General features: G+C 32.2%; 35 protein-coding genes, 3 pseudogenes and 1 riboswitch. Of the genes and pseudogenes, 4 read left to right on the forward strand and 34 right to left on the reverse strand.

The features are described 5' to 3' along the window. Positions 1-213: 213 nt before the first annotated feature. The 21 genes and pseudogenes from gpmI to CHL78_RS13510 all read right to left on the reverse strand — a co-directional run. Positions 214-1,743: a 2,3-bisphosphoglycerate-independent phosphoglycerate mutase gene (gpmI, locus tag CHL78_RS13410; RefSeq protein WP_094369722.1), complete on the reverse strand. Its 1,530-nt coding sequence runs from the start codon at positions 1,741-1,743 to the stop codon at positions 214-216. A gap of 11 nt (positions 1,744-1,754) precedes the next feature. After that, positions 1,755-2,498: a triose-phosphate isomerase gene (tpiA, locus tag CHL78_RS13415; protein WP_094369721.1), complete on the reverse strand. Its 744-nt coding sequence runs from the start codon at positions 2,496-2,498 to the stop codon at positions 1,755-1,757. Positions 2,499-2,692: 194 nt separating this feature from the next. Continuing rightward, a complete protein-coding gene (locus CHL78_RS13420; protein ID WP_094369720.1) occupies positions 2,693-3,892 on the reverse strand; it encodes a phosphoglycerate kinase in 1,200 nt (399 codons plus the stop codon). A gap of 180 nt (positions 3,893-4,072) precedes the next feature. Beyond that, a complete protein-coding gene (gene gap / locus CHL78_RS13425) occupies positions 4,073-5,080 on the reverse strand; it encodes a type I glyceraldehyde-3-phosphate dehydrogenase (RefSeq protein ID WP_094369719.1) in 1,008 nt (335 codons plus the stop codon). A gap of 61 nt (positions 5,081-5,141) precedes the next feature. Beyond that, positions 5,142-6,167 carry a sugar-binding transcriptional regulator gene (locus CHL78_RS13430; protein WP_094369718.1) on the reverse strand — a complete coding sequence of 342 codons (1,026 nt, stop codon included), beginning with the start codon at positions 6,165-6,167 and terminating at the stop codon, positions 5,142-5,144. 137 nt (positions 6,168-6,304) lie between these two features. After that, positions 6,305-7,654 (reverse strand): RNA polymerase factor sigma-54, encoded by a 1,350-nt coding sequence (gene rpoN, locus CHL78_RS13435; RefSeq protein WP_094369717.1) that lies wholly within the window; start codon positions 7,652-7,654, stop codon positions 6,305-6,307. A 217-nt stretch (positions 7,655-7,871) separates the two neighbouring features. Further along, positions 7,872-8,249, reverse strand: coding sequence for a RidA family protein (locus tag CHL78_RS13440; protein ID WP_094369716.1), 378 nt, complete (start codon positions 8,247-8,249; stop codon positions 7,872-7,874). Positions 8,250-8,265: 16 nt separating this feature from the next. Beyond that, complete coding sequence (gene xdh / locus CHL78_RS13445; protein WP_094369715.1) at positions 8,266-10,824, reverse strand: selenium-dependent xanthine dehydrogenase; 2,559 nt, start codon at positions 10,822-10,824, stop codon at positions 8,266-8,268. 12 nt (positions 10,825-10,836) lie between these two features. Then, the gene (hydA, locus tag CHL78_RS13450; RefSeq protein ID WP_094369714.1) at positions 10,837-12,210 is read right to left on the reverse strand and encodes a dihydropyrimidinase; all 1,374 of its coding nucleotides are present in this window, start codon (positions 12,208-12,210) and stop codon (positions 10,837-10,839) included. A gap of 12 nt (positions 12,211-12,222) precedes the next feature. Further along, positions 12,223-13,329, reverse strand: a complete 1,107-nt coding sequence (locus CHL78_RS13455; RefSeq protein WP_094369713.1) for a 4Fe-4S dicluster-binding protein — start codon at positions 13,327-13,329, stop codon at positions 12,223-12,225. Positions 13,330-13,366: 37 nt separating this feature from the next. Beyond that, positions 13,367-14,710 carry a nucleobase:cation symporter-2 family protein gene (locus CHL78_RS13460; protein WP_094369712.1) on the reverse strand — a complete coding sequence of 448 codons (1,344 nt, stop codon included), beginning with the start codon at positions 14,708-14,710 and terminating at the stop codon, positions 13,367-13,369. Positions 14,711-14,732: 22 nt separating this feature from the next. Beyond that, positions 14,733-16,061 (reverse strand): putative aminohydrolase SsnA, encoded by a 1,329-nt coding sequence (ssnA, locus tag CHL78_RS13465; protein WP_094369711.1) that lies wholly within the window; start codon positions 16,059-16,061, stop codon positions 14,733-14,735. A 3-nt stretch (positions 16,062-16,064) separates the two neighbouring features. Beyond that, positions 16,065-17,651 carry an N-acyl-D-amino-acid deacylase family protein gene (locus CHL78_RS13470; RefSeq protein ID WP_094369710.1) on the reverse strand — a complete coding sequence of 529 codons (1,587 nt, stop codon included), beginning with the start codon at positions 17,649-17,651 and terminating at the stop codon, positions 16,065-16,067. A gap of 15 nt (positions 17,652-17,666) precedes the next feature. Then, positions 17,667-18,854, reverse strand: a complete 1,188-nt coding sequence (locus tag CHL78_RS13475; protein WP_094369825.1) for a YgeY family selenium metabolism-linked hydrolase — start codon at positions 18,852-18,854, stop codon at positions 17,667-17,669. Positions 18,855-18,883: 29 nt separating this feature from the next. Continuing rightward, positions 18,884-20,095 (reverse strand): diaminopropionate ammonia-lyase, encoded by a 1,212-nt coding sequence (dpaL, locus tag CHL78_RS13480; RefSeq protein WP_094369709.1) that lies wholly within the window; start codon positions 20,093-20,095, stop codon positions 18,884-18,886. A gap of 286 nt (positions 20,096-20,381) precedes the next feature. Then, a complete protein-coding gene (locus CHL78_RS13485; RefSeq protein ID WP_094369708.1) occupies positions 20,382-22,193 on the reverse strand; it encodes a sigma 54-interacting transcriptional regulator in 1,812 nt (603 codons plus the stop codon). 143 nt (positions 22,194-22,336) lie between these two features. Then, positions 22,337-23,212 carry an Hsp33 family molecular chaperone HslO gene (gene hslO, locus CHL78_RS13490; RefSeq protein ID WP_094369707.1) on the reverse strand — a complete coding sequence of 292 codons (876 nt, stop codon included), beginning with the start codon at positions 23,210-23,212 and terminating at the stop codon, positions 22,337-22,339. Between the two features lie 24 nt (positions 23,213-23,236). Then, positions 23,237-23,983: a class I SAM-dependent methyltransferase gene (locus CHL78_RS13495; RefSeq protein ID WP_094369706.1), complete on the reverse strand. Its 747-nt coding sequence runs from the start codon at positions 23,981-23,983 to the stop codon at positions 23,237-23,239. Next, positions 23,970-24,239, reverse strand: a complete 270-nt coding sequence (locus tag CHL78_RS13500; protein ID WP_094369705.1) for a small, acid-soluble spore protein, alpha/beta type — start codon at positions 24,237-24,239, stop codon at positions 23,970-23,972. The genes CHL78_RS13495 and CHL78_RS13500 overlap by 14 nt, the downstream gene beginning before the upstream one ends. Positions 24,240-24,309: 70 nt before the next feature. Then, complete coding sequence (locus tag CHL78_RS13505) at positions 24,310-25,428, reverse strand: N-acetyldiaminopimelate deacetylase (RefSeq protein ID WP_094369704.1); 1,119 nt, start codon at positions 25,426-25,428, stop codon at positions 24,310-24,312. Between the two features lie 86 nt (positions 25,429-25,514). Then, positions 25,515-25,727, reverse strand: a pseudogene (locus CHL78_RS13510) (L-serine ammonia-lyase, iron-sulfur-dependent, subunit beta); the annotation flags it as partial. A 165-nt stretch (positions 25,728-25,892) separates the two neighbouring features. Beyond that, positions 25,893-26,063: riboswitch (Lysine riboswitch) on the forward strand. Positions 26,064-26,162: 99 nt separating this feature from the next. On the opposite strand from CHL78_RS13510, the gene CHL78_RS13515 reads away from it, so the two are divergent. From CHL78_RS13515 to dapD, 4 genes are all read left to right on the forward strand, one after another. Then, the gene (locus CHL78_RS13515) at positions 26,163-27,161 is read left to right on the forward strand and encodes an aspartate-semialdehyde dehydrogenase (RefSeq protein WP_094369703.1); all 999 of its coding nucleotides are present in this window, start codon (positions 26,163-26,165) and stop codon (positions 27,159-27,161) included. 94 nt (positions 27,162-27,255) lie between these two features. Next, the gene (gene dapA / locus CHL78_RS13520; RefSeq protein ID WP_094369702.1) at positions 27,256-28,134 is read left to right on the forward strand and encodes a 4-hydroxy-tetrahydrodipicolinate synthase; all 879 of its coding nucleotides are present in this window, start codon (positions 27,256-27,258) and stop codon (positions 28,132-28,134) included. Between the two features lie 9 nt (positions 28,135-28,143). Beyond that, complete coding sequence (gene dapB / locus CHL78_RS13525; protein WP_094369701.1) at positions 28,144-28,890, forward strand: 4-hydroxy-tetrahydrodipicolinate reductase; 747 nt, start codon at positions 28,144-28,146, stop codon at positions 28,888-28,890. Between the two features lie 16 nt (positions 28,891-28,906). Next, positions 28,907-29,623: a 2,3,4,5-tetrahydropyridine-2,6-dicarboxylate N-acetyltransferase gene (gene dapD, locus CHL78_RS13530; protein WP_094369700.1), complete on the forward strand. Its 717-nt coding sequence runs from the start codon at positions 28,907-28,909 to the stop codon at positions 29,621-29,623. Between the two features lie 66 nt (positions 29,624-29,689). Here the strand turns inward: dapD and CHL78_RS13535 are convergent, their stop codons facing one another. The 13 genes and pseudogenes from CHL78_RS13535 to CHL78_RS21190 form a co-directional block, all read right to left on the reverse strand. Next, positions 29,690-30,298: a DUF4397 domain-containing protein gene (locus CHL78_RS13535; RefSeq protein WP_158540701.1), complete on the reverse strand. Its 609-nt coding sequence runs from the start codon at positions 30,296-30,298 to the stop codon at positions 29,690-29,692. A 70-nt stretch (positions 30,299-30,368) separates the two neighbouring features. Beyond that, complete coding sequence (locus CHL78_RS13540; RefSeq protein ID WP_094369698.1) at positions 30,369-30,773, reverse strand: VOC family protein; 405 nt, start codon at positions 30,771-30,773, stop codon at positions 30,369-30,371. A 98-nt stretch (positions 30,774-30,871) separates the two neighbouring features. Then, entirely contained in the window at positions 30,872-31,411 is a 540-nt protein-coding gene (hpt, locus tag CHL78_RS13545; protein ID WP_094369697.1) for a hypoxanthine phosphoribosyltransferase, read from the reverse strand. Positions 31,412-31,491: 80 nt separating this feature from the next. After that, positions 31,492-32,799: an L-cysteine desulfidase family protein gene (locus tag CHL78_RS13550; protein WP_094369696.1), complete on the reverse strand. Its 1,308-nt coding sequence runs from the start codon at positions 32,797-32,799 to the stop codon at positions 31,492-31,494. Between the two features lie 226 nt (positions 32,800-33,025). Then, positions 33,026-34,804: a sigma-54-dependent Fis family transcriptional regulator gene (locus CHL78_RS13555; RefSeq protein WP_094369695.1), complete on the reverse strand. Its 1,779-nt coding sequence runs from the start codon at positions 34,802-34,804 to the stop codon at positions 33,026-33,028. Further along, positions 34,801-34,938: a hypothetical protein gene (locus CHL78_RS21005; protein WP_199534055.1), complete on the reverse strand. Its 138-nt coding sequence runs from the start codon at positions 34,936-34,938 to the stop codon at positions 34,801-34,803. The genes CHL78_RS13555 and CHL78_RS21005 overlap by 4 nt, the downstream gene beginning before the upstream one ends. A gap of 82 nt (positions 34,939-35,020) precedes the next feature. After that, positions 35,021-35,590, reverse strand: a complete 570-nt coding sequence (locus CHL78_RS13560) for a class I SAM-dependent methyltransferase (RefSeq protein WP_094369694.1) — start codon at positions 35,588-35,590, stop codon at positions 35,021-35,023. A 117-nt stretch (positions 35,591-35,707) separates the two neighbouring features. Continuing rightward, positions 35,708-36,343 (reverse strand): single-stranded DNA-binding protein, encoded by a 636-nt coding sequence (locus CHL78_RS13565; protein WP_094369693.1) that lies wholly within the window; start codon positions 36,341-36,343, stop codon positions 35,708-35,710. 187 nt (positions 36,344-36,530) lie between these two features. Further along, the gene (locus tag CHL78_RS13570) at positions 36,531-37,412 is read right to left on the reverse strand and encodes a sulfite exporter TauE/SafE family protein (protein ID WP_094369692.1); all 882 of its coding nucleotides are present in this window, start codon (positions 37,410-37,412) and stop codon (positions 36,531-36,533) included. Between the two features lie 393 nt (positions 37,413-37,805). Further along, positions 37,806-38,702: a sulfite exporter TauE/SafE family protein gene (locus CHL78_RS13575; protein ID WP_094369691.1), complete on the reverse strand. Its 897-nt coding sequence runs from the start codon at positions 38,700-38,702 to the stop codon at positions 37,806-37,808. Between the two features lie 45 nt (positions 38,703-38,747). Next, positions 38,748-39,755 (reverse strand): proline racemase, encoded by a 1,008-nt coding sequence (locus tag CHL78_RS13580; RefSeq protein ID WP_094369690.1) that lies wholly within the window; start codon positions 39,753-39,755, stop codon positions 38,748-38,750. Positions 39,756-39,775: 20 nt separating this feature from the next. Continuing rightward, positions 39,776-41,017 (reverse strand): annotated as a pseudogene (gene prdD / locus CHL78_RS21185) (proline reductase cluster protein PrdD). 72 nt (positions 41,018-41,089) lie between these two features. After that, positions 41,090-41,245: pseudogene (locus CHL78_RS21190) on the reverse strand (D-proline reductase (dithiol) protein PrdB); the annotation flags it as partial.

Consider the following 41,245-nt stretch of genomic DNA (forward strand, 5'->3'; position numbering starts at 1 on the left):
CGTATACTAATTCGATAACTGACATTTGTATATCTCCTCTCAGATTATATAATGATTCATTATATTTTATAATTTATTTTATATCCCAACTCTATTATATTACATTCAAATTTAATTTGATGGGTAAATTTGTTAATTTTTAATATTTTTTATAATATATTTTTTATTTTTGTAAAAATAATAGAGTTAGGTATTAATTTGTATATTAATGTATTACTTCTTTATTAATGAGTGACCAGTCATTTCTGATGGTTGCTCTAAATGCATCATATCAAGGATAGTTGGAGCTATATCAGATAGTCTTCCATCTTCTAATAATGTAGCATTTTTATATTCTTCTCCAGCAACCATAAATGGTACTGGGTTAACAGAGTGAGCTGTTACAGTTTTTCCTGTTTGTGGGTCTAACATATATTCAGCATTACCGTGGTCAGCAGTTATTATTGCACTTCCACCTACTGCTATTAACTTATCTACTAATTTTCCTACACAAGTGTCAACAGTTTCAACTGCCTTAACTGCAGCTTCTATACTTCCTGTATGACCAACCATATCAGGGTTAGCAAAGTTAACAACTATGAAGTCAAACTTATCTTCATCTATTCTTGCCACAACCTTTTCTAATAATTCATCAGCAGACATTTCTGGCTGTAAATCATAAGTTGCAACCTTTGGAGATGGTATTAATAATCTTTCTTCTCCTTGGTTTGGATCTTCCACACCACCGTTGAAGAAGAATGTAACGTGAGCGTATTTTTCAGTTTCAGCAGCTCTTAATTGGTTCTTTCCATTTTTAGCTAAGTATTCACCTAATGTGTTACTTAAAGATTGAGGACCAAATGCTACTTTAACTTCTTTGATAGTTATGTCATACTCAGTTAAACATACAAAGAATGTATCCTTAACTTCTCTTTCAAATCCATCAAATTCTTTACAAACTACTGCTCTAGTTATTTCTCTTGCTCTGTCTGGTCTAAAGTTTGAGAATATTACTGAATCCCCTTCGTTTATAGTTCCAACAGGTGCTCCATCTTTTACTATAACTGTAGGCATAACGAATTCATCATTCTTTCCAGAATCATAAGAGTTTTGGATAGCTTCTATTGCAGAAGTAGCAGTTTCACCTTGACCATTGGCCATTGCATTGTATGCAAGTTCAACTCTTTCCCATCTCTTATCTCTGTCCATTGCATAGTATCTACCACTTACTGTAGCAAATTCACCTACACCAACTTCATCCATAGTTGCTTGAGCTTCTTTAGCATAGTCAAGTGCACTTTGAGGGTCAGTATCTCTACCATCTGTAAATGCATGAACATATACCTTTTCTACACCTTGTTCTTTAGCCATTTTTATTAAGGCTTTAAGATGATCTATATGAGAATGTACTCCACCATCAGATAATAATCCCATGATATGAAGTGCATGATCTTTTGCGTTATCCATAGCTTGGCATAATACTTCATTAGTGAAGAAGTCGCCATCTTCTATTGATTTTGTTACTCTAGTTAAATCTTGATATACTATTCTTCCTGCACCAATATTAGTATGCCCAACTTCTGAGTTACCCATTTGTCCTGGAGGTAGTCCTACATCAAGTCCACTAGCCTTCATTAAAGTACTTGGATATTCTTTAGATATTCTATCTAAGTTTGGAGTATTTGCAGCAGCTACGGCATTACCATTAGTTTGTGCAGTGTACCCATATCCATCCATTATTATTAATGCAACTGGTTTTTTCATGTCTTCTCTCCTTAGAAATTAACAAGCTCTACATAATCGTTAGCAGCTAAACTTGCTCCACCAACTAAAGCTCCATCTATGTCACTTTGACTCATTATTTCAGATACGTTTGCAGGCTTAACGCTTCCACCGTATTGAATTCTAACATCATTAGCTAATTCTCCATATAAACCAGCTATAACTTCTCTTATGTAAGCTATAACATCGTTAGCATCTTCAGCTGTTGCAGTTTTTCCAGTTCCTATAGCCCAGATTGGCTCGTAAGCAACAACAACCTTAGCTAAATCTTCTTTAGAAACATTTTCTAAACCTTTTTCAACTTGAACTTTACAAACTTCTTTAGTTTGAGAAGCTTCTCTTTGCTCTAAAGTTTCACCACAACATAATATTGGATCTATTCCTACTTCTAAAGCTTTTAAAACTTTTTTGTTTACAGTTTCATCAGTTTCATTGAAGTATTCTCTTCTTTCAGAATGTCCTATTACTACATAGTCTATTCCTATTTCTTTTAACATAGCTGGTGCTACTTCTCCTGTGAAAGCTCCGCTTTCTTCGAAGTGCATGTTTTGTGCACCTATCTTTATGTTAGTTCCTTTAGTAGCTTCCTTTAAATCTTTTAAAGCTAAGAAAGGAGCACATATCACTGCATCCACCTCTGTAGTTGTTACTCTATCTTTAACATCATTTACAAACTCTAAAGCTTCAGCTATAGTTTTGTTCATTTTCCAGTTTCCTGCTATTATAGGTTTTCTCATTTTCAATTCCTCCCACGGATAAAATTAAGCTCTAGGAAAGTCTCCCCTATGTAGACTTTCCTATCCTTAATTTTGATTATTTTAAGGTAAGTCTTATCTTTGATAAAACTAACTGTGGTCAATATTTATATTCAATATCGAGTCTAATTTAGACTCTATAGGTATTTACAATTTTATAAGTAACCCTTTAGAGATTACTTGTTGTCTAAAGCAACTATTCCTGGTAACTCTTTACCTTCTAAGAATTCTAAAGAAGCTCCTCCACCAGTAGATACGTGAGTCATGTTGTCTCCGAATCCTAATTGGTTAACAGCTGCAGCAGAGTCTCCTCCACCTATTACTGTAGTAGCATCAGTTAATGCTGCCATAGCTTTAGCAACAGCTAATGTTCCAGCTGCGAAGTTTTCGAATTCGAATACTCCCATTGGTCCATTCCATACTATTGTTTTAGAAGCATTTACTGTATTTACGTATTCTTCTATTGTCTTAGGTCCTATATCTAGTCCCATGTGTCCTTGAGGTATGTTTGCATCTTCAGTTATAACTGGAGCTACATCAGCAAATTTATCACTAACAGCATTGTCTATTGGTAATAATAATTTAACACCTTTAGCTTCTGCTTTATCCATCATTTCTTTAGCGTATTCTACTTTCTCTTCTTCTACTAAAGAAGTTCCTATTTCATAACCTTGAGCTTTTAAGAATGTATAAGCCATTCCTCCACCTATTATTAGGTTATCAACTTTTTCTAATAATTCATTTATAACAGCTATCTTATCCGAAACTTTTGCTCCCCCTAATATAGCTGTGAAAGGTCTTACTGGAGTTGCTACTGCTTCTCCTAAGAACTTTAATTCTTTTTGAATTAAGTATCCACAAGCTCTTTCTTGTAAGAATTCTCCAGCACCTACTGTAGAACAGTGAGCTCTATGAGCAGTACCGAATGCATCATTTACAAATACTTCAGCTAAAGAAGCTAGTTCTTTAGAGAAGTTCTCTTCATTTTTAGTTTCTTCTTTTCTATATCTAGTATTTTCTAATAATACTACATCTCCATTTTCCATCTTTTCAACAGCAGCTTTTGCATTTTCTCCAACAACGTTTTCGTCAGCAGCAAATACTACTTCTTTTCCAAGCATTTCAGATAATCTCTTAGCTACCGGTGCTAAAGATAATTCTGGCTTAGCTTCCCCTTTTGGCTTTCCTAAGTGAGAGCAAAGTATAACTTTAGCTCCGTTTTCTATTAAGTACTTTATTGTTGGTAATGCACCATTTAATCTATTTTCATCAGTTATAACTCCGTCCTTTAAAGGTACATTGAAGTCACATCTTACTAATACTTTTTTTCCGTTCACATTTATATCTTCTATAGTTTTTTTGTTAAGCATTGACATGTTATTTTCTCCTTTTGAAGCGTAATTTTATTCCTCAATATTTAGTATAGCATAATCGTCATTTTTTACCATATAAAGTACGCACTTTTTTTATTTTACCATATGTAGTGTAGCATATTGTATTGTTTAAAAAAGTCCGGAGCCCGTAGCATAAAACTACAAACCCGGACTTGTATAAAATTACTTAGCTAAGTTAGCGAAGTATCCTAAAGTTCTTATTAATTGAGAAGTGTAAGACATTTCATTGTCATACCAAGAAACAACTTTAACTAATTGCTCTCCATTTACTTCCATAACTCTTGTTTGAGTAGCATCGAATAATGATCCGAAATCTATTCCTACTATATCAGAAGATACTAATTCTTCTTCAGTGTATCCGAAAGATTCGTTAGAAGCAGCTTTCATAGCAGCATTTATTTCTTCTACTGTAACTTTTTGTCCTAATGTACAAACTAATTCAGTTAAAGATCCAGTTATAACTGGTACTCTTTGTGCTCCACCGTCTAATTTACCTTTTAATTCAGGTATAACTAAACCTATAGCTTTAGCAGCACCTGTAGTGTTAGGTACTATGTTAGCAGCAGCAGCTCTACCTCTTCTTAAGTCACCTTTAGCATGAGGTCCATCTAATGTATTTTGATCATTAGTGTAAGCATGTATAGTAGTCATGAATCCTTTTTGTAATTCAAATTTATCGTTTAATGTTTTAGCCATTGGTGCTAAACAGTTAGTAGTACAAGAAGCTCCTGATATAACTGTTTCAGTTCCATCTAATACATCGTTGTTTACGTTGAATACTACAGTTTTTACATCTCCTGTTGCAGGTGCAGATATAACAACTTTCTTAGCTCCAGCTTCTAAGTGAAGACCAGCTTTTTCTTGAGAAGTGAAGAATCCAGTACACTCAAGTACTATATCAACATTTAATTCTCCCCATGGTAAGTCTGCTGGATTTCTTTCAGCAGTAACTTTTATTTCTTGTCCGTTAACTACGAAAGCCCCTTCTTTAACATCTATTTCACCAGTGAATCTACCTTGAGCAGTATCATACTTAAATAAGTGAGCTAATGTCTTAGCATCTGTTAAGTCGTTTATTGCAACTACTTCAAACTTATCTGTTTGCTCCATTAATTTTCTTAGAGCTAATCTCCCTATTCTCCCAAAACCGTTTATCGCTACTTTAACCATTGTGTTACCTCCTATAAAAGTAAAAATGTTTTTTGTATATGTTGACTAGCAAGGCTAGTTATTAACTTAATAATTCTAGTATCCTATGTGCGCTTTCTTCATCGCTTATAAGTACTATGTTTTTGTTTATTTTTGATATAGCTATCAGTGCCTCTGCTTTTCTTGTTCCTGCTAATACTGCAATAGTATCTTTAACTTGTTTGAATGTTTCTAAATCTATACCTACTGTATTTAATTTATAAACTATCTCTCCCTCTTGGTTAAAGTAATACCCGAAGGCTTCACCTACTGCTCCTTTAGATAATATTTCTTCCACTTTTTCTTTTGGAAGGTTTCTTCTAGTTGCCATCTCATCGGCTCTACCTACTCCAAATACTAATATGTCAGTTTTTTCTATACTATCTAATGTAGTCTTTATCTCAGGTTCTTTAGTCAATGTTTTCATTGCCTTTTCACCTAGTTCATCAGGTACGTTTAGCAATCTATAGTCACAGTTTAGCTTTTTACTAGCTATTGATACTATATTGTTTGATTGAGTTTCAACATTGATTCCCATACTTCCTCTTGCTGGAACTATAGTTACATTGTTGAATTTTTTATCTGTTTTAATATTCTCTGCAAAAGCAAGCATCGTACTTCCACCAGTCATAGAGACTGTATCTTTATCTTTTAAGATATCTAAGAAATATTCGCTTCCACTTTTTGCAACATCTTTCAATAAGCTGTTATTTTTATCATAACTTCCAGGTACTAAGATTACTTTTCTTATACCAAGCTTATCTCTAAGTTTATCTTGTAGTGTAGAGAGCCCCATTATATCATTCATAACATCCTTAAGCTCTTCTAATAGTTCACTACCTTCTTGTCTTATTGTCATTCCAGATACAGCAACATCTATAAGTCCTTGTTCTTTTAAAAACTCTGTTTCTGATCTTGCTATTCTTTCACTTATATCTAAGACGTTAGCTAGTGTTCTTCTCCCTATTGGCTCACTTAAAGATATTTGTCTTAAGATTGAATATCTTCTTTCCATAAGCTCTATCGCTTGCGGAATTAGTTTTTGTTGAATTTTTAATAGGTCCTTCATTGTGTACTCCTTAATCATTTCTCTTCGGGACTTTTTTTGTCCCTGGTACTTATTTCAGTCCCACAAGATAATTTTATTTTATAGTATATCTCCATGGATTTCAATAGTTTTTAGAATATTTTTCTTTTTTTATTTTTTTAATATTTCTTTCTTTTGCTAGAAGATAGTATTCCCAACTCCTCGCGGTATTTTGCAACTGTTCTCCTTGCTACATTTATTCCTTCTTCTTTTAGTTTTTTAGATATGTATTCATCACTTAGTGGCTTTGATTTATTTTCGTTTTTTATTGTTTCCTGGATTATCTTTTTTATGCTGGTACTCGAAGTAGTACCAGAATCTTCAGTTTCAAGCGCGCTACTGAAGAAATATTTAAATTCATATAATCCAAAAGGTGTTAACATATATTTTCCATTTACACCTCTACTAATAGTAGATTCATGACATTCTAATTCTGAAGCAATATCTTTCATTCTTAATGGCTTTATGTATTTTTCTCCTTTTCGTAAAAACTCATCTTGTGCCTTTATTATTTCCTCTGCGATTCTTAATATAGTAGATTTCCTACTTTCTATATTTTTCATTAAACCTGTAGCTGAATTTAATCTTTCCTTTATGAATTCTTTTGCTTCACTATCAGATTGTGAATTTTTTAGTATTTCTTTGTAGTAATTGTTTATTCTTAGCTTATAGTTATCCTTATCGTTTGAACATATAACGAATTCATCATCAATTTTTTCAACAACAACATCAGGTTGTACATAAACTGTTTTTTCAATAGAACATGCTCTTCCAGGTTTTGGATCTAGCGTTTTTATTATACTTATTAAATTCACACATTTTTGAAGCTGTAAATTATATTTTTTACTAATTTCCTTATATTTATTTGTTGCTATTAAATCTAAATCATGTCTTACTATTTCCTCTAATATATCGTTGTAAATCCCTAAATCATTCATTTGAATAATTAGACATTCTTCTAGGCTTCTAGCACCAACTCCACTTGGCTCTAATTGCTGAATATTAGCCAAGCAATCTTCAAAAACTTCTTTATCTATATTTAAAGCTTCTATTATTTCACTTTCCTCTACTCTTAAATACCCGTCCTCATCTAAACTTTCTATAATATATTCACAAACTTCTCTCTCTAATTTTCTAAGTCTATACAAACTTATCTGAGATAAAAGAGTTTCATATATATTTGATGAGTATTTGACTAAGTTCTCAAAATTAATATCATTATCAGAGTTGAAATTTATCTCATTTTTATCTATATAATGAGTATTTCGTTCAATATCCTTTATATAAGATTCCCAATCTATCTCTGCGCTCTTTTCAGCATCTAATAGTGGATTACTCTCTACTTCCCTCTTGATCTCTTCTTCCAGCTCTAATTTACTCATATTCAATATACTTAATGATTGCTTCAGCTGCGTAGTCATTATTAATTTTTGAGATTGAGTTAGTTGTAAGCTATTATTAAAGTTCATATTCTCACCTCATGACTTTTATTTTAATACAAAAAAATAACCCTATACTAAGATATATTCTAACATTTAAATCATATCTTAGTAAAAGGGTTTTCATATATTGGCAAAATATATTTAATTAATAGGCTGTACCTTAAAATTTAGGCAACTTCATGGCTAAGACACCTAAAATTTATTTATGAATGCATGGCTTATTACTATATATTACTTTTACTTCTTATAATACTGCTATAGCTTCTATTTCTACTACAGCGTCTTTTGGTAGCTGCGCTACTTGAACACAAGATCTTGCTGGTGGATTAGATTCAAAATATGTTTTATATACTTCATTTACAGTATTAAAATCTTTCAGATCCTTTACAAATACTGTTGTTTTGAATATTTTATCCATAGATGTTCCAGCTTCTTCTAGTATTGCTTTTACATTATCCAATGAAGCTTTAGTAGCTTCGCATACATCAGATACTAGCTCTCCAGTTTTCATATCTATTGGCAACTGACCTGATGTGTATACTAGATTTCCAACTATAGTTCCTTGAGAATAAGGCCCTATAGCTCCTGGTGCATTTTTTGTACTAACTATTTTCTTACACATACTTTTTTCCTCCTTTCTATTTTTTTCTATATGGTGTATTACTTAATGGAAGTTGAGTTCTAAACTCCCTATCAAATAAGTAATATGCATTTTGAATAGCTGGAGCTGTTGGTATTGAACAAATTTCCCCTACCCCTTTTGCTCCATAAGCTAATGAATCTTTATTCTTTTCAACAACTATAGCTTTAACCTCTGGTATTTCCGTAGATTTAAATAGACCAAGAGTACCAAATTTAGCCTTCGGAATGCTATTTTCTAGCGGGTAATCTTCAGTTAATGCATATCCAACCGACATTACTACTCCACCCTCAATCTGTCCTTCTAAACTAATAGGATTAATTGCCTTACCTACATCATGAGCAGCTATCATCTTTTTTAATTTTCCATCTTCATTTAAGACAGCTACCTGAGTTGCATATCCATAAGCAACGTGACTTACTGGATTTTCTTTGTCACATCCCATCTTATCTGTCTGGCTAGCATATTCACCGTAGAACTCTTCACCATCTAAATCTTTTAATGTTTTATTTGAAGATAATGCTTCTCTCAATTTCTCTGCCGCCCTTTTTGTTGCTTCTCCTGTGAATACAGTTTGTCTTGAAGCTGTTGTATTTCCTGAATCTGGAGTTACATGAGTGTCAGCTGCTTCATGTATTACATACTCAGGTCGTATGTTTGCTGCCTCACATACCATTTGAGTCATAACAGTTCCAAGCCCTTGACCTATACAAGATGCACTAGTTCTTATATGAACCTTTCCATCTATTATCTTAAGCTTACATCTACCTACATCGGGAATCCCTACTCCTATCCCACTATTTTTCATAGCACAGGCTATTCCTGCATAAGGATATTTTTCGTATTCCTCTTTTACAGCTTCTAGAGTTTCTACTATTGCTGTACCTTCGTCTGCTATTTGACCATTTGGAAGCACCTGACCAGGTCTTATAGCATTTCTGTATCTAATCTCCCAAGGTGAGATTCCTACCATTTCTGCTAGTAGATTTAAATTACATTCTGTTGCAAAACAACTTTGAGTAACTCCAAAGCCTCTAAATGCTCCACCTGGTGGATTGTTCGTATAAACAGCAGTACCTGTTATATCTATATCTTGATAGTTGTATGGTCCGGCTGCATGAGTGCACAGTCTTTGTAATACAGGACCTCCAAGAGATGCATATGCTCCTGTATCAGATATAATAGTAGCTTTCATAGCTGTTAAATATCCATTTTCATCACAAGCTGTAGTAAATTCCATTTCAGTAGCATGTCTTTTGGGATGTATTATAATACTTTCTTTTCTTGTAAGTAATACCTTTACAAATCTCTTTGTGTGATATGCTAAAAGAGCTGCATGATGTTGTACACTCATGTCTTCTTTACCGCCAAAGCCACCTCCTACCATTTTATTTATGACTCTTACTTTCTCGTGTGATAATCCAAGCATGTCTGCACATTCATGCTGTGTAGCAAATACCCCCTGATCTGTAGAGTAAATTATTACTCCATCTTTTCCATAAGGTCCTGCCACAGCACATTCTGGCTCTAAAAATGCATGCTCAGTAAAAGGTGTAGAGTATTTTCTAGTAACAACATGTTTAGAATTTCTTATTTTCTCTTCTGCTGATCCTCTCGATAAATAATCTGTTACTAGTATATTTCCAGTTTCATGTATCTTAGGCGCATCTTCTTTTAGGGCATCTTCAGGGCATGTCATTGGTGTCAATTCTTCATAGTCTATCTTTACTAACTTCTTAGCTTCTTCTAAAGCTTCTTTAGTTTCTGCTGCAACTAATACTATTGCATCACCTAAGTATCTAGTTATCTCACCTTCAGGAATTAACGTGTCCCAATCCTTTTTCAGATGTCCAACTTTTATACTACCCGGAATATCTTTGGCTGTTAAAACTGTAATTACACCTGGATATTTCTTAGCTTCTTCTATATCGATCTTCTTGATTAGTGCCCTAGGATACTTTGTTCTTACTGCAGAGCCATAAGTCATTCCCTCAATTCTTATATCATCCACATATTCAGCTGTTCCCAGTGTCTTTGCTACTGCATCTACTCTATGAAAATTATCACCTACTAGGCCTTTACAATTCACTTTCGGTACATCTATATTTTCTCTAAGTATCTTTGCAGCTAATTCTATTGCTTTGATAATCTTTACATACCCGGTGCATCTGCAGATATTACCTCTTAACGCTTTTTTTATTTCTTCTTCTGTTGGATTATCATTAATATCTAATAATGCCTTTGCACTTATCACCATACCTGGTATGCAAAATCCGCATTGTACAGCTCCCTGGCTAGCAAAAGAGTATGCATATACATCTCTTTCCCTCTCACTCATTCCTTCTATAGTTATAATATTTTTACCAACTAGTTTTTGAGTTGTAAATACACAGGCCTTCATAGCCTTGCCATCTACTATGATCATACAAGTTCCGCAGGCACCTTCTGAGCATCCATTTTTTACAGATGTTATATTCATATCTTCTCTTAAAAACTCTAAAAGTTTTTTATTTTCTTTACTAATAACACTTCTATTATTTAATGTAAATTCAAACATTAATTAGCCCCCTTAATTAGATGACCTTTTTAGGTATACTCCTATTGGTGAATTGCAAGTTACCTTTCCCTCTTTACTAACTTCTACTCCCCTTAAATAAACACGTTCAATCTCACACTTAACTTCATAACCTTCGTATGGTGTATAATCTACATTTTGAACTTGATCTATTGCTTTAATTTTTTTAACTCTGTTAGGATTTAAAACTACTAAATCAGCATCACTACCAACATCTATTGTCCCTTTTTGTGGATAAAGTCCAAATATTTTCGCTGGTTTTGTACACATAACCTCAACCATTCTGTTGATAGTTATTTTGTTTGTGCATACTCCGTAGGTATATAGAAGGCTAATTCTATGCTCAACACCAGGAGATCCATTAGGAATTTTGCTAAAATCATTTATTCCTAGCTCTTTTTGATTTTTATAATTAAACGAACAATGGTCTGTTCCTATCGTATCTATAATTCCCTCTGCTATAAAATTCCACAGTATATCATTATTAGATTTATCTCTAAGAGGAGGTGACATCACATATTTTGCTCCTTCAAATCCATCTAAGTTGTATAACTCTTTGTTTAATAATAGATATTGTGGACAAGTCTCAACTATTACGTCAACTCCTCTTTTCTTAGCTTTAATTACTTCTTCTAAAGCTTCTTCGCAACTTAGATGTACTACATATACTCTTGATCTTGCAACTTCTGCTATCTTCATTAACCTTGAAGTAGCTTCTACTTCTAAGATTTCTGGTCTTGTAAGTTCGTGATATCTTGGGGATATTTTATTTTCTTTAAGAATTTTATTCACAAGTTCACAGATTATATCCCCATTTTCACAATGAAATCCTATAAGAGCACCTATCTCCCTTGATTTTTGTAATGCCTTATAGATAACTCCATCATCAACTTGAAGCAGTCCTTTATAAGCCATATATAATTTAAAAGATGGTATACCTTCGTCTATCATATCATCCATTTCATCACAGATTGAATCATTCCAGTCTGTGATTGCAATATGAAATCCGTAGTCACAGTAGCATTTATCTTCTGCTTTTTTATTCCACTCTGCTAAGGCTTCTTTTAGTGTTTTACCTTTACTTTGAGTCGCAAAGTCTAATATAGTTGTAGTACCTCCAGCTATAGCAGCCCTAGTGCCTGACTCGAAATCATCTGCAGTTTTTGTAGCGCCTGTATCTAAGTCAAAATGAGTATGCGTATCAATTCCACCAGGTATTATATAACTTCCATTTACATCTATAATATTACAACTTTCATCTTGTAGATTTTCTCCTATCTCTACAATCTTTCCGCCTGATACTTTTATATCTGACTCGTAAGTTTTTTTATCAGTTACAATTTTTCCACCTTTTAATATTAGACTCATATAATCGCCACCTTATTTACAAGTTGATAGTGCTCCGTAATTTATTGATAAAGCATCTTTAGGACATCTTGTTACACATAGTCCACATCCAAAGCATTTGTTACTATCTATCTCTAAAGTTTCATCTATTTCTATCGCTTCATAAACACAACTTGTTTTGCATTTTTTACATTTGATACACTTATCTTGATCTACTTCTGGAACTATTGTATGAGTTCTAAATTCTCTATCTATTACTGTTCTATGAGCTAAGCCTTTTATCTCATTTACATCTGTATATCCTTTAGAATCTAAGAATTCGTTTAATTCTTTAGCAATTTTTCCATATACTCCAGGTCCTTTTAATATTGCTTCTGTACATACTTGAACAGCACTAGCTCCTGCCATCATCATCTCTGCAACATCTCTACCACAAGTCACCCCACCTACACCAATTATTGGTATATTTACAACTTGTGATGCTTCATATATACATCTTATTGCCAATGGTCTTATTGGAGCTCCTGATAACCATCCATACCCTGTTTGACTTCCCATTACTGGGTATCCAGTATTAACATCTATAGCCATACATGGACCAAATGAATTTATCATTACAAGCCCATCAGCTCCAGCTTCTTCAACCGCCTTAGCTATTGTTTGTATATCTGTATGAGGGCTCATCTTCATAAATACTGGTACATCTAAAGCTTCTTTTGCTGCTTTTAAAGCATTTACTATTGGAGTTACATCCGTTCCAACATAATGAGTTGATAATTCAACTGCATCTGCATAAGGCTTAACAAGTGGTGCAACTTCAGCTATTTGATCTGCTGTATATCCCATACTTACTATCACAGGGAGTCCAGCACTTTTAGCCTTGATATATTCTTCTTTTATCCATTGCTCTTTAGGAAGCTCTGACCATAATTCAGTATTTAGAAATCCGCTATTTGTGCTTGCCATGCAAGGTCTTGGCACATCTGCTGGTAATACCGATATAGTTTTTGTACATATTCCTCCAGCTCCACCTTTTGCAGCCTCTATACATAGATCTCCATCTTTTGCTCCTGGACCTGCAGCTGTCATTACTGGATTTGAAAATTCCATTCCATATATGTTAACTTTTAAATTTGCCATTTTGTATCCCCCTAAATTATTTATTTAATGTTTTATCTTAATTTACATCTTTATAATTAAAAAGTAGATTCAGTACTATTGCACATATACTACCACTTGTTATTCCACTACTTAAAATTGTCTGGATAACTCCTTGTGGAAAATTCGCATAAAAATCTGGAACTGCAATCGGAATCATTGCAACGGCTATACTCACACAGAATATAAGCCCATTTTTTGTTCCATTAAATTCTACTTGTTTTATACTATTAATCCCTGCTGATATTATCATCCCAAACATTACAAGACCTGCTCCACCTAGAACTGGGTATGGTATTGATGCTATTATAGCTGCAAATTTTGGTATAATACCTAGAACTAATAATATGACTCCTGCCATTATAGTTATTTTGGTTCCCTTTATACCTATCATACTTGCTATACCTAAGTTCTGAGCACAAGGTGCTTGAGGGAATGTATTAAATATTCCTGCTACCATGCAAGATAATCCATCTGTTCTTAGTGCTTTTGTAACCTTCTTCTCAGTAACATCGTCTCCAAATATATCGTGAATTGCAACAGTGTTTCCAGTTGAAGCAATCATCATAATAAACATTACAACTATCATGGATACGATTGCCGACATATCAAACTGAGGAGGTCCAAAGAAGAATGGTTTTGGAATAGAGAATAGTCCTGCTGAATTAACCATTGTAAAATCAAACTTACCAATTACTATTGAAATTATAGTTCCAAGTATTATTCCAATAAGTATTGCCATACTACCTAGTGTTTTACCACCCCATTTATTTAAGGCTACTATTATTAACAAAACACTAAATGAAAGCATTATATTTCCTACACTTCTATAATCAGGAGCAGTCACAACACCTCCTGCACACCACCTAACTGCAATAGGGATTAAATATATTCCCATTAAAGTAATTATTGTTCCTGTAACTATTTTAGGGAAGAATCTTAGTAACTTACTAAAAATAGGTGCTATTAAAAAACAGAATAAACCTGCAATTATCGTTGATGTAAATATTATGCTAAGTGCCCTACCTTCTCCAATAGAACTAGATGCAATTATAACAAGCATAGTAGAAGTAGGGTTTGCACTTGCTCCTAGCATAAGAGGCATTCTTACACCTATAAATTCTTTAAGTCCAATACTTTGAATCAATGTGGCTATTCCAGATACAAAAAGTGTCGCACTTATAAGTATCATCATCTCAATACTTGTAACCTTAGCTTCATTTCCTATCATTATGGGTACTGCTAATATACCTGCACACATACCAAATACATGCTGTAACCCATAAATAAATGCTTTAGAATTAGTTAAAACATTCTCTGAGTCACTTGCCTTACTAACATTAAAAACCGGGCCCTCACTCATTTTATCTTTCTCCAATCAACAGTTAAATTCTATTCCATAATTTTTTAGATACTTCTCTTGATTTTGAAAGTATTTCACTTTCATCTATATTTACTAATTCTCTATCTTTCATAAGTACTTTTCCATTAATTATTGTTGTATCTACACTTCTTCCACTCATTCCAAATATTATATGCCCTCCTAAAGTATTTTCTGTTAATGGCGTATGCGGAGTATAATCTACTACTATTACGTCTGCATAGGCACCTTTTTTTATTATTCCTAGATCATTTTTAAAGTAGGCTTTAGCTATTTTTGTATTATTATCAAACAACATCTTTTGACCTTCTCCAAAACCAACTCTAGGGTCACATAGATGATGTTTATGTATTATGTTTGCTACCTTAAGAGATTCAAACATATCACTTGTGTACCCATCGGTTCCCAGTCCTACTGTTATTCCCTTCTTAAGTAGCTCTATAGCCGGAGAGCATCCTACTGCATTTCCCATGTTTGATTCAGGGTTATGAACTACAAAAGTATTTGTATCTTTTAGTAAATTTATTTCTGCTGAATTTACATGTATGCAGTGAACTGCTATAGTCTTCTCCTTTAACACTCCAAAGTCCATAAGTCTTTCTACTACTCTTTTTCCATGATTTTGAAGATTATAATGAAGATCTGCTATTCCTTCAGCTGCGTGAACATGGTATCCAGTATCTAGACCTTCCATTTCTGTCGCACATTTATTTAATGTGTCATCAGATAGTGTAAATGCTGCATGAAGCCCAAACATTCCCTTAACCATATCACTTTTGTCGTCTTGAGCATATTTTATGAAATCTACATTTTCCTTTATTCCTTGATCAATTGTAAGTCCACCATCTCTATCAGATACTTCATAGCAAAGACAAGTTCTAATACCAAGTTCCTTTGCTACATCATTTATTACAAATAAGCTTCCTTCTATAGCATTTGGGCTTGCATGATGGTCAAATACTGTAGTTACACCATTTTTTATACACTCTATATAAGTTGAGTATGCGCTATATTTAGTGTCTTCTAAGGCAAGCTGTTTATCTAGCTTCCACCATAGATTTTCTAATATTTCTGAGAAGTTTTCTGATGGTTTTCCTGTTACTGACATACCTCTGGCAAATGAACTATATATATGCATATGAGAGTTTATAAGCCCTGGCATTATTACTTTTTTATTAGCATCTATATATTCATGATTAGGATATTTCGATTTCATATCTGTTGTCGAACCAATATCCTCAATCTTATTTTCGTTGATAACTATACATCCATCTTCCATATATGGGTTTAGATTGTCTTGAGTAATCATCCTTCCATTTCCAACTAAAATCATAGATTAGTGCCCCCTTAAAACTTTACCTGCTTTAATATGATTGTACTTCCCCTCTTCAATTACACAGTCTCCATTAATAATTACATAATCTATTCCAGTTGGATATTGCATAGAGTCTATATAATCATCACATCCACTCACTATGTCTTTATCAAATATAACTATATCTGCATAGTAGCCCTCTTTAATCTGTCCTCTATTTTCTATACTGAAGCTTTCTGCTGCCTTTTTAGTCATTTTGTTTACTGCTTCTTCAAGCTCTAATACACCTAACTCTCTTACATATCTTCCTAGTATTTTAGGGAATGATCCATATGCTCTTGGATGTGGCTTTCCTGATAAAAGTCCATCTGTGCAAACATTCTGTTCTTCTCTTTTCATGAATTGTATTATATGTTCTTCCAATCCATAAAAATCTACCATTCCCACTGCATTCTCTTCCTCTAATAATAAATCAAAGGTTGCATCTAATGGGTCTATCTTCTTTTCTTGTCCTAGCTCCAATAAGTTTTTGCCTATAGCACTTTTGTTTTTTTCTGTCTTCACACTGGTTACAAATATCTGATCTATACCAGCAAATTGTATAAAGTTATCCCACCCGTCAATTCCATTTGCTATATCATCTTTCATTCTTTGTCTTTGCTCTTTATCTTTTAATCTTTCAAGTAGCTTATCTGTTCCACCTGAGTGAGCCCATGGAGGTAACACCACTCCAAGCATTGTACTTCCTGCTGCATAGGGATATTGGTCAAAGGATACTTTTACCCCACCTTTCTTAGTATTTTCTAGAAGCTCTATAACCTGTGGGATGTATTTCCAATTATCTTTACCACATACTTTAAAATGAGAGAAATGAACTTTTACACCAGATTCTTTTCCTATTTCTATAATTTCCTCCATAGATTTTAAGATTGTATCTGCTTCGCTTCTTTGATGTACTACAAATACTCCATCATATTTAGCAACTACCTTACACATTTCAATAATTTCTTCAGTCATAGAGTAAGCGCACGGTATATATATAAGTCCAGTTGATAACCCTATAGCACCTGCTTTTAATTCTCTTTCTGTGATTTCACACATTTTTTGAATCTCTTCTTTCGTAGCAGGTCTATCCTCTAGTCCCATAGCTTCCATTCTTATATTTCCATGAGGTACTAGGTAAGCTTCATTTAAACCTACTCCTTTTTGTTCCATCATGTCTAAATATTTTGCTGTAGTTTCATATTCCCAATTTATTTCGTCACTCTCACCATCTAAACCAGCTAGATTTTTTCTCCACGAAGATATATATTCCTTTGGTAAAGGGGCCATGGATATTCCATCTTGCCCCAGTACTTCAGTTGTTATGCCTTGTCTTATCTTGACTTCATTATATGGATTAACTAAAATCATTAGGTCTGAATGGCTATGAGTATCTATAAAACCTGGGCATACTACTCTGTTTCTTGCATCTATTACTTTATCTGCACACTCGTCTATTTCAGATGATATTTTTATAATTTTGTCATCTTCTATCAATAAATCTCCCTTGTATGCTTTAGTTTTATTTCCATCAACTATAAGCCCATGTTTGACTAATGTTCTCACAAAACCATCTCCCAATTATTTTTTATAAACTGATTTTAGTATTCCATAGTATCCTTTTGCTCCTGTACATAATTGTTCAATTTCCATATACTCATCTATAGTATGAGCAAGATTTTCTTTAGATGGACCAAAACCTATAGTTTTTATTCCAGCTTCACCTGCATAGTGGCTACCATTTGTACAGAATGAATATTGAGTTATTTCTGGATCTATTCCAGCTTCTTTTAATCCCTTATATGCAGCTTGCACAAATTCATCTTGTTCATCATATAACCATCCTGGGAAGAATCTTTCTCCTTCTATTATGTTTCCTGTGTAACAAGTCTCTCTCCCTATAGCATAAGATGCTTTTGCATTTAGCTCAGAGTCTTCTCTCATCATTTCTTCTAATAACTCTTGTATCGGTGCTAATACACTCTCTTTCGTTTCACCTACTAATAATCTTCTATCAAAAGTAGCTTTACAGTAATCTGGTACTACTGATGCTCCTGGATATGGAGATGATTTTATATCTGTTAAAACTAGTATCCCATCTCCTAATTCTTTATGAGTTGGAGGTACTAATTGTTGTATTCTGTCTATTATCTTACTCATTTTATAAACTGCATTGATTCCTTTATGTGGATTAGCAGAGTGAGCTGGTTTTCCAAAAGTCTCTACAACTATTTCACCTCTGCCTCTTTGACCTATCTTCAGATTTAATTCTGAAGATTCACCTATTACAACATAATCTGGATTTACAGCTTCACTTATTTTTCTAGCTGCTATCCCTTCAAATATCTCTTCATGTACAACACCTGCTACATAAAGTTCTCCTTCAAAATCTCTATTGGTATCTTCTGCAAAATAAGATATCGCTGACATCATAGCACTTACTTGACCCTTCATGTCAGAAGTTCCTCTTCCGTAGATTTTTCCATCTTTTATTAGACCTTCAAAAGGTGGTACACTCCACTTAGTTTCATCAGGTACTGGTACTGTATCTATATGACCATCAAATAATATCTTTTTACCTGGTTTATTTCCTTTTATACAACCTATAACATTTCCATACTCATCTCTAAACCAGTTATCAAATCCCAATTTTTCAAAGTTTTTTTCTATAGCTTTTACTACATTTTCCTCTTTGCCTGAATAGCTAGAATTTCTTATTAGGTCCTGGCATAATTGAATTAATTGTTGCTCTCTCGCTTCATTTAACACTTTATGTTCCCCCTTATAAATATTATTTTTTATATACTTTGGCATTCTCCATCCCAAACTATGCTCTTGTATTTATCTGGATCTGTATCCCCTTCCGTGCTTAATAACAATACTTTTGAATTTTCATCTAATTTTAATGCTTCCTTTAAATCCTGTAGATTTTTATCTTCCATTATAGTAGCTAATAATCCAGTAGTTACTGCTCCTGATTCTCCTGATATTATCCTTTCATCTCCTCTTACTGGACTAGAAAGTATTCTCATACCTTTTGCAGACACCCAATCTGGCGCAGATACAAAAGCTTCAGAGTAATTCTTTAAGATTTCAAATCCTATAGTATTTGGCTCTCCACAAGCAAGACCAGCCATTATTGTTTGCATATCTCCCCCTACAAATCTCGGCTTACCATCTCCTGCCTCAGCAGATTTATAATAACAATCAGCTTGATCCGCTTCTACTACTATAGTTATAGGACACTCATCAAACTCTGCTGCTACATATCCTTGTACAGCCCCAGCAAGCGATCCTACTCCAGCTTGAAGGAATACATGTGTAGGTCTTTCTACTCCATATTCTTTTAATTGTTCTACAGCTTCTTTAGCCATAGTCCCATAACCTTGCATTATCCATGCAGGAATATCCTCATAACCTTCCCAAGCAGTATCCTGAACTACCAAACCATTTACTTTATTTGCGTTTTCTACTGCCAATCTAACTGCATCGTCATAGTTTAAATCAGTTATACTAGCTTCTGCACCTTCCGCTTTAATATTATTTAATCTAGTAAGAGTTGACCCTTTTGGCATGTATACTACAGATTTTTGCTTTAATTTATTTGCCGTCCATGCTACACCTCTACCGTGATTTCCATCTGTAGCTGTAAAGAATGTTATATCTCCCAATTCTTTTCTTACTTCATCTGATATTAACTTCTCATACGGTAACTCAGATATATCCTTACCTAATCTATCAGCCATATATCTAGCCATTGCAAAAGATCCACCAAGAACCTTAAATGCATTTAAATCAAATCTATGTGATTCATCTTTTAAGTAAACTCCGCCAACACCTAGTGACTTAGCTAAGTTTTCTAAGTTTACTAATGGAGTTCTTTTATATTGAGGAAAGCTTTCATGAAACTTTATAACGTTGGTAATTTCCTCATCTCTTAAAAATTCGATACCTTTTTCTCTATCATCTGATTTCGGTAAATTATTTAACTTCCATTTTATTTCTCCCATTTCATTTCTCCTTTTGATAAATTTTACAATTTTATATAAAGCAATTGCTGTGCCAAATTAAAAATTTCCCAATAAAAAGTATTTTACTTTATTTCTTAAAATACTTAAAAATAGCTATATCACTATAGTCTAACGATCAAAAAATAAAATACTTTTCTTTATACCACCATATATATTGATTATTTTTTAATGATATGTACTTTATCTTTATACTTATAAATAAAAAAATTCTCATATTAATAAATTTTATCAATATGAGAATTCTTATTTTGAGAATTTAAGGTATTTAGTTTTCTTCTAACTTCCTATATAAGGTTGCTAATCCTATTCCAAGTTTTTTAGCAATCTCTTTTTTAGTTTTAGTAGTTCGTCCATACTTATCTAATAGTTTATTTATATAAATTAATTCTAGATCTTTAATTGATATTATTTTTCCTTCATATTTCATTATTTCATCATCTATCTCTTGTAAATTTACATCTAAGCAACCTTCGTCGTCACATACTTGAACCAACATATTTTTCTTTTTATAGTAGTTAATTATATCTATAGGAAGCATATCCGTAGTTATAATTCCATCTTCTCCGACTAAATTCATCATATATTCAATTGCATTCTCCAATTCCCTTATATTTCCCGGCCAATAATAATTTTCTAACATTTTTATAACTGAGTCTTCTATTTTATATAAATTAATATTTAATTCTACAGAGTATTTTGGCATAAACATATTTATTAAGTCTTTAATATCTTCTTTTCTCTCTCTAAGAGGAGGTAAATTTATAGGTATTACATTTAATCTATAATACAGATCATCTCTATATAAACCTTCACTTACAAGCTTTAATAAGTCTTTGTTAGTAGCTGCAATTACCTTTATGTCTAAATCTATAAGCTTATTGGATCCTATCCTTGCAAATTTTCGTTCTTGTAAAACTCTAAGTAGCTTGGCTTGTAGATGAAATGATAAATCCCCTATTTCATCTAAAAATATAACTCCCATATTTGCAAACTCAAATTTACCTATTTTACCACTGTTACTAGCTCCACTAAATGCTCCTTTAACATATCCAAATAGTTCACTCTCAAGTAAGTTTTCTGGTATTGCTGCACAATTTATGGCTATAAATGGCTTGTTTCTTCTATTACCCTCAGCATGTATAGCTCTTGCTATCAGCTCTTTTCCAGTTCCACTTTCCCCTGTTATCAGTACTGTTGAGTTTGATTTTGATAACTTCTTTATTCTATGCTTTATACTTTGCATCACATATGAGTTTCCGACTATAGATTCTATATTATTAATTCCCCAATTGGTATTAATATTCTGAGGTAGTTCTACTTGTTCATTAACCTTATCAAATATTATTATTTTATCGTAAGATTTTATATATGGATATACTGGTATTGTTTTAGCTGTAATTTTATATTGGTTGCCTCCTATATTGATAGTAATAAGTTCTTTACCATTTGTATAACTTTCGCAGTTTATAATATTTAATACCTCTCCAATTTGATTATTACTTAGCTTTAAACATTTTATAGCAATATCATTTATATAAGATATTTTGTGTTGAGTGTCTAATATCAAGATACTCTTTTCTACATTATTAATTACTTCATGAAACATTTGCATTTTTTTACTATTATCTTTGTTGACTTCATGCTCTTCTATTTTCATAGATATCAAGTCACAAATATTCTCTATAAAAGGTAAATAAGAATCTATCTTGCTTTTTATATGTTTCTTCTTTTCTATATCTGTGCTTACAGCTCCTACTACACCTATCGTTTGATTATCATATTTTATTGGTACAACTATAATAGATTTATTTATACATTGCTCAAAATTGCTACACTCTACACAAGAGCTATTCTTTTCTATATCTAATACTACTACCTCTTTACTAGTCTCAAGCACCTCGCTATAAATATTTCCCTCAGTAATAACATTTTCATTTACTTTGTTTTTGTAGATACCCGTTCCACCTATTCTAATCAATTTATCATCAACTATTTCTATGTCTATATTTAAAACACTGGCTATTATCTCTATGTATTTTTCTATATAGCTTTGAAACTGCTTTAATCTACTCTCCATAAAATCCCCCTGTTAAATATCCTTAAATTTATTTCTCCCCATTACTTTATTTATATTTTAACATATTTAAATATTTTAATTGCACCAAAAAAATGTGAGACTACTTAATTAAAAGCCATCTCACATTTTATAATTTATATTAATTACATATTATTTAATAATTCTAGTAATTCCTCTTCAGTATATTGATACTTTCTATTACAGAATTGGCATCCTACTTCAGCTTGCTTATCTTCTTCTATTATTTGAGATAATGCTGTCTTACCTATAGATACTAATGCTCCTTGTACTCTTTCCTTTGAACATTCACATTCAAATTTAACATCACAAGTATCTAGTATTCTTGGTTCTAATCCTTCTAATACTATATCTAATATTTGTTCTGGAGTATTTCCATCCTTTAACATATTAGTTATAGATTGAAGCTTAGCTACGTTTTCTTCTAATTTAACTATAGTTTCCTCAGTTGCATCTGGCATTAATTGAACTATAAATCCACCTGCATGTTCTACTTCATATTCAGTAGTAAGTACACCTAATGATACTACAGACGGTGTTTGCTCTGATAATGCAAAGTAATATGTGAAGTCTTCTGCTATTTCACCACTTACTAATGGATAAGCACCGTTGTAAGGTTCTCTTAGTCCTAAATCTTTTATAACCTTAACTACTCCAGCATTTCCTACAGCTGCAGCTACATTTAATTTTCCATTTTCATAATCTGGTACTTCTACCTTTGGGTTAGATACGTATCCTTTAACTGTACCATTTACATCTGATGTTGCAAGTATAGTACCTATTGGTCCTCCACCCTTTATTATTACAGAAACTTTATCACCTTTATTTTTCATCATTAACCCCATTATAGATGTTGCAGTTAATGTTCTTCCTAAAGCTGCTGTTGCTACCTTAGTAGTCTCATGTAATGATCTTCCTTCTTCTACCATATTTTTAGTAGTTGCTACAAAGGCTCTTATTTGACCTTCGCCTGCTGTTGCTCTTACTACATAATCTTTCATTGTATTCCTCCCATAAGCTGCCTATTATTTTCTACAAACAAAGAATATTCTTTGACTATCTTCTTTTGGACTTTCAAGCTTGAAATCTCCATAAACTTTTATATTTTTAAATCCTGCTTCTTCAAGCATCTCTACTATTTCATCTTCAGTATAAGCTCTTTGTTGATGAACTTCTTCAAATCTATCAAATTTACCATCTTCATCTTTAACGAAGAATGCTAACTCCATCTCTACTAGATTTTCCTCATCATCAAAGTAATTTTGCCACATATAAGCCACATCTTCTCTATTTTCTCCATATGTATTATTACCTAATACAGTAGAAAGCTTATAGAATGAACTTATGTCAAATATAAATATACCTTCTTCTTTTAATAACTCATGAGTCTTAGCAAATACATTTTCTAAATCGTCATCATAAGTTATGTAATTAAATCCATCACAAGCACAAAGTACACAGTCTAAATTTATGATGTCAAAGTCTAGTTCAGCTATATCTTGTTGAAGTAAAACTAATTCTACACCTTCTTTTTCTGCCTTTTCTCTTGCAACACTAAGCATCTCATCAGATATATCAATTCCTGCTATATCATAGTTCTTCTTAGTAAGCGGTATAGTTAAGTTTCCTGTTCCACATGCTAGTTCTAAAATATTTTGTACCTGTGCATTTTCATCTTTTATTATATCTTCTATATATCTAACCCATCCATCATAATCAACTTCATTCATAAGTTCATCATAAATAAATGCAAAATCTCTATACTGATCCATCCTCTTTATTTTGCTCCTCTTCCATCTTTTTCTTTTGCTTCTTTCGAGATGTAAGCATTCCGCCTATTCGTCCAGCTTCTTTAGCAGTAAGACCTGCCCATCCACTTTCGCTTACTTTGTCTAATAAGCCCAGTTCTGATGCTATCTCATACTTCATTATATCATTATCTGTCAATATTTTCGCTTTCTTACTTCCGCTCTTTTTAGTCTTTGCCTCTTTATTTATACTATCTTTTTTTAAATTTTCATTTTCCATAAAAACACCCCTTCTCTTTTGTATTTTTGTCATTTCTTTAAAATTTATACAATATTGAAGGGGTAAGTTATTAATCTATTGAGTTTTTATGCTTTAATACCTTTAGATATACTTCAAGAGCATCTCCGAATATTTCTTCATCAAAGTTAAAGTTTATATTGTGAAGCCCATTTACAAATCCTTTTTCTTCATTTCTTGAACCCAACATTATAAATAGTCCAGGTACTTGTTGTTGGTAGTAAGAAAAATCTTCTGCTATCATAAGAGGTGGTAGTTGAACTATTTTATCATTACCTATCACTTTTACAAACTCTTCATATAGCTTTTTATCATTATTAACTGCTGGGTAACTGTCGTTTATCTCTACATCTATCTTACAATTATAAGCAAGCTCAAATCCTTTAGCTATATCACACATTCTTTGTTTCATGTGTTTATAAACTTCTGGATCGAAGGTTCTCATGGTCCCTTCTAGCTTTACATTCTCAGCGATTATATTTCTTATACTTCCGCCTTCCATTCTTCCTATAGTTATTACAGAACTTTCTATTGGACTTATATTTCTTGCTACTATAGTCTGTAAATTACTTATAAGATTAGCTGCTATTACTATCCCATCAATTCCTTTTTGAGGCATTGCTCCATGTCCACTTTTTGCAGTTATACTTATATCAAATTCTCCAGATTGTGCTAAGAAGTAACCTTCTCTAATTCCTATATAGCCTTGCTCTACTTCTGGGTATATATGAAGCCCATAAATCTCATCTACTTCATATTTCTTTAGTACCCCAGCTTCTATAAGTGGTAATGCTCCCCCTGGACCTTCTTCAGCAGGTTGGAATATAAATACTATATCATCATTTAGCTCATCTTTGTGGTCTTGTAAGTATTCAACTAAGCCAAGTAATATACTCATATGACCATCATGTCCACATAAATGTTCTACACCATCATCAGTAGTTAATCCGTCTATATCAGATCTAAAAGCTATTGTTTTCTTAGGATTTTTACCTTTTATCTTACCAACTATAGCCGTCTCTAAAAAAGTTTCATATTCTACACCTATACTATCTAAATAGCCTTTTATGTATTTTGATGTTTTATATTCTTCATTACCTATCTCTGCTATACAGTGCAAACTTTTTCTGTGATTTATTAATTTTTCTTGTAAATATTTAAATTTTTTCATTATAATGTGTCCGTTGCCAAAACCTTATAAATTTTTTAAGTTTCACAATGTTGCTAGTTTTGACATACTCCTTTCCTTTTTTATTTTTAGCAAGAGAAGAAATGCTTAGCTAATCCTCCCTTAGCAGTCTCTTTGTACTTGTCCATCATATCTATACCCGTTTCTCTTAGCGTTTCAACAACTTGATCTAAAGTTACATAGTGTTTTCCATCTGTCAGAAGCGAATAGTTAGCAGCATCTAGAGCTCTTTGTGCTCCCATTGCATTTCTTTCTATACAAGATATCTGGACATATCCATATTCTCCCCTTATCTACTTCCACTATTTAAAATTTACTTCACATATAAATATTATAATTGAAAAACTCTTATTAAATAACTAAATTGTTTTAATTTTTCAATTATTTATTGATTTTTAATAGTTAATGTATTAGAATTATAAGCATCTAAATTGAATAACCTATTAGCCTAAAGTAGAGGCGCCGTAATTAATAGTAAATAGTTGGAGCTGGCAAGCATAGATTACTATAGAAAGGAGTTATGGCCGAAGATTTTATCTTTGCAAAAGTATTATCTGGGATTACACATAATATGTGTAATACTGTCACTTATTTTTAAGTGGTGTGCTACAGGGTTTACTTTAATGTATGATGACTAATGCGTGCAGAGTATACCTTTGTACGTTTTTTTGTGTACTAACTTGTAGTTTATATTTTATTAATTGGGGTGATATAATATGAAGAAAGTAAACGTGGCAATAGTTGGTGCTACTGGTATGGTAGGAAGAACGTTCCTAAAGGTTTTAGAAGAAAGGAATTTTCCAATAGAAAATTTATATCTATTTTCTTCTGCTAAGTCAGCTGGTTCCAGTGTTACTTTTAACGGGAAAGAATATATAGTTGAAGAATTAAATGAAAGCTCATTTGATAGAGATATACAAATTGCTTTATTTTCAGCAGGTGGTGAAATAAGCAAAACATATGCTCCTATAGCAGCATCTAAAAATGTTATCGTAGTAGATAACTCAAGCTATTGGAGAATGAATCCAGAGATTCCTCTAGTTGTTCCAGAGGTTAATCCTGAAGCAGTAAAAAATCATAGGGGGATAATAGCAAATCCAAACTGTTCTACAATTCAAGCTGTGGTTCCACTTAAAGTACTTCACGATAATTACAAAATGAAAAGAATTGTATATTCTACTTATCAGGCTGTATCAGGTTCTGGTGTTAAAGGTGTCGATGATTTAGAAAAAGGTGTTCAAGGTGAACCTAATAAATTCTACCCTCATCCGATAGCCTATAATTGCCTACCTCATATTGACGATTTTACTGATAATGGATATACAAAAGAAGAATTAAAAATGATAAATGAAACAATGAAAATATTTGAAGATTATAATTTAAAAATTACTGCAACAACTGTTAGAGTTCCTGTTAGAAACGGACACAGTGAATCTATAAATGTTGAATTTGAAAATCCATTTGAACTAGAAGAACTTGTACATCATATGAAATCTGCACCTGGTGTAGTTGTAATTGATGATGTAAGTAATTTAAAATACCCTACTGCTGTAGAGTGTAATGACAATGATGAAGTCTTTGTAGGAAGAATTAGAAGAGATTTTAGCGTTGATAATGGAGTTAATTTATGGGTTGTTGCTGATAATATTCGAAAAGGGGCTGCTACTAATACTGTCCAAATAGCAGAGTTATTATTATCTTATAATCTCGTATAAATTTAATAAATTATAGAAACTCCATATAAATACCAGCATAAAATATCAATATACTGGCATTTATATGGAATATTATAAAAAGGGGGATTTCTATATGTTATTTAAAGGTTCTGGAGTTGCATTAGTTACACCTTTCAATGAAAATGGTGTTGATTTTGAGACATTAGGTAAGTTAGTTGAATATCATCTTGATAATTGCACTGATGCAATAATCGCTTGTGGTACTACTGGGGAAGCTACTACTATGAATGATGAGGAAAAACTTGCAGTTATTAAATACGTTGTAGATAAAGTAAATAAAAGAATTCCAGTTATAGCTGGTACTGGATCTAATGATACTAGTCACTCTATTTATTTAAGTCAACAAGCTGAAAACCTTGGAGCTGATGGTCTTTTAATTATTACTCCTTATTACAATAAAGCTAATCAAAAGGGACTTAGACTTCACTTTGAAGCTATAGCTAATAGTGTTAATGTACCAATTATTATGTACAATGTTCCAGGAAGAACTTGTGTCAATTTAAAGCCTAGTATGGTTGCTGAACTTGCTAAAATAGATAATATAGTTGCGGTTAAAGAAGCTAGTGGTGATTTAGCTCAAGTTGCAGATATTGCAAAACTTGTTCCTGATGATTTTGCAATCTACTCTGGTAATGATGATTCAATCTTACAATTATTATCGGTAGGTGGTAGTGGAGTTATCTCTGTTCTTGCTAATATTTGTCCTAAAGAGACACACGATTTAGTTCATAAGTTTTTAAATGGAGATATTGAAGGTTCTAGAAAATTGCAACTTGATATGATGCCTTTAATTCATGCTTTATTTATAGAAGTAAATCCTATACCAGTTAAGACTGCTATGAATTTACTAGGATTTAATGTTGGAGGATTTAGACTACCTCTAGCTGAAATGGATGATAAGAATTTAGAAATCTTAAAACAAGAATTAATCAATGCTGGACTTAAGATATAGGGGGAAATTATGCTAAAAGTTATAGTTAACGGTTGTTTCGGTAAAATGGGAAAAGTTCTAACTAGATGTATCCAAGAAGACGAAGAATTAGAGTTAGTATGCGGTGTATCTCAACCACCGATTGAAGATGCTAGTTTTAATGTATATAGTAAAATGAGTGAAGTTGTTGAAAGTTGTGATGTAATAATAGACTTCTCTCATCATACTGCTTTAGATGATGTTTTAGGTTATGCTTTAAAAACTAAAACACCTTTAGTAATAGCTACTACTGGCTTTAATAATGAAGAGCTTGCTAAGATACAAGAAGCTTCTAAAAGCATCCCAGTATTCCACTCTTCAAATATGTCTTTAGGCGTAAATGTATTATTAAAATTAGTTAAGAAAGCTACTAAGATGTTACAAGGCTTTGATATCGAAGTAATAGAAAAACATCACAACAAAAAAGTCGACGCTCCAAGTGGTACAGCGATTATGATTGCTAATGCTATAAAAGAAGTAATGCCTACTCTAGAAAATAACTACGGTAGGTATGGTCGTGAAGCTAAAAGAACTGAAAATGAAATAGGTATCCATGCTATTAGAGGTGGTACTATTGTCGGTGAGCATGATGCTATATTTGCAGGTCATGATGAAATAGTTGAATTGAGACATACTGCCCAGTCAAAAGATATATTTGCAAAAGGGGCTATTGTTGCTGCAAAATATTTAGCTAATAAAGATGCTGGCTACTATAATATGGATGATATATTAAACTAATCGGGGAGGTTCACAAATGATAAATTTAAATGATGCTTATTCAATCGCAAAATATATAAAGGACTCTAAAAAAAAGACACCTGTTAAGGTCTATGTCAACGGTTCTTTGTTAAATATTAAAAGAAATGAAAAGTTCAAGGTGTTTGGTAGTGCTGGCTCTTATACATTAATCGGTGATTATGAAGAAATATCTAAAGAGCTGGAATCTAAAAAGTCACATATCGAAGATATACATGTTGAATATGATAGAAGAAATTCAGCTATACCTCTTCATAACTTTTTAAGTGACCATGCAAGAATAGAACCAGGTGCCATAATAAGAGATATGGTTAGTATCGGCAAAAATGCTGTGGTTATGATGGGCGCTGTTATTAATATTGGTGCTGTTGTAGGTGAAGGATCTATGGTAGATATGAATGCCGTTATAGGAGCTAGAGGCACTTTAGGTAAAAATGTTCACCTTGGTGCTGGTGCTGTTGTAGCTGGTGTTTTAGAACCACCATCTGCTTCGCCTGTAGTAATAGAAGATGATGTTTTAATTGGTGCTAACGCAGTTATTCTTGAAGGCATTAGAGTTGGAAAAGGCGCTGTTGTAGCTGCTGGTGCAATTGTTACACATGATGTTATTCCTAATGCGGTTGTTGCTGGATCTCCTGCTAGATTAATTAAAATGAAAGACGGAAAAACTTGTGAAAAGACTAAATTTATGGAAGATTTAAGAGCTATTGATTAATTTTTAAAATAATTAAACGCTATAAGGCTTGAATAATAATTCAGCTTTATAGCGTTTTTATTTATTTTAACTTTGCTCCATAAAAGTTGCTCCATCTAAGGATTGTATAATTTGAACATTAGGTATATTACCTACAGCATAAAATGTATATACTCTATTTGGATTTATTGTAACTTGATTACTTCTTATTAACCTATTTCCTTGAGATGTTTCTATATCTACATCATAAACCTTTGGTGCTACTTCTTTATAATCAGTAACATCTCTAAACTCAACATTTCTAAATAACATCTGTCCATCTGCTATTACATTTATCTCTGGCGAACTTGGAGCTAGATGTACTGCCCTTACCTTTGAGTTATTTCCTGTTGCATCATCCATGTCTTCTTCTATTTTAAGTAATTCTATATCATTTAAATTTCCATTTACTGCAATTGTAACTAAAGTACCAGCATCTAATTCGATGTCGTGCATTACTAATGGATTTTCAACTGTATCAGCTAGATAAACTGCTATTTCATATGTCCCCTCTGGTATATATATATATGGACTAAATTCTGTAAAGTTTAAGTTTCTAAAAAAAGGTGATCCATCTACATATACATCAACTGCATCTCCCTCTGGAACAGCATGAAACATTCTAACTAAAGAATATTGATCATTAAACTTTCTCATAAAATTACTCCCCCTCAATTTTTTGCCTTCTACTACCATAGTATTGCTGGTGGTATTGTTTTGATACTGATTATATATTAGAATCTCTTATTTCTATTTCTGTTCCTTCTGGAGCTTTAATTTTCATTAATTTTCCACCTTCTACATCATATATAACTTTGCCATTTTTTATTTTAAAACTATTGTATCCTAGCGAAGTGATTCTTTCATACTCTTCTTCTATATCATCCACTAAAAAACACATATGAACAATACCTTCATTAAGATTACTCCATTTGTTAAGTGTATCCCCACTTTTGGCTGTTTGAAGTTCTATCATAAAACCATTTAATTTTAACCAAGTGTTATATTCCCTACTATGGAAGTTTGGTGTCTCACTTACTAGTTCAAATCCTAGTATATTTTTATAGAAATCTAATGATTCTTTATACTTCTCTGTTTGTATACATACATGGTGCATCATTTTTATGCTCATATTTATTCTCCTTAATTTATGTGATTTTATTTGAATATACAGTACTAAATATAATCTTGTTAATACAAAAAGTTGCCTCATATGAGGCAACTCTATTATTATCTATCTTCGTTTGTAACATTGAATACGTATGGTATATTTCTATAGTAATCTCCAAAGTTTAATCCGTAGCCAACTACGAATTTATCTTCTATACTAAATCCACAGTAATCTGGTACTAACTCAACTTTTCTTCTACTTGGCTTATCAAGTAATACACAAGATTTTATGCTAGCTGGGTTCTTAGCTTTTAAGTGAGCCATTACGTGACTCATAGTAAGAGCAGTATCTGTTATATCATCTACTACTAATACATCGTAACCTTCTAAGCTTGCACTTACGTCAGCTACTACATTTATTTTTCCGCTACTTTCTTCTCCGTGACCATAACTTGATGTAGTCATAAATTCGATCTTAACTGGTACAGTTATGTTTCTCACTAAATCAGCACAGAATATGAAACTTCCCTTTAATAAAGATATTACCATAAGGTTTTTACCTTCGTAATCTTTAGATATTTGAGCTCCTAATTCTTTAAGCTTTGCAGATATTTGTTCTTCAGAACATAGTACTTCCCACTTTTTAGTTTCTATATTCATAATCTAACCTCCACTATAATGATGATACCATTCATTTTATAGGAGATTGACTCCTTTTGCAAGATTATTGAGTTAATTTATTACTTAACCTTGTTCATATCATCCATTACATTTATTATAACCTCATCTGTAACAGACATACCTTTATCACTTACTCTTCCTAAGTTTTGTATACTTTGCTCTACGCTAGTACCAACTATTCCATTTAATGGTGGAACAAAACAATCTTGGTTAGCTATTATAGCACTTTGAACTGCTGCTGACGCTGCTGATGCTAACTTTAAAGCACATCCTGACTTAGCTCCATCACATATCATACCACTTAAACTTGCTACTATATTCTCCATAGCACCTTCTACTTGTCTTATATCTCCACTCATTAACCAAGATATACCAGCTGTAGCTCCTGTTGATGCAGCTACTCCACATCCACAAACAGCAGATAATCTTCCTGTAAAGTTTTTAACGTATGCAGTCACTAAGTGAGATATTGCTAAAGATTTAGCTAATTTTTCATCAGTTTGAGGGAATTTTTTGCTATATGCAACTATAGGAAGTATTGCTGTTATACCATGGTTTCCACTTCCGTTAGAACTCATAACTGGAAGTTTAACTCCTGCCATTCTAGCATCAGATGCTGCTGCTGTTATCATCATAGCACTGTTTATTATGTCATCTCCTAATAATCCATTTTCCATAGATTTCTTCATTCCATAACCAACTCCTACACCAATCTTTTGGTTTAATCCGTAGTTAGCCATTTCTTCATTCATAGATATTCCCTCTAATAAGAATTCTATTTCTTTAAAATCTAAGTTTTCTATATTCTCTACTAATTCTTTTATAGTTATAGTATCTAGTATATTTTCTTTTTCTTCAGTAGTAGTTATTGCAACTTCTTCTTTCACTTCTTCATTTAATAATATTTCTCCATTAGACTCTAAGTAAACAAAGTTATCATGCTTAGTTCTTATAACAACCTTCGAAGTTTTAGTTGCACCTTGTAAAGTTACTTCTATATATACCTTTTCTTTTGTTTCAGCTGGTGATATTGATATTTGATTTGTATCTATATATTGTTCTGCTGCCTTTACTTCTTCTTCTGTTAATGTTTCTAACACTCTTAATCCATTTTCAGAGTGTCCTCCTATAAATCCAAGTGCTACTGATATTTTAAGACCTAATCTATCAGTTCCTGGTATTCCTACACACATCCCATTTTTATATACATTAGGACTAACTAATACGTTATGCTTAACTATATCTTCTCCTAATAATTCTTTTGCCTTTGCACAAGCTAAAGCCACCGCTACTGGCTCTGTACATCCTAATGCTGGCTTAACTTCCGCTACTAATATATCAACTAATTGCTTTCTTACATCTCTCATAATAAAAAACCTCCGTGTTTATATTTATACATTTTATAATAGCAATTATCATGCCATTTTTTATTTTTCATCAATATTTTTTTGGTTTTTTATAAATTCCTGCATATAACCCTATTATCGTATAATATACATTCAGTTTTCTCTATATGTAAATATTAGTATTTTAATATAAAATCAGATTTGTATCATATTCGTAAAAAAATAGTCTCAAAATGATATTCCTGTATCATTTTGAGACTATTTTATACTTATCTATTTTTCTGTATAGAGTTGCTCTAGATATACCTAAGGCCTCAGCTACTAGTTCTTTATCTTTTTTGTAGTCCTTATATTTATCCAGCGCTTTTATTATCTCTTGCTTTTCTAAATCGTCTAGTTTATTAATTGAAGTTCCACTTATTTCTACCTCTTCTATCGATATATTAAGTAGCTTTCTAGGTATAACATCTATAGTTATTAGAGATGAACTACACATATTTATACTATACTCAATTACATTCTGAAGCTCTCTTATATTACCTGGCCAAGAGTATTTAGTCATAACATCTAATGCTCTATTATCTATCCCTATAACGTCTTTATTTAGCTTTCTAGAATACTCCTTAATCATATAATCTACTAATAAAGATATATCACCTGTTCGCTCTCTAAGAGATGGCAAACTTATTGGAATTACATTTAGACGATAATATAAATCCTCTCTGAACGTACCTTTTTCTACCAGCTTTTCTAGATTCTTATTAGTAGCTGTAACTATCCTAACATCAATAGGTAAGTTTAATTTTCCACCTATTTTATCTAGCTCTTTCTCTTGTAGCACCCTAAGTAGTTTTGCTTGTAGGTGTAAACTCATATCCCCTATTTCATCTAAGAAAATAGTTCCCTTATTAGCAAGTTCAAACTTACCTAGCTTACCACCTTTTTTTGCTCCTGTAAACGCACCCTCTTCGTACCCAAATAGCTCACTCTCTAGTAAATTATCTGGTATAGCCGCACAGTTTACTGCTATAAAAGGCTGTTCAGATCTATCACTATGATTATGTATAGATCTTGCAAATAATTCCTTACCTGTACCACTTTCTCCTGTTATAAGTACAGTTGAGGTTGATTTAGATGCCATTAAAGCCTCTTCTTTAGTCTTCATAATAGGTTCGCTATTTCCTATTATATTTTCTAAAGTTACCTTATAGTCTTTAACTATCTTATTATAATTTTTTATTGCATCCTTCTTATCAATAAAATCTATAACATATCCCTTAAGCTCGCCTTTTAATATTATTTCATTAATATTATAAATCCCTCTTAAGCTATGCTCTCCATTATAGTATGAAAAGCTTCTAGATTTATTCTTTTTGAAGTTCATTTCTGAAGGAATATCAATAAAACCTAAAACTTTAGTTATATTCTTTTCATATAAATTATCATTTACTTTAAATATCTTCTTAAATTTAGAATTATATCTATCAATTTTTCCATCTATATCTATCGATATAACCGCCTTATCCACACTATCTACAAGTGTCTCTAGTTTCTTTTTTTCTAACTCTAACTCATATGTCTTAATTTGCGCTTTTAATTTATTAGAAATTAAGTCCGCCATCTTACCTAGGAAGTTCACTAGATTTTCTTCATTCTTTTTGATACTCTTTGCTTGCTCTTTATCAAAGGCTATAAGCCCTATAACACCGTATGAGTTGCCATCATATACTATTGGGCAGCATACCTCTGCAAACTCAGTACAATGATCTTTATTATAGCATTCCTTACAAACTATATCGCTACTTGGATCATCAATAATTATAGTAGATTGTTCCAGTAATGACTTCTTAAAAGCTGAGTATCCATTGACTTTTCTTCCTATCTTACCAAAGTAGGTTCCAGTGCCTGCAACTCTCATTAAATCTTTATCTACTATAGTTACCTCTATTCCAAGTACAGCCATTATAGCCTCTGCTATATTTTGTATATCTTCTTGTATGTATTTTAGACTACTCATAGTTATCATTCCCTAGTCTTTTTTAGTGTTATTATATCTTTTAATTCTTTTAAGATTACATAAATCTTATTTAGCGTAAATTGAATAGACATAAGTATTATAAATAGCATTACCACAATAATTAAATTATAATCTATATTCATATCTTTCACTCCTATAATGTAATAAAAGACTAGGATTAACCTAGTCTTTAAAATTTACTATCTTATTTATATTTTAACTTATTTATTTTCTTATTCCTATATAAATATATCTTTCATTTTGAAGTTCTTTTAGAGCACCTTCAAATTCTAATTCTGAAAAGGTATTGAAAACCTCTTGTGGATATTTATAAGTAACATTTTCTCCGCAAAGTTTATTTTTAAGATATCTTAACTTTACCTTTAGGTTTTTTAGGTTTAAATCTTCTACTACAAGTTCTCCTTGTTTTTTTAATACTCTATTAATTTCGCTAGATGCTTTTTCAAAACTATTCATATGGTTAACGTGATCAAGTATTATTACTTTATCAAAGTATCCATCTTCAAATGGTAAAAGTTCTAGTGATCCTTTTACAACGTTGCAATTTTCATTGTGTATAAGAGAATAGCATATATCTTGATAACAGCTATTTTCTAATATAGTCACATAAACGCCAAGCATTCTTAATCTTTTTCCTAGGTTACCAATTTCTCCAACAAGTAGTATTTTATTTCCTATATTATACCTAATAGAATCTAAAAAACATGTTACATCATCAGAAGTATCCGTCAAGTCTGCGTTAGGTTCATAGTCATGATATAATACGCTTTTCACAGTGCTCCCCCTCTTTATTATTACATTATAAATTTCATCATAGAATAGATTATAATAAATAGAGAGCAACTATTCAATAGCTAATTTTAAGTATTTTTTTATTTATTTATTTATTACCTATTCGTTGTTATTTTCTAATAATTTTTTAATTTTAGATATAGATACTTCATATGCAACTTTTTTAAGTACGTCACCGTTTTCCAGCTTTTTCTCATACTCTCTACTTTGTACTCTCCCCCACATTTGTATCCTATCTCCTATTTTTAATCCTTTTGCAAATTTAGCATTTCTTCCCCATACTATAGATGGAATATAGTCTGATTTATTATATGGTCTATTTATAGCTACTAATAAATCTGTTATTTCTCTTCCTAGAGGTGTCTTCCTATAAATAGGATCCTTACATATGTATCCATCTAAGAAAATGCTGTTGGGATCTTTATTGTCATCTTCTAAGGGTTTTACTTCTCTAGCAAAGATAGTTAAAACTAGTCTATTCTTATTATTTATATTTTTATTATACGATCTTAGTTGACCAATCACACTTACCATCTTATTATTCTTATAATCTACTTCTTGAAGTAATCTTTCTGATATAGTCATTGGTAAGGTGTCGTATGAGTCACTAAGTCTATTTATTTTTATCTTTGCATTATAAAACTTTTCACCAAAAATTTCATGACTAAACTCCAATTCTTCGTCTAACTCGCCTCTTAAGTTTACTACATTAGTATCATCCTTAACAGTTAACATATTATTTTTCCCCCCACAATTGTTAATTATCATGCTTTCATCTTTTCTATATAATAAATATATTTAATTAAGGTGATATTTATTACAATTTATTATATAAGTTGGACTAGCAGTAAATTAAAATATACTATATCAAGCGATATAGTATATTTTAATTTATTATTAGATTTTAATATTTATTACTAATTTATTCGTCAACTCTAGGTTTTCTAGATGATTTTAATAATGTGAAAGAAGTATAGGCTATAACAATTATTACTAGTGCTTTTAATAAATCCATAGGTAGACTCTTAACTATAAATGCTGCTATAAGAACACCAATTACACCAAATAAAGCAATTGATAAACTTGCTTTTTTACAATATGCTTGTTCCTTTATAAACTTAGCACTTGCAACTGGCATTAACATTGCACAAGATCCCATCATTATTGGGAACGCAACAGCTGGAGACATTCCTAAGAAGTAAACCATTGCCATACATGGAGCGTATAAGCCTATACCAGCTGTCATTAATGCACCTAGTATAAAGTTACCTACTACACCTAATACCAATGCTATTCCTGTTAATCCAGTAGCTTCTCCACCACCTGGCATTAAGTTGATTGCTGGATGAGCTAAGAACATTAATATTGCTGTTATAGCTAGTGCTAGACCCATAATAAATTGGATTTTTCTTTCATCCATTTTTGATATAATTCCAGCTCCAATATATGAACCTACAACTGATGCTGCTATCAGTGCTGTTAAAGTTAGCGGATCTACTTCTATTACTGTAGTAAATATAATTGCTTCTACAACAACTGGTAAAGTACAAGATACATTTAGTGTTCCAGGCATTATTCTGTCTGGTATGTTTAATTTAAGCGCTTTAGACATGGCTACTATTGGTGCAAATGAACCTATTCCCAAAGTATCAAAGAAGTTTGCTACAAATCCAACAAAACCTGATTTACCAACACTTACATCTTCTAATTTTTCTTCTTTATTTGCTTTGGAATAGTCTTTTCCAAATAGATACCCAAAGGCTGCTAAAAATATTACAAATAGACCTCTTACTATATTTACCATAAAATACCCTCCTTTTTTAGTTGCTTACTTATGAATCCATTTTACTAAAATACCCTAGACTATAATTAATAGAAGCAGCCTTAAGAGAGGCTGTTTCTATTTATATAAAGACATCCCTCCTTTTTGGTTATGGTTTTAATATATATTTTTAGTCATTTGTTAATATCTTTAAAAGTTGTTTATATGAAATGTTTATTTTGAATTGCCATGAATATTGATTTGTCTTTTGTCTTTAGTCATATATTCTTAAAAATTTCTTATCATATATTTATTTATGTTAAAAGTATTTTATATATGCTATTTTTTATTCTTTTTATTTCGATAAAAAAATATACTACAGCCTAAGATGTAGTATATTTTTCATATGTTATAAGTTTATTTACTTTTTATTATTTAAGCTCTTTCTAGTTCTACACTATCTTTTTTTTTAGAAGCAGCCTTTAGCATTGTAAATGAAGTATATGCTATTACTACAACTACTACAGCTTTTAATAAATCCATAGGCATATTATTTACAAAGAATGCTGCTGCAAATACACCTAATACACCAAATATAGAGATTGCTAAAGAAGCTTTTCTAGAATAAGCGCCTTCTTTTACAAATTTCATACTTGCAACTGGCATTAACATTGCACAAGATCCCATCATTATTGGGAATGCAACATCCGGTGACATACCTAGGAAGTAAACCATTGCCATACATGGAGAATATAATCCTATACCAGCTGTCATTAATGCACCTAGTATAAAGTTACCTATTATACCTAATATAAGGTTAATTCCAGATAAACCTATAGCGTCTCCACCACCTGGCATTAAATTTACTCTTGGGTGAGCTAAGAACATCAATACTGCTGTAACAGCTAATGCTAGACCCATTATTAATTGTAGTACTCTTTCATCCATTTTAGATATTATTCCAGCTCCTATATATGAACCTAAAACTGCTGCTCCTATAAGAGATATTAACGTTAAAGATTCAACTTCTATAACAGTTGTAAATATTAATGCTTCTACTACAACTGGTATAGTATGAGCTACGTTTAATGTCCCAGGCATTATTTTATCTGGTATATTTATCTTTAAAGCCTTTGACATTGCTATTGTAGGTGCAAATGAACCTATTCCTAATGTATCAAAGAAGTCTGTTACAAAACCTGTAATTCCTGATTTTGCAAAGCTTGCATCATCCAATTTCCCTTCTTTATTAGCCTTTGCGTAGTCTTTTCCAAATACCACTCCAAACGCTGCTAAAAGTACTACAAATAGTCCTCTTACTATGTTTACCATGAGGTACCCCCTATAAAATGATTTTTCTTTTGTAATGTCTAATTATTATTTAAGTATAAATCCGTATTTTACTGGATCTTCTGGATCTATAACAAAATGGTTAAATCCAGTTATATATGCAGCTCCTGATATCTTTGGTATTATTGCATCGTACTCTCCAACCTTATCAGTTCCTACTATTTCACCTTTAAATAAAGTTCCTAATATACTTTCGTATACAAACTTTTCACCTTGCTTTAACTGTCCTTTAGCATGTAAAGTTGCAAGTTTTGCACTTGTTCCTGTTCCGCATGGAGATCTATCTACTTGACCTTGACCAAATATAACTACATTTTTGTAAGTAGCTTCTGGATGAGTAGGTTCATCGTATATTTCTACTAAATCTACAGTTTTTATATGATCTAAAGTAGGATGTTGTATTTCTATATTTTCATTTATTATATCTCTAAGCTTTAATGCTACTTCTGTTAATTTAGATGTATTTTTAGGCTCTATTGTTAATCCTAATTGGCTAGCATGAACTATAGCAAAGAAACTTCCTCCAAATGATATATCAAATTTAACTGTACCTACTCCTGGTAATTCAACTTCAACATCTTTTTTGTATAAAAATGCTGGTACGTTTACGAAAGATACTTCTTTAACCTTACCATCTTCAACTAAAGCTTCTGCCTTAACTATTCCTGCTGGTGCCTCCATAACAACGTTAGTTACTGGCTCTACAGCATCTACCATACCTGTTTCTATAGCTGCTGTTACAGCTCCTATAGTTCCATGTCCACACATGTTAAGGTATCCACCACCATCCATGAATATGATTCCAAAATCTGAATCTTCATTACAAGGTTGAGTTATTATTGAACCAAACATATCATTATGACCTCTTGGCTCTAACATTATAGCAGTTCTTAAATGGTCTAAATTTTCCTCTAAGTAAGCTTTCTTTTCTGCCATTGTATTACCTTTTATATTTGGTATTCCACCTGTTACAATTCTTGTAGGTTCTCCCATAGTATGAGAATCTATTGCTTGAATCCCTCTATTAAATTTCATAACAACATCCCCCTAGATTATTATTTTTCATTCTTACGCATTTTTAGCTTTAAGAATGCTAGTGCTTTTTTTGCATCAATTTCATTAGCGTTATTTTCACCGACTACTTCTGTTTCAATACCTTGCTTAGATTTATTTATATCAACTATGGTATCCATATACTTGTTACTTACTACAAACTTAGCTTGAGTCCCATTAAAAGTTACTCCTACTGCTGGTATATTTCTTTTTCCTATTTCCTCCATAGTATTAGCATAATCTACATGTGAGTTTCCCCATCCGTCACAAGATACTATTACTCCGTCTGCTCTCATGGCTTCTAACCATGCTGCTGTTCTTTTTCCTACAAAATACTTTTCTTCATTTCCTTGCGGTGTTCCAACTACTACTATTCCTAAAAGATCAACATCTGTATCATTTCCTACTATGTCTAAAAGAGGATCTCTAAAATGATGCAAAGATGTCTCTTTTGTCGAAGGACCTATTCCCATAATTTCACCTCTCTAAGTCATCGCTCTAAGGGCACCATCTCTGTACTCATTAGGAGATATAATCATAGGTACATTTCCAATATCAATAATTGATGTACCTCCGTCTATACCACTTGGTTCATTCGGAAATAATTGATTGTCATACATCGCCCCTTGGCCTGCTATTTGTTTTACTATTACAACTTTCTTTGCATTAGGTCTAACTTTGTCAAAATATTCACGAATTTCATCAGCATTTCGACCATCTTCTTCTTTTAATACGTCTCTAATAATTTGTATAAAATCATCACATGCCTTAAATGATGTCATTGGAAGATTTCTTTCATAAGGTAATCCGCCATTTACAGTTACATCTATATGAATAATATAATCATTTTCTGAAGGAGTTCCAAGTCTTCCAAATATCATCTGATCTCTAAGAGTTCCTTCTGATGATCCAAATTCATGCATCTGCCTTCCATCTTCGTCATGTCCAGTCAGCATTATATAAACACCTGTCAATGTATGTGTTATACCTTCACCTATACATCCTAAAACCTTTGTAGATATAGGTATTATATCCATAATAGTATTTATTTCTCTGTCGTAGTCTCCAGGCTTTATTATGTCTAGTTTTATGTCTGATATTAAGTCGTATTGTTCTTTTATTGATTTTATGTTTGACATATTTATAGAAAGTGTACCTTTATTTATAGACGTCTTAGAATCAAATTTTACTTCGTGTATGTGAAATGGTTTTATAACAAGTCTTCTTAATATCTTCTCTTCCATAATTCCCACCTTTTTGTAAACCCTTCTCCTTTTTACAAAAGAGAAGGGTTCATTTATTTATTAAAATAACTCCTAAACGTGAGCTTTATATTCATATGGTAGTGGAACTATTTTTCCAGCAGATGGTATTGCTATTAACTGCTTTAATGTATCCTTTAATATATGTGTTTGCATATCTATATTGTGTGGTTCACCAGCATTAGCTCCCATTGGAACTAATGGAGCAAC

Source organism: Romboutsia weinsteinii, assembly GCF_002250835.2.
Lineage (GTDB): Bacteria > Bacillota > Clostridia > Peptostreptococcales > Peptostreptococcaceae > Romboutsia_A > Romboutsia_A weinsteinii.

Bases quoted from the DNA above. Each gene is read 5' to 3' on its own strand.
- xdh (WP_094369715.1), bottom strand. From the start codon at position 10,824: ATGTTTGAATTTACATTAAATAATAGAAGTGTTATTAGTAAAGAAAAT.
- CHL78_RS13550 (WP_094369696.1), bottom strand. From the start codon at position 32,799: ATGAGAGATGTAAGAAAGCAATTAGTTGATATATTAGTAGCGGAAGTT.
- CHL78_RS21005 (WP_199534055.1), bottom strand. From the start codon at position 34,938: ATGAATATAGATTATAATTTAATTATTGTGGTAATGCTATTTATAATA.
- CHL78_RS13570 (WP_094369692.1), bottom strand. From the start codon at position 37,412: ATGGTAAATATAGTAAGAGGTCTATTTGTAATATTTTTAGCAGCCTTT.
- CHL78_RS13565 (WP_094369693.1), bottom strand. From the start codon at position 36,343: ATGTTAACTGTTAAGGATGATACTAATGTAGTAAACTTAAGAGGCGAG.
- dapD (WP_094369700.1), top strand. From the start codon at position 28,907: ATGATAAATTTAAATGATGCTTATTCAATCGCAAAATATATAAAGGAC.
- CHL78_RS13535 (WP_158540701.1), bottom strand. From the start codon at position 30,298: ATGAGAAAGTTTAATGATCAATATTCTTTAGTTAGAATGTTTCATGCT.
- CHL78_RS13420 (WP_094369720.1), bottom strand. From the start codon at position 3,892: ATGTCAATGCTTAACAAAAAAACTATAGAAGATATAAATGTGAACGGA.
- hpt (WP_094369697.1), bottom strand. From the start codon at position 31,411: ATGAATATAGAAACTAAAAAGTGGGAAGTACTATGTTCTGAAGAACAA.
- CHL78_RS13455 (WP_094369713.1), bottom strand. From the start codon at position 13,329: ATGGCAAATTTAAAAGTTAACATATATGGAATGGAATTTTCAAATCCA.
- hslO (WP_094369707.1), bottom strand. From the start codon at position 23,212: ATGAAAGATTATGTAGTAAGAGCAACAGCAGGCGAAGGTCAAATAAGA.
- gpmI (WP_094369722.1), bottom strand. From the start codon at position 1,743: ATGAAAAAACCAGTTGCATTAATAATAATGGATGGATATGGGTACACT.
- CHL78_RS13555 (WP_094369695.1), bottom strand. From the start codon at position 34,804: ATGATAACTATGAGTAGTCTAAAATACATACAAGAAGATATACAAAAT.
- CHL78_RS13460 (WP_094369712.1), bottom strand. From the start codon at position 14,710: ATGAGTGAGGGCCCGGTTTTTAATGTTAGTAAGGCAAGTGACTCAGAG.
- CHL78_RS13580 (WP_094369690.1), bottom strand. From the start codon at position 39,755: ATGAAATTTAATAGAGGGATTCAAGCAATAGATTCTCATACTATGGGA.
- dpaL (WP_094369709.1), bottom strand. From the start codon at position 20,095: ATGGGAGAAATAAAATGGAAGTTAAATAATTTACCGAAATCAGATGAT.
- CHL78_RS13515 (WP_094369703.1), top strand. From the start codon at position 26,163: ATGAAGAAAGTAAACGTGGCAATAGTTGGTGCTACTGGTATGGTAGGA.
- CHL78_RS13500 (WP_094369705.1), bottom strand. From the start codon at position 24,239: ATGGAAAATGAAAATTTAAAAAAAGATAGTATAAATAAAGAGGCAAAG.
- dapB (WP_094369701.1), top strand. From the start codon at position 28,144: ATGCTAAAAGTTATAGTTAACGGTTGTTTCGGTAAAATGGGAAAAGTT.
- tpiA (WP_094369721.1), bottom strand. From the start codon at position 2,498: ATGAGAAAACCTATAATAGCAGGAAACTGGAAAATGAACAAAACTATA.
- CHL78_RS13485 (WP_094369708.1), bottom strand. From the start codon at position 22,193: ATGGAGAGTAGATTAAAGCAGTTTCAAAGCTATATAGAAAAATACATA.
- CHL78_RS13505 (WP_094369704.1), bottom strand. From the start codon at position 25,428: ATGAAAAAATTTAAATATTTACAAGAAAAATTAATAAATCACAGAAAA.
- hydA (WP_094369714.1), bottom strand. From the start codon at position 12,210: ATGAGTCTAATATTAAAAGGTGGAAAAATTGTAACTGATAAAAAAACT.
- ssnA (WP_094369711.1), bottom strand. From the start codon at position 16,061: ATGATTTTAGTTGGAAATGGAAGGATGATTACTCAAGACAATCTAAAC.
- CHL78_RS13430 (WP_094369718.1), bottom strand. From the start codon at position 6,167: ATGAAGGACCTATTAAAAATTCAACAAAAACTAATTCCGCAAGCGATA.
- gap (WP_094369719.1), bottom strand. From the start codon at position 5,080: ATGGTTAAAGTAGCGATAAACGGTTTTGGGAGAATAGGGAGATTAGCT.
- CHL78_RS13575 (WP_094369691.1), bottom strand. From the start codon at position 38,702: ATGGTAAACATAGTAAGAGGACTATTTGTAGTACTTTTAGCAGCGTTT.
- rpoN (WP_094369717.1), bottom strand. From the start codon at position 7,654: ATGAACTTTAATAATAGCTTACAACTAACTCAATCTCAAAAATTAATA.
- CHL78_RS13540 (WP_094369698.1), bottom strand. From the start codon at position 30,773: ATGAGCATAAAAATGATGCACCATGTATGTATACAAACAGAGAAGTAT.
- CHL78_RS13440 (WP_094369716.1), bottom strand. From the start codon at position 8,249: ATGTGTAAGAAAATAGTTAGTACAAAAAATGCACCAGGAGCTATAGGG.
- dapA (WP_094369702.1), top strand. From the start codon at position 27,256: ATGTTATTTAAAGGTTCTGGAGTTGCATTAGTTACACCTTTCAATGAA.
- CHL78_RS13495 (WP_094369706.1), bottom strand. From the start codon at position 23,983: ATGGATCAGTATAGAGATTTTGCATTTATTTATGATGAACTTATGAAT.